The organism is Cedecea neteri NBRC 105707 = ATCC 33855 (assembly GCF_001571265.1).
In the GTDB taxonomy this organism is placed as follows: Bacteria; Pseudomonadota; Gammaproteobacteria; order Enterobacterales; family Enterobacteriaceae; genus Cedecea; species Cedecea neteri.
In genome coordinates this window covers 53,818-109,650 of the sequence record NZ_BCTL01000004.1, presented here as the reverse complement: position 1 = coordinate 109,650, position 55,833 = coordinate 53,818, and the positions used below count along the sequence as shown (strand labels likewise).

At 55.2% G+C, this 55,833-nt stretch carries 58 protein-coding genes and 1 other annotated feature (2 of these 59 cut by a window edge); of the genes, 25 read left to right on the top strand and 33 right to left on the bottom strand.

Annotated features, from left to right (window positions below; genetic code table 11):
• From btuC to CNE01S_RS02335, 12 genes are all read right to left on the bottom strand, one after another.
• A protein-coding gene (btuC, locus tag CNE01S_RS02385; RefSeq protein WP_061273021.1) for a vitamin B12 ABC transporter permease BtuC crosses the window boundary here: on the bottom strand, positions 1-319 show its start. 662 nt of this gene lie to the left of the window's left edge; the window shows 319 of its 981 coding nt (coding positions 1-319); its start codon is at positions 317-319; the stop codon falls past the left edge of the window.
• 102 nt (positions 320-421) lie between these two features.
• On the bottom strand, positions 422-1,381 hold the full coding sequence (locus CNE01S_RS02380; RefSeq protein ID WP_061273019.1) for a bifunctional helix-turn-helix transcriptional regulator/GNAT family N-acetyltransferase: 960 nt from the start codon (positions 1,379-1,381) through the stop codon (positions 422-424).
• A 132-nt stretch (positions 1,382-1,513) separates the two neighbouring features.
• Entirely contained in the window at positions 1,514-1,813 is a 300-nt protein-coding gene (ihfA, locus tag CNE01S_RS02375) for an integration host factor subunit alpha (RefSeq protein ID WP_001229265.1), read from the bottom strand.
• A 4-nt stretch (positions 1,814-1,817) separates the two neighbouring features.
• Positions 1,818-4,205 carry a phenylalanine--tRNA ligase subunit beta gene (gene pheT, locus CNE01S_RS02370; RefSeq protein WP_061273014.1) on the bottom strand — a complete coding sequence of 796 codons (2,388 nt, stop codon included), beginning with the start codon at positions 4,203-4,205 and terminating at the stop codon, positions 1,818-1,820.
• Positions 4,206-4,219: 14 nt separating this feature from the next.
• Entirely contained in the window at positions 4,220-5,203 is a 984-nt protein-coding gene (gene pheS / locus CNE01S_RS02365; protein ID WP_061273011.1) for a phenylalanine--tRNA ligase subunit alpha, read from the bottom strand.
• A gap of 60 nt (positions 5,204-5,263) precedes the next feature.
• Positions 5,264-5,387: a sequence feature (Phe leader region), on the bottom strand.
• Positions 5,338-5,382 carry a pheST operon leader peptide PheM gene (gene pheM / locus CNE01S_RS25155; protein WP_106120997.1) on the bottom strand — a complete coding sequence of 15 codons (45 nt, stop codon included), beginning with the start codon at positions 5,380-5,382 and terminating at the stop codon, positions 5,338-5,340. Its footprint overlaps the feature before it by 45 nt.
• A gap of 240 nt (positions 5,388-5,627) precedes the next feature.
• Positions 5,628-5,984 carry a 50S ribosomal protein L20 gene (gene rplT, locus CNE01S_RS02360; protein ID WP_000124850.1) on the bottom strand — a complete coding sequence of 119 codons (357 nt, stop codon included), beginning with the start codon at positions 5,982-5,984 and terminating at the stop codon, positions 5,628-5,630.
• A 44-nt stretch (positions 5,985-6,028) separates the two neighbouring features.
• A complete protein-coding gene (gene rpmI, locus CNE01S_RS02355; RefSeq protein WP_004263702.1) occupies positions 6,029-6,226 on the bottom strand; it encodes a 50S ribosomal protein L35 in 198 nt (65 codons plus the stop codon).
• Between the two features lie 91 nt (positions 6,227-6,317).
• Positions 6,318-6,860 (bottom strand): translation initiation factor IF-3, encoded by a 543-nt coding sequence (infC, locus tag CNE01S_RS02350; RefSeq protein WP_071704088.1) that lies wholly within the window; start codon positions 6,858-6,860, stop codon positions 6,318-6,320.
• Between the two features lie 3 nt (positions 6,861-6,863).
• On the bottom strand, positions 6,864-8,792 hold the full coding sequence (gene thrS, locus CNE01S_RS02345; RefSeq protein ID WP_061273008.1) for a threonine--tRNA ligase: 1,929 nt from the start codon (positions 8,790-8,792) through the stop codon (positions 6,864-6,866).
• A 258-nt stretch (positions 8,793-9,050) separates the two neighbouring features.
• Positions 9,051-9,305, bottom strand: coding sequence for a hypothetical protein (locus tag CNE01S_RS02340; RefSeq protein WP_061273005.1), 255 nt, complete (start codon positions 9,303-9,305; stop codon positions 9,051-9,053).
• 124 nt (positions 9,306-9,429) lie between these two features.
• Positions 9,430-10,188, bottom strand: coding sequence for a DUF481 domain-containing protein (locus tag CNE01S_RS02335; RefSeq protein ID WP_039302248.1), 759 nt, complete (start codon positions 10,186-10,188; stop codon positions 9,430-9,432).
• 291 nt (positions 10,189-10,479) lie between these two features.
• Here CNE01S_RS02335 and pfkB point away from each other — a divergent pair, with 291 nt between their 5' ends.
• From pfkB to CNE01S_RS02320, 3 genes are all read left to right on the top strand, one after another.
• Positions 10,480-11,409 carry a 6-phosphofructokinase II gene (gene pfkB, locus CNE01S_RS02330; protein ID WP_061273002.1) on the top strand — a complete coding sequence of 310 codons (930 nt, stop codon included), beginning with the start codon at positions 10,480-10,482 and terminating at the stop codon, positions 11,407-11,409.
• 99 nt (positions 11,410-11,508) lie between these two features.
• Positions 11,509-11,790, top strand: coding sequence for a type V toxin-antitoxin system endoribonuclease antitoxin GhoS (gene ghoS, locus CNE01S_RS02325; RefSeq protein WP_061272999.1), 282 nt, complete (start codon positions 11,509-11,511; stop codon positions 11,788-11,790).
• Between the two features lie 98 nt (positions 11,791-11,888).
• Positions 11,889-12,749 (top strand): fructosamine kinase family protein, encoded by an 861-nt coding sequence (locus tag CNE01S_RS02320; protein WP_061272996.1) that lies wholly within the window; start codon positions 11,889-11,891, stop codon positions 12,747-12,749.
• Positions 12,750-12,785: 36 nt separating this feature from the next.
• Here CNE01S_RS02320 and CNE01S_RS02315 read toward each other — a convergent pair whose 3' ends face one another.
• The gene (locus tag CNE01S_RS02315) at positions 12,786-13,322 is read right to left on the bottom strand and encodes a YniB family protein (RefSeq protein ID WP_061272993.1); all 537 of its coding nucleotides are present in this window, start codon (positions 13,320-13,322) and stop codon (positions 12,786-12,788) included.
• Positions 13,323-13,490: 168 nt separating this feature from the next.
• Between CNE01S_RS02315 and hxpB the strand changes: the two genes are divergently transcribed.
• The 3 genes from hxpB to CNE01S_RS02300 all read left to right on the top strand — a co-directional run bounded on the left by hxpB (position 13,491) and on the right by CNE01S_RS02300 (position 16,395).
• Positions 13,491-14,159: a hexitol phosphatase HxpB gene (hxpB, locus tag CNE01S_RS02310; protein WP_061272990.1), complete on the top strand. Its 669-nt coding sequence runs from the start codon at positions 13,491-13,493 to the stop codon at positions 14,157-14,159.
• A gap of 121 nt (positions 14,160-14,280) precedes the next feature.
• Positions 14,281-14,871, top strand: a complete 591-nt coding sequence (locus tag CNE01S_RS02305; protein WP_061272987.1) for a metal-dependent hydrolase — start codon at positions 14,281-14,283, stop codon at positions 14,869-14,871.
• Positions 14,872-15,003: 132 nt separating this feature from the next.
• Positions 15,004-16,395: an L-cystine transporter gene (locus tag CNE01S_RS02300; protein ID WP_061272985.1), complete on the top strand. Its 1,392-nt coding sequence runs from the start codon at positions 15,004-15,006 to the stop codon at positions 16,393-16,395.
• 44 nt (positions 16,396-16,439) lie between these two features.
• Here the strand turns inward: CNE01S_RS02300 and cedA are convergent, their stop codons facing one another.
• Both cedA and osmE read right to left on the bottom strand, forming a co-directional pair.
• Entirely contained in the window at positions 16,440-16,676 is a 237-nt protein-coding gene (gene cedA / locus CNE01S_RS02295) for a cell division activator CedA (RefSeq protein ID WP_061272982.1), read from the bottom strand.
• Between the two features lie 152 nt (positions 16,677-16,828).
• Positions 16,829-17,170: an osmotically-inducible lipoprotein OsmE gene (gene osmE, locus CNE01S_RS02290; protein WP_061272979.1), complete on the bottom strand. Its 342-nt coding sequence runs from the start codon at positions 17,168-17,170 to the stop codon at positions 16,829-16,831.
• A gap of 267 nt (positions 17,171-17,437) precedes the next feature.
• On the opposite strand from osmE, the gene nadE reads away from it, so the two are divergent.
• The 3 genes from nadE to cho all read left to right on the top strand — a co-directional run bounded on the left by nadE (position 17,438) and on the right by cho (position 20,152).
• The gene (gene nadE / locus CNE01S_RS02285) at positions 17,438-18,265 is read left to right on the top strand and encodes an NAD(+) synthase (RefSeq protein WP_061272976.1); all 828 of its coding nucleotides are present in this window, start codon (positions 17,438-17,440) and stop codon (positions 18,263-18,265) included.
• Between the two features lie 66 nt (positions 18,266-18,331).
• Positions 18,332-19,222 (top strand): aromatic amino acid DMT transporter YddG, encoded by an 891-nt coding sequence (gene yddG / locus CNE01S_RS02280; RefSeq protein WP_061272973.1) that lies wholly within the window; start codon positions 18,332-18,334, stop codon positions 19,220-19,222.
• A gap of 66 nt (positions 19,223-19,288) precedes the next feature.
• Positions 19,289-20,152 (top strand): excinuclease Cho, encoded by an 864-nt coding sequence (gene cho, locus CNE01S_RS02275; protein ID WP_061272969.1) that lies wholly within the window; start codon positions 19,289-19,291, stop codon positions 20,150-20,152.
• A gap of 30 nt (positions 20,153-20,182) precedes the next feature.
• Here the strand turns inward: cho and hutH are convergent, their stop codons facing one another.
• The 8 genes from hutH to CNE01S_RS02235 all read right to left on the bottom strand — a co-directional run bounded on the left by hutH (position 20,183) and on the right by CNE01S_RS02235 (position 29,861).
• Positions 20,183-21,727: a histidine ammonia-lyase gene (gene hutH / locus CNE01S_RS02270; protein ID WP_061272966.1), complete on the bottom strand. Its 1,545-nt coding sequence runs from the start codon at positions 21,725-21,727 to the stop codon at positions 20,183-20,185.
• A gap of 263 nt (positions 21,728-21,990) precedes the next feature.
• Positions 21,991-22,536 carry an environmental stress-induced protein Ves gene (gene ves, locus CNE01S_RS02265; protein WP_061272963.1) on the bottom strand — a complete coding sequence of 182 codons (546 nt, stop codon included), beginning with the start codon at positions 22,534-22,536 and terminating at the stop codon, positions 21,991-21,993.
• A gap of 474 nt (positions 22,537-23,010) precedes the next feature.
• Positions 23,011-23,496 (bottom strand): ATP-independent periplasmic protein-refolding chaperone Spy, encoded by a 486-nt coding sequence (gene spy / locus CNE01S_RS02260; RefSeq protein ID WP_061272960.1) that lies wholly within the window; start codon positions 23,494-23,496, stop codon positions 23,011-23,013.
• 334 nt (positions 23,497-23,830) lie between these two features.
• Positions 23,831-24,796 carry a succinylglutamate desuccinylase gene (gene astE / locus CNE01S_RS02255; RefSeq protein ID WP_061272957.1) on the bottom strand — a complete coding sequence of 322 codons (966 nt, stop codon included), beginning with the start codon at positions 24,794-24,796 and terminating at the stop codon, positions 23,831-23,833.
• 10 nt (positions 24,797-24,806) lie between these two features.
• Positions 24,807-26,138: an N-succinylarginine dihydrolase gene (astB, locus tag CNE01S_RS02250; protein WP_061272954.1), complete on the bottom strand. Its 1,332-nt coding sequence runs from the start codon at positions 26,136-26,138 to the stop codon at positions 24,807-24,809.
• Entirely contained in the window at positions 26,135-27,613 is a 1,479-nt protein-coding gene (gene astD, locus CNE01S_RS02245; protein WP_061272951.1) for a succinylglutamate-semialdehyde dehydrogenase, read from the bottom strand. Before astD ends, astB begins: the two co-directional genes overlap by 4 nt.
• Positions 27,610-28,644: an arginine N-succinyltransferase gene (gene astA, locus CNE01S_RS02240; protein WP_061272948.1), complete on the bottom strand. Its 1,035-nt coding sequence runs from the start codon at positions 28,642-28,644 to the stop codon at positions 27,610-27,612. Before astA ends, astD begins: the two co-directional genes overlap by 4 nt.
• Positions 28,641-29,861, bottom strand: coding sequence for an aspartate aminotransferase family protein (locus CNE01S_RS02235; protein WP_061272945.1), 1,221 nt, complete (start codon positions 29,859-29,861; stop codon positions 28,641-28,643). The genes astA and CNE01S_RS02235 overlap by 4 nt, the downstream gene beginning before the upstream one ends.
• A 444-nt stretch (positions 29,862-30,305) precedes the next feature.
• On the opposite strand from CNE01S_RS02235, the gene xthA reads away from it, so the two are divergent.
• Positions 30,306-31,112 carry an exodeoxyribonuclease III gene (gene xthA / locus CNE01S_RS02230; RefSeq protein WP_061272942.1) on the top strand — a complete coding sequence of 269 codons (807 nt, stop codon included), beginning with the start codon at positions 30,306-30,308 and terminating at the stop codon, positions 31,110-31,112.
• A 78-nt stretch (positions 31,113-31,190) separates the two neighbouring features.
• A complete protein-coding gene (locus tag CNE01S_RS02225; protein WP_061272939.1) occupies positions 31,191-31,859 on the top strand; it encodes a TVP38/TMEM64 family protein in 669 nt (222 codons plus the stop codon).
• A 30-nt stretch (positions 31,860-31,889) separates the two neighbouring features.
• Here CNE01S_RS02225 and CNE01S_RS02220 read toward each other — a convergent pair whose 3' ends face one another.
• Positions 31,890-32,318 carry an organic hydroperoxide resistance protein gene (locus tag CNE01S_RS02220; RefSeq protein ID WP_061272936.1) on the bottom strand — a complete coding sequence of 143 codons (429 nt, stop codon included), beginning with the start codon at positions 32,316-32,318 and terminating at the stop codon, positions 31,890-31,892.
• Between the two features lie 207 nt (positions 32,319-32,525).
• Between CNE01S_RS02220 and CNE01S_RS02215 the strand changes: the two genes are divergently transcribed.
• The 5 genes from CNE01S_RS02215 to CNE01S_RS02195 all read left to right on the top strand — a co-directional run bounded on the left by CNE01S_RS02215 (position 32,526) and on the right by CNE01S_RS02195 (position 37,965).
• Positions 32,526-33,188, top strand: a complete 663-nt coding sequence (locus CNE01S_RS02215; RefSeq protein WP_082763179.1) for a TVP38/TMEM64 family protein — start codon at positions 32,526-32,528, stop codon at positions 33,186-33,188.
• A 39-nt stretch (positions 33,189-33,227) separates the two neighbouring features.
• Positions 33,228-34,397, top strand: coding sequence for an ABC transporter substrate-binding protein (locus CNE01S_RS02210; protein WP_061273086.1), 1,170 nt, complete (start codon positions 33,228-33,230; stop codon positions 34,395-34,397).
• Positions 34,394-35,968 carry an ABC transporter permease gene (locus tag CNE01S_RS02205; protein ID WP_061272933.1) on the top strand — a complete coding sequence of 525 codons (1,575 nt, stop codon included), beginning with the start codon at positions 34,394-34,396 and terminating at the stop codon, positions 35,966-35,968. The genes CNE01S_RS02210 and CNE01S_RS02205 overlap by 4 nt, the downstream gene beginning before the upstream one ends.
• Positions 35,968-36,591, top strand: coding sequence for an ATP-binding cassette domain-containing protein (locus CNE01S_RS02200; RefSeq protein ID WP_061272930.1), 624 nt, complete (start codon positions 35,968-35,970; stop codon positions 36,589-36,591). Before CNE01S_RS02205 ends, CNE01S_RS02200 begins: the two co-directional genes overlap by 1 nt.
• An 84-nt stretch (positions 36,592-36,675) precedes the next feature.
• Positions 36,676-37,965: a rhodanese-like domain-containing protein gene (locus CNE01S_RS02195; protein ID WP_061272927.1), complete on the top strand. Its 1,290-nt coding sequence runs from the start codon at positions 36,676-36,678 to the stop codon at positions 37,963-37,965.
• 84 nt (positions 37,966-38,049) lie between these two features.
• On the opposite strand, the gene CNE01S_RS02190 is transcribed toward CNE01S_RS02195, so the two are convergent.
• Positions 38,050-38,676 (bottom strand): CDP-alcohol phosphatidyltransferase family protein, encoded by a 627-nt coding sequence (locus tag CNE01S_RS02190; protein WP_061272924.1) that lies wholly within the window; start codon positions 38,674-38,676, stop codon positions 38,050-38,052.
• Positions 38,677-39,240: a carboxymuconolactone decarboxylase family protein gene (locus CNE01S_RS02185; RefSeq protein WP_061272921.1), complete on the bottom strand. Its 564-nt coding sequence runs from the start codon at positions 39,238-39,240 to the stop codon at positions 38,677-38,679.
• Between the two features lie 73 nt (positions 39,241-39,313).
• Between CNE01S_RS02185 and CNE01S_RS02180 the strand changes: the two genes are divergently transcribed.
• Entirely contained in the window at positions 39,314-39,724 is a 411-nt protein-coding gene (locus CNE01S_RS02180) for a pyrimidine (deoxy)nucleoside triphosphate diphosphatase (protein WP_061272918.1), read from the top strand.
• Here CNE01S_RS02180 and CNE01S_RS02175 read toward each other — a convergent pair.
• From CNE01S_RS02175 to selD, 3 genes are read right to left on the bottom strand one after another with little or no spacing between them, the layout of a single operon-like run.
• Complete coding sequence (locus tag CNE01S_RS02175; protein WP_061272914.1) at positions 39,690-39,974, bottom strand: YnjH family protein; 285 nt, start codon at positions 39,972-39,974, stop codon at positions 39,690-39,692. The genes CNE01S_RS02180 and CNE01S_RS02175 overlap by 35 nt on opposite strands.
• Positions 39,892-41,886, bottom strand: a complete 1,995-nt coding sequence (locus CNE01S_RS02170) for a DNA topoisomerase III (RefSeq protein ID WP_061272911.1) — start codon at positions 41,884-41,886, stop codon at positions 39,892-39,894. Before CNE01S_RS02170 ends, CNE01S_RS02175 begins: the two co-directional genes overlap by 83 nt.
• Before the next feature lie 4 nt (positions 41,887-41,890).
• Complete coding sequence (gene selD, locus CNE01S_RS02165) at positions 41,891-42,931, bottom strand: selenide, water dikinase SelD (RefSeq protein ID WP_174522171.1); 1,041 nt, start codon at positions 42,929-42,931, stop codon at positions 41,891-41,893.
• Between the two features lie 262 nt (positions 42,932-43,193).
• Between selD and phoC the strand changes: the two genes are divergently transcribed.
• Complete coding sequence (phoC, locus tag CNE01S_RS02160) at positions 43,194-43,943, top strand: acid phosphatase PhoC (RefSeq protein WP_061272904.1); 750 nt, start codon at positions 43,194-43,196, stop codon at positions 43,941-43,943.
• A gap of 46 nt (positions 43,944-43,989) precedes the next feature.
• Here phoC and CNE01S_RS02155 read toward each other — a convergent pair whose 3' ends face one another.
• Positions 43,990-44,541 carry an NAD(P)H nitroreductase gene (locus CNE01S_RS02155; protein ID WP_061272902.1) on the bottom strand — a complete coding sequence of 184 codons (552 nt, stop codon included), beginning with the start codon at positions 44,539-44,541 and terminating at the stop codon, positions 43,990-43,992.
• Positions 44,542-44,773: 232 nt separating this feature from the next.
• Between CNE01S_RS02155 and sppA the strand changes: the two genes are divergently transcribed.
• From sppA to chiD, 4 genes are all read left to right on the top strand, one after another.
• Positions 44,774-46,624: a signal peptide peptidase SppA gene (sppA, locus tag CNE01S_RS02150; protein ID WP_061272899.1), complete on the top strand. Its 1,851-nt coding sequence runs from the start codon at positions 44,774-44,776 to the stop codon at positions 46,622-46,624.
• A gap of 241 nt (positions 46,625-46,865) precedes the next feature.
• Complete coding sequence (gene ansA / locus CNE01S_RS02140; protein ID WP_061272893.1) at positions 46,866-47,882, top strand: asparaginase; 1,017 nt, start codon at positions 46,866-46,868, stop codon at positions 47,880-47,882.
• A gap of 9 nt (positions 47,883-47,891) precedes the next feature.
• Positions 47,892-48,527, top strand: coding sequence for a bifunctional nicotinamidase/pyrazinamidase (gene pncA, locus CNE01S_RS02135; RefSeq protein WP_061272891.1), 636 nt, complete (start codon positions 47,892-47,894; stop codon positions 48,525-48,527).
• A gap of 227 nt (positions 48,528-48,754) precedes the next feature.
• Positions 48,755-50,029 carry a chitinase ChiD gene (gene chiD / locus CNE01S_RS02130; protein ID WP_061272888.1) on the top strand — a complete coding sequence of 425 codons (1,275 nt, stop codon included), beginning with the start codon at positions 48,755-48,757 and terminating at the stop codon, positions 50,027-50,029.
• Positions 50,030-50,078: 49 nt separating this feature from the next.
• Here chiD and CNE01S_RS02125 read toward each other — a convergent pair whose 3' ends face one another.
• On the bottom strand, positions 50,079-50,360 hold the full coding sequence (locus tag CNE01S_RS02125) for a YeaC family protein (RefSeq protein ID WP_039292230.1): 282 nt from the start codon (positions 50,358-50,360) through the stop codon (positions 50,079-50,081).
• Positions 50,361-50,399: 39 nt separating this feature from the next.
• Positions 50,400-50,813, bottom strand: coding sequence for a peptide-methionine (R)-S-oxide reductase MsrB (gene msrB / locus CNE01S_RS02120; RefSeq protein WP_008456665.1), 414 nt, complete (start codon positions 50,811-50,813; stop codon positions 50,400-50,402).
• 344 nt (positions 50,814-51,157) lie between these two features.
• Between msrB and gapA the strand changes: the two genes are divergently transcribed.
• Positions 51,158-52,153, top strand: coding sequence for a glyceraldehyde-3-phosphate dehydrogenase (gene gapA, locus CNE01S_RS02115; RefSeq protein ID WP_008456666.1), 996 nt, complete (start codon positions 51,158-51,160; stop codon positions 52,151-52,153).
• A gap of 83 nt (positions 52,154-52,236) precedes the next feature.
• Complete coding sequence (locus CNE01S_RS02110; RefSeq protein ID WP_061272885.1) at positions 52,237-53,127, top strand: D-hexose-6-phosphate mutarotase; 891 nt, start codon at positions 52,237-52,239, stop codon at positions 53,125-53,127.
• Between the two features lie 98 nt (positions 53,128-53,225).
• On the opposite strand, the gene CNE01S_RS02105 is transcribed toward CNE01S_RS02110, so the two are convergent.
• Positions 53,226-53,972 (bottom strand): MipA/OmpV family protein, encoded by a 747-nt coding sequence (locus CNE01S_RS02105; RefSeq protein WP_061272882.1) that lies wholly within the window; start codon positions 53,970-53,972, stop codon positions 53,226-53,228.
• Between the two features lie 424 nt (positions 53,973-54,396).
• Here CNE01S_RS02105 and yeaG point away from each other — a divergent pair, with 424 nt between their 5' ends.
• Positions 54,397-55,833, top strand: the 5' portion of a protein-coding gene (yeaG, locus tag CNE01S_RS02100) for a protein kinase YeaG (protein ID WP_045782170.1). The gene runs 498 nt beyond the window's last position; 1,437 of the gene's 1,935 nt are visible here — the first part of the coding sequence; its start codon is at positions 54,397-54,399; the stop codon falls past the right edge of the window.

Below are 55,833 nucleotides of genomic sequence, written 5' to 3'. Positions count from 1 at the left end.
GCAACAGAGCAATAACCAGCGCCACGCCGGCGCCGTTGGAGACACCCAGTAAGCCGGGTTCAGCCAGAGGATTTTCAAACAGCGACTGCATAATGGTGCCGGTCACGGCCAGAGCCGCCCCCACCAGCAGGACGGCAAGCGTTCGCGGCAAGCGAATTTGCCAGATGAAGAGCCGGGCTTCGTCATTCCACCAGGAAAGAGGTGAAAACCAGACATCCCCGGCGCACAGGCTCAGGACCAGCACCATCACCGTGGCAAAGACCAGGGCTATTAGCCAGAGGCGTTCAACCCTGCGTTGTCTGGTTACAAAATTCAGCATTCCGTAAAGGCTCCCCCTGCCCCGTTTATGCGCCTGATTTTACGGGGAGTTCGCCAAAGAGAACAAGCAAAGAAAAGGCCGTAATAGCACGGCTGTCCCGAATTACTCTTCTGCCGGTCGTTTGCGCGTGAATTGTTGTTCCAGCATTGAGCCTCCCCATTGCTCTCCCTGCCATTCCCGGATTAGCTCAAATCCCATCGATTCATAAAGATGACGAGCGGCATTCAGGCCGCTAAAGGTCCACAGCTGCACGGCGGAAAAACCATACTCATCGCAAAAGCGCATGGCCTCGCGTAATAACGCCCGGCCGATACCGCTGCCACGGCATTCATCATCGAGAATAAACCAGCGTAAATGGGCTTCGTGATTGCCCAGGTCTTCACCATCAATGGATACGGAGCCCACAATTTTGCCATTGCGGAATACCACCCAGATGCGGTTACACGGGCGATCCAGCCGCCCAGAAAATTCCGCCAGGCCGGTAGCCACTTTCCCTTCAAAAAAATGGCCGAATCCATAGTGCTTTGAGTAATAGTTCGCGTGCATTTCCGCCACGCGCCCAATCACGCCTGGCTGGTATCCCGTGGATATCTCGAAGTTTGCTCTTCCCTCTTCGCCAGTCAGCTCACCGCGACAGGCTTTTAGCGCCTGAGCATAGTTGGACAGCCCCTCCGCTACAGATTGCTGCGCCTGAGCATTCAGTTGTGCCAGCGCTTTCTCTACGCGCATTCTGCCGTACCGATGAATTTCCCTGACGGTCTGTTTGCCCTGGGGGGTCAACTGGAGCCGTCTGGCTCTGGCATCTTCGTCTGAAACGCGCTCATCGAGCTCTCCGGCTTTACGCAGTTTGCCTATCATTCTGCTGACGCTCGACTTCTCCAGGCCAAGTACCTGAACCAGATCGGCTGCAGTGACGTTTTCCCGTGTGCCAATTTCCAGCAGAGCATGAACCGCAGAAGCAGAGTAGTTGGTCGCGGCAAGCGTTGAGTTCAGAAAACCAAGCTCGCGCACAACCTGGCGCGACGAGGCGCGTATAGACTCGATAAGGGTGCTGTTAGACATGGGCGTTACCGTTAGATTATAGTTGTACTATACAACCATTTGAGCGGAATGTTTGTCAAGCGCATGTCGTTAAGCAATGGGACTAAAAAGCAAAAGAAAAAGGCCGCGAATGCGGCCTTTTGTTAACTCAGGTTACTCGTCTTTTGGCGACGCGTTTTCAACCCGACTTTTTAGCTTCTGACCAGGTCGGAAGGTCACCACACGGCGCGCCGTAATGGGAATATCTTCACCGGTCTTCGGGTTGCGCCCGGGACGTTGGTTTTTATCGCGTAAGTCAAAATTACCAAAGCCCGAGAGTTTAACCTGCTCACCGTTTTCCAGAGCGCGACGGATCTCTTCGAAAAACAGCTCTACCAGCTCTTTGGCATCTCGTTTGCTAAGCCCAAGCTTATCAAACAGATATTCTGACATTTCAGCTTTTGTAAGCGCCATACGTTCAATCCCTCAATGATGCCTGGAATCGCTCTTTTAATGCCTCTACACATTTTGCAACGGTAGCGGCCATCTCCTCTTCTTCGAGTGTACGGCCCGTATCCTGAAGGATAAGGCTTATGGCCAGGCTCTTGTAGCCATCGGCTACGCCCTTGCCACGGTACACGTCAAATAAGTTTACGCCAACTACCTGATTTGCGCCAACTTTCTTACACTCGGCCAAAACATCTGCTGCCGGGACGTTTTCAGCCACCACAACAGCGATATCGCGGCGGTTTGCCGGGAAGCGAGAAACGTCCTGCGCCTCAGGCACCACGCGGTCTGCGAGCTTGCTCCACAGCACCTCGAACACCACCGTGCGGCCGTTAAGGTCCAGTTTACGCTCCAGTTCCGGGTGAACAACACCAATGAAACCAATGCATTCACCTGCTAAATAAATGGCAGCACTTTGCCCAGGATGCAAGGCCGGATTTGCCTGCGCTCTGAATTCGATGTCTGAAAGTTTACCGGTGAGGGCCAGAACGGACTCCAGATCGCCTTTCAGATCATAGAAGTCAACGGTGTTACGCGCCAGATCCCAGTGTTCTTCATAGCGGTTGCCGCAGATGGCACCTGCCAGCATAAGATCCTGACGAATCCCAAGGTCTGCCTGAGTATCAGGCACAAAGCGTAAGCCTGACTCGAAAATTCGCACGCGGCTTTGCTGGCGGTTCTGGTTATAAACCACAGTTGTCAGCAGGCCACTCCACAGCGACAGACGCATGGCGGACATGTCGGTAGAGATCGGATTAGGAAGAATCAGATTTTCTTCGCCAGGGTGCAGAAGCTGCTGAATTTTCGGATCGACGAAGCTGTAGGTAATGACTTCCTGGTAACCTTTGTCCACCAGCATGGTTTTCACACGCTTCAGAGAGAGGTCAGCCTCGCGATGGGTGCCCATCACCAGGCCTGCCTGCACCGGGCTGTTTGGAATACTGTTGTAGCCGTAAACGCGAGCCACTTCTTCCACCAGGTCTTCTTCAATTTCCATATCGAAGCGCCAGCTTGGCGCCACCGCAGTCCATTGTTCCTGGCCTTCGGTCACTTCACAGCCCAGGCGGCGCAGAATGTCGCTGACCTGAGCATCTTCGATGTGATGACCAATCAGACGGTCCAGTTTGCTACGACGGAGCGTAATCGTGGCGCGCTTAGGCAGGTGCGTTTCGCTTGTGACATCGATAACCGGGCCAGCTTCACCGCCGCAGATATCCACCAGCAGACGAGTCGCTCGCTCCATCGCTTTGTACTGCAGCGCAGGATCGACGCCACGCTCGTAGCGGTGGGAAGCATCGGTATGCAGGCCATGACGGCGTGCACGACCAGTGATGGACAGCGGGCTGAAGAAGGCACATTCCAGCAGGACGTTCTGGGTTTCGTCGTTAACACCCGAATGCTCGCCGCCGAAGATACCGCCCATTGCCAGTGCTTTATTGTGGTCCGCAATGACCAGAGTGTCAGCATTCAGCTTCGCTTCACTGCCGTCCAGCAGCACCAGGGTTTCCCCCTCTTGCGCCATACGCACTACGATCCCGCCTTCAATGCGGTTCAGGTCGAAGGCGTGCATCGGCTGGCCAAGCTCCAGCAGCACATAGTTAGTGACGTCAACCACCGCATCGATGGAACGAATGCCGCAGCGACGCAGTTTCTCTTTCATCCACAGCGGCGTTGGCGCCTTAACGTTGATGCCTTTCACAACGCGGCCAAGATAACGTGGGCAAGCGTCTGCGGCATCTACGCGAATTGGCAACGTGTCATTGATAGATGCGGCAACGGCGGTAATTTCTGGCTCAGCCAGCGGCAGCTTGTTTACCACCGCAACGTCGCGAGCTACGCCGATAATACCCAGGCAGTCGGCACGGTTTGGCGTGACGCTGATCTCAATGGTGTTGTCATCAAGCTTCAGGTATTCACGAATGTCGGTACCGATTGGCGCGTCCACTGGCAGTTCGATGATACCGTTATGGTCATCGGAAATACCCAGCTCGGAGAAGGAGCACAGCATCCCTTCGGACGGCTCGCCGCGCAGTTTGGCCGCTTTGATTTTGAAATCACCCGGCAACACTGCGCCAACGGTCGCCACGGCGACTTTCAGACCCTGACGGCAGTTTGGTGCGCCGCACACGATGTCCAGCAGGCGATCGCCGCCAACGTTAACTTTTGTCACACGCAGCTTGTCGGCGTTCGGGTGCTGGCCGCACTCGACGACTTCACCGACCACAACGCCGTGGAAAGCCCCTGCCACGGCATCGACGCCGTCAACTTCAAGCCCGGCCATGGTTATCTGGCTGGACAGTTCGTCACTGCTGTTGGCTGGGTTTACCCATTCGCGTAACCAGAGTTCACTGAATTTCATTGGATATCCCGCCTTTATTTGAACTGTTTGAGGAAACGTAAATCATTTTCGAAGAATGCACGCAGATCGGTTACGCCATAGCGCAACATGGTCAGACGTTCCATACCCATACCGAAGGCGAAGCCGGAGTAGACTTCCGGATCGATGCCGACGTTACGCAGCACGTTCGGATGCACCATGCCGCAACCCAGTACTTCCAGCCACTTGCCATTTTTACCCATAACGTCCACTTCTGCGGACGGTTCGGTGAACGGGAAGTAGGACGGACGGAAACGAATTTGCAGGTCTTCTTCGAAGAAGTTATTCAGGAAGTCGTGCAGCGTTCCTTTCAGGTTGGTGAAGTTGATATTGGTATCAACGATCAGGCCTTCCATCTGATGGAACATCGGGGTATGGGTCTGATCGTAGTCGTTACGATAGACGCGGCCCGGGGCGATAATGCGAATTGGCGGCTGCTTGTCTTTCATGGTGCGGATCTGCACGCCAGATGTCTGGGTACGCAGCAGACGGGTCGCGTCAAACCAGAAAGTATCGTGGTCTGCGCGCGCCGGGTGGTGGCCTGGAATATTCAGCGCATCGAAGTTGTGGTAGTCATCTTCGATTTCAGGGCCGGTCGCTACGGTGAAGCCAAGCTCGCCGAAGAAGCTTTCGATGCGATCGATAGTGCGGGTTACCGGGTGCAGGCCACCGTTTTCGATACGGCGACCAGGCAGAGAAACGTCGATAGTTTCCGCCGCCAGGCGTTCGTTCAGCGCAGCGCTTTCCAGGTTGGCTTTACGGGCGTTAAGGGCTTCCTGAACCTGCTCTTTAGCTTCGTTAATTACCGCGCCCGCTGCCGGACGCTCTTCCGGTGGCAGTTCACGCAGGGTGGTCATCTGGAGGGTCAGGTGCCCTTTCTTCCCTAAATATTCGACGCGTACATTATCTAACGCGGCAACATCCTGGGCATCGTTTATGGCTGCTTTGGCACTGGCAACCAGCTCTGCGAGATGTGGCATGGTATTCCTCTTATGCCGGCAAACTGCCGGGGTAGTTGGTCTGATTCGAAAACGAAACGCAAAAAAAAAGCCTCCGTACAGGAGGCTTTCGGCGCTGTTTTTCGTTTCTTTTCTTACGCGCAAAGCCCCCTGAATCAGGCGCTAAAGTAAAAAAAGAAGCGGAAAATAGCAGCATTCATGCTTGCAGTTACCTTATTTTGACAAATTTCGCTTTGGCTATTGAACGAGCTACGGCGTTGAAAGTCAATAATTTGATTGTGTTATGCCCTAATAATTCGATTTGTAGTAAGGCGACAAGCTCGATTATCCCCGGGAGCTTACTGAAGTAAGTGATTGGGGGTAGCGAGTGCAGTTGACGCAGCTACAGATTGAAATATGACGGGGATAAATTAAAAGAGGGAGCAAGCTCCCTCTTAAAACTGGCTTATGCCAGAGCTGCTTTCGCTTTCTCAACCAGGGCAGTGAATGCCACTTTGTCGAATACGGCGATGTCAGCCAGGATCTTACGGTCGATTTCAACAGAGGCTTTTTTCAGGCCGTTGATGAATTTGCTGTAAGAGATACCGTTCTGACGAGCTGCAGCGTTGATACGTGCAATCCACAGCTGACGGAACTGACGTTTACGTTGACGACGGTCGCGGTAAGCGTACTGACCAGCTTTGATAACAGCCTGGAAGGCAACGCGGTATACGCGAGAACGCGCACCGTAGTAGCCTTTAGCTTGTTTGAGGATTTTTTTGTGACGAGCACGTGCGATTACACCACGTTTTACGCGAGCCATTTAGCTCTCCTGTTTCTATTCTGAATTAATTAAAAAAAGTTTACTTATGCGTACGGCAGACAAGCGACAACCAGGCCCAGATCCCCTTTGGAGACCATGCCTTTCGGACGCAGATGACGTTTACGTTTGGTAGACTTTTTAGTCAGAATGTGACGCAGGTTAGCGTGCTTGCGCTTAAAACCGCCACCGGCGGTCTTTTTGAAGCGCTTAGCGGCGCCGCGTACTGTTTTGATCTTTGGCATTTCAATTTCCACTTCGCATTGTTAATAAAACGAACCAGTAGGCGAACAAAATCCGCGAGGCCGAAGCCCCGCGGCATGTTACTTGATGGCCTTACTGTTTCTTCTTCGGAGCAAGCACCATGATCATCTGGCGGCCTTCGATCTTCGTTGGGAAGGATTCGACCACTGCCAGTTCACTCAGATCGTCACGGACGCGGTTAAGCACTTCCATACCAATCTGTTGGTGAGCCATCTCACGACCGCGGAAACGCAGCGTGATCTTAGCTTTATCTCCCTCTTCCAGAAAGCGAACCAGGCTGCGGAGTTTTACCTGGTAGTCGCCATCATCGGTGCCAGGTCGGAATTTAATTTCCTTAACCTGAATAACTTTTTGCTTCTTCTTCTGTTCCTTAGAAGATTTGCTTTTCTCGTAGAGGAACTTGCCGTAGTCCATGATGCGGCAAACAGGCGGTTCGGCGTTTGGACTGATTTCTACTAAATCAACCCCGGCCTCTTCGGCTTTTTCCAAAGCTTCATTCAGACTGACAATACCAATCTGCTCGCCATCAATACCGGTCAGACGAACCTCAGTGGCACGAATCTCTCTGTTAATGCGATTAGGACGCGCCGGTTGAACTCTTTTTCCGCCTTTAATACTTTATTCCTCCAGTTGATGAAGATTGCGGCTGCGAATCTCTTGCTGCAGCTTTTCAATCAATTCGTTGACGTCCATGCTTCCCAGGTCTTTGCCGCGGCGGGTACGAACGGCAACTTTGCCTGCTTCGACCTCTTTATCGCCACAAACCAGCATATAAGGGACACGACGTAACGTGTGTTCACGGATTTTAAAGCCTATCTTCTCATTTCTCAAGTCTGCTTTTACGCGAATGCCCGCATTTTGGAGTTTACGAGTCAATTCGTTAACGTATTCTGCCTGGCCGTCGGTGATATTCATCACCACCGCCTGCACCGGAGCAAGCCATGTTGGGAAGAACCCAGCAAACTCTTCGGTCAGAATACCGATAAAGCGTTCCATTGAACCTAAAATGGCGCGGTGAATCATTACCGGCACCAAACGCTCGTTATTTTCGCCAATATAAGAGGCGTTCAAGCGGGTTGGCAGGGAGAAGTCAAGCTGAACGGTACCGCACTGCCATGCACGATCCAAGCAGTCATACAGTGTGAACTCAATTTTAGGCCCGTAGAATGCACCCTCACCCGGCTGATAGTCAAACGGGATATTGTTTTCCTGCAGCGCAACGGCCAGATCCGCTTCCGCGCGATCCCACATTTCGTCGCTACCAATGCGCTTTTCCGGACGGGTAGACAGCTTCACCACGATTTTTTCAAAACCGAAGGTGCTGTACATGTCGTATACCATACGGATACAGCTGTTTACTTCATCGCGAACCTGTTCTTCAGTACAGAAGACGTGAGCATCGTCCTGAGTAAAACCACGTACGCGCATTAGGCCATGCAGCGCGCCCGACGGTTCGTTACGGTGGCAGCTACCGAATTCGGCCATGCGCAGCGGCAGGTCGCGGTAGGATTTCAGACCCTGGTTGAAGATCTGCACGTGACCTGGGCAGTTCATCGGCTTGATGCAGTATTCACGGTTCTCGGAAGAGGTGGTGAACATCGCATCTTTGTAGTTGTCCCAGTGGCCGGTTTTTTCCCACAGGACGCGGTCCATCATGAACGGACCTTTCACTTCCTGGTACTGGTACTCTTTCAGCTTGGAGCGCACGAACACTTCCAGCTCGCGGAAGATAGTCCAGCCGTCGTTGTGCCAGAACACCATACCCGGTGCTTCTTCCTGCATATGATACAGGTCAAGCTGCTTGCCGATTTTACGGTGGTCACGCTTGGAGGCTTCTTCCAGGCGCTGCAGATAAGCATTCAGCTGCTTTTTGTCCGCCCAGGCGGTGCCGTAGATACGCTGCAGCATCTTGTTGTTGCTGTCACCGCGCCAGTAAGCACCGGAGGTTTTCTGCAGCTTAAAGTGGTGGCAGAAACGCATATTCGGTACGTGTGGCCCACGGCACATATCCACGTATTCTTCATGATGATACAAACCTGGTTTGTCATCATGGCTGATGTTTTCGTCAAGAATGGCGACTTTATAGCTTTCACCGCGGTTGACGAAAGTCTCACGCGCTTCCTGCCAGCTCACCTTCTTCTTGATAACGTCGTAATCTTTCTCGGCCAGCTCGTGCATACGCTTTTCGAGTAGCTCAAGATCTTCCTGCGTCAGGGTGTGGTCCAGATCAACGTCGTAGTAGAAACCGTTGTCAATAACCGGGCCAATCGCCATTTTGGTGTGTGGCCACAGCTGCTTGATGGCATGACCCAGCAGGTGAGCACAGGAGTGGCGAAGAATTTCCAGACCCGCTTCGTCTTTGGCGGTGATTATCGCAAGCTTCGCATCGTTTTCGATAATATCGGAAGCATCAACCAGTTCACCGTCTACGCGGCCAGCGATACACGCTTTGGCAAGACCTGGACCAATATCCAGCGCAACATCCATCGGGCTAACGGGTTTGTCGTAATGGCGTTGGCTGCCATCAGGAAGAGTAATAACAGGCATGTTAAGTCCTTATCTGCAGTGGTGACCCACACGAAAGATCACATACAGTAGAGAAATTGATTTTAGAACAAGTCGTTGCGTAACCATTTGACCAACAATCGCCGAATTGGTACGCAGTCGGATACACAAATGAAAAATGGCATCACTGCCATCCCACCTGAACTGCTGATGGTAACACTAACGCAAAGGGGAATACATCCCTTGTTGCCGGTAACTGGCTTGATAAATAAGGCTGTCATCTGCCCTTTTCAAGGAGAGTTATGCCGCTTTGCTTTTCTCTTCCACCAGCACTAGCGGGCATTTTTTTACCTTACAAGCCTGGGAATATGCCAGCTCGCACACCGCGCAAAGGTCTCTTAATTCAGACTCATATTCGTATTCCATGAAATAGCGAAAGGTCCCGTCGCCGGATTCGGTACGCCAGAATCGCTGCGGCTCCAGAATTTCATCAAGCTGCCTGAAGGTCAGGGCTGAAGGGTTATGAAACCCCACTCGTACGCGATAGATAGTCATGCATGATTATTCTCAGGGCACGATGCGTTTTGCCAGGCGGTTTTGGTTCTCAAAAAGATAGGAAAAAACGAAGAGCGGGCACACGAGGAAAAAACAAAGCCGGATATTATCCGGCTTCTTAGTCTTACATCTTATACCCGAGCGTAATTTGCGTACGTCTGTCGGTATGGTTTGGTGCAGTAGACGGCGGATCGGAGTTCCAGGTCACGTTATAGCCTACTTTCAGGCCAAAATGCTCACTGATAGCCACATCCAGCGCCGTCTCTGAGTTCACCGTGGTGTCGTCACTGCCCAGCACGGACACGCCCTGAATAAACTTAGCGTTATCGGTTAGCTGCCAGTTATAAGTCGCAGACGCATAGCCCAGCGCCTGAGTCTCGTTGTTACCATCGGTAAATTCGTCGTAACGTACACCTGGACCGAATTCCACACGAAGACTGTGAACCGGGCCATTCAGCAACTGACGACCATAACCCGCGGTGAAGACATCGCGCGCATGGTAACCGTTGTAGCGGTCAGTCAACCAGCTTGCCTGACCAAAGATATAGTCATAGTCAGTCATGTTGTAACGACCACGCCCACCTGCTGAGTATTTCTCAGAAGAGCGCACATCGTTGGAAGAGGTGTTACTTGCGGTACCCCAAATTGACCAGGCGGTAGCCGTGTTGTACCAGGTCATATTGGTGTTAGCAGTCAAGTTGGAACTTTTGGTATTGCCTGCCTGCGCAAGATAGCCTGCATTTAGATTACCTTCGAAGGGTTTCTTCGCGGTAGTTGGGTCATCCATGACAGTAAATACTGAGTCATCTGCCACTGCAAAGTGGCTAAAGAACGCTCCACCGGTGAGTAAAAGTGCAACCGGCACTGTCTTTAAAAGCTTCATTTATTAATCCGTACAACACAAAAAAGAAACCATTAAGGTTCCGGAATCTTTCCTCGGGATCAAATCTAAGCCGCCCCGGAAAGGTTACAAATTATAAAAACTCCGCAATAACATAGCAATGGGTTCTTGTTTCATTTTTTGTATAAGAGAGCTCTTAAAACATCTTTATTTTCATAAGGATACGAAGATTAAGGTTTTTGGATAATCATTCGATAAATCATGATTTTAATTAACATTTCACTTCCCGCTGCGGTGCTACTCTTTAGGACAATGGCTAAAAAAGGAGGAGACATGACCGCTATTTTTACACTCACCCTCGCCCCTTCCCTCGACAGCGCCACCGTCACGGCGCAGATCTACCCTGAAGGGAAACTTCGCTGCACCTCGCCCATCTTTGAACCCGGCGGCGGTGGCATAAACGTTGCCCGTGCCATTGTCCATTTGGGGGGGCATGCCACGGCGATATTCCCGGTTGGCGGCGCTACCGGTCAGCACCTTCGTGACTTACTGCTTGAAGAGCACGTCACCGTTGACACCGTTGAAGCGAAAGACTGGACCCGCCAGAATCTGCACGTTCATACCGAATCTACCGGCGAACAATATCGATTTGTCATGCCTGGCGCCGCTCTGACGGATGATGAATTTCTGCAGCTGGAACAAAAAGCGCTGGCCCTTCATCGCGGCGATATTCTGGCGATCAGCGGTAGCCTGCCGCCGGGCGTTGATACCAAAAAGCTTTGTCAGCTAGTAAAAACGGCTCAGGAGAAAGGCATACGCTGTATCGTGGACAGCTCGGGGGAAGCACTGAAAGCCACCCTCGCACTGGGCAACATCGAACTGGTGAAGCCAAACCAGAAAGAGCTGAGTACATTAGTTCAGCGTGAACTTACCCAGCCTGACGACGTGCGTGCCGCCGCTCAGCATCTCGTCGACAGTGGCCAGGCAAAACGCGTGGTGGTTTCTCTGGGAGCACAGGGGGCGCTGGCGGTTGATGCACACGACCGCGTGCACGTTGTGCCGCCGCCGGTCAAAAGCCAAAGCACCGTCGGCGCCGGGGACAGCATGGTTGGCGCAATGACGCTCAAGCTGGCGGAAAACGCGCCGCTGCTGGATATCGTTCGCTATGGTGTGGCTGCCGGCAGTGCCGCTACGTTGAACAAAGGTACTCGCCTCTGCTCGTTGGAAAATACGCAGAAAATTTATACCTGGCTGCGAGGATAACGTTTCGTTGCAGAATAAACAGGCTGCCGCAGGGCAAGAATATCGCCATTCCGGCAGCATGAACTATGCTAAAACCTTCAAGATAACAACGGGGTGACTATGAGCGATGTTGAACGCTATGTAATAACGGTGCAATTTGAAGAACAAAGCCTGACCGACATCAACGAACTGAACAATCAGCTCACCCGGGGTGGTTTTTCTCTTACACTCACCGATGATCAGGGCAAAATTCACGAACTTGGCCCGGGCAGCTTCGGGCTAATCAGCCCCCTTGATGAACAAGAAGTTGAAGCGCTGGCCAGAGGGCTGGGAACAGTGGCGTTGGGAACGGAGCCTGCCGTCGTCGTTACCCGCTGGGAAGTCTGGCAGAAACAAAAGTAAGCAGTGGCCGGGGTTGTGCGTCAGCGCGTGTTTTTGCCCGGCAAACGGCGATAAGCTATTGATTGCAGTGTCTACCAGCAAACCTGGGGAGAAAAGTCATGTGGCAAGCCATCCGTCATTTGTTAAGCGAGCAATTGGGCGAAGCTGATATTGAACAGCGCACCGAGCTACCCGGCGGCGAAATTCACGCGGCATGGCATATTCGTTATGCGGGCCACGAGATCTTCGTCAAGTGCGACGAGCGCGAAATGCTGCCCATCTTCACGGCAGAAGCCGACCAGCTAGAACTGCTGTCGCGCAGCAAAACCGTCAGAGTGCCGAAGGTCTGGGCGCTCGGTAGCGACAGAGATTACAGTTTCTTGCTACTGGAATTTCTGCCATCTAAACCCCTCGATGCCCATAACTCGTTTCTCCTCGGTCAGCAGTTGGCCAGGCTTCATCAATGGAGCGATCAGCCGCAGTTCGGTCTCGACTTTGACAACGATCTCTCCACCACGCCGCAGCCCAACGCCTGGCAGCGGCGCTGGTCAACCTTCTTTGCTGAGCAGCGCATTGGCTGGCAGTTGGAAATGGCGGCGGAGAAAGGCATAGACTATGGCGATATTGATTTGATTGTTGATTTTGTCCAGCAGACGCTGGCCTCACATCAGCCTCAGCCTTCGCTCCTGCACGGCGATCTCTGGTCGGGTAACTGCGCTCTCGGGCCTGACGGGCCCTTTATTTACGACCCCGCCTGTTACTGGGGTGACCGGGAATGCGATCTGGCCATGCTGCCGCTGCACAATGACCAGCCGCCGCAAATTTATGACGGCTATCAGTCCGTGTCACCGTTGCCAACAGGCTTCCTCGACCGCCAGCCTATTTACCAACTTTATACTCTGCTTAATCGGGCGATTCTGTTTGGCGGGCAACACCTTGTGACGGCACAAAAGGCGCTGGAGAAAGTATTGGCGGCGTAAAAAGCTGGCCACTCCTGAACGGCGTGGCCCGTTATTTTATAAAAAGCCGAGCAGTTTGAAGAAGAAATATCCCACCACGATGACAATCACCGGCAGGACATAAAGCGGAAAAATCTGCAGTAAGATCGTGTGATGAGGAACAATCACTTTCGCATCGAGCTGCGCTTTGCTGAGTCCCTCAGGCCCTTTAGCCTGTTCAAGAATCAGCTGATCCTGCACACCCTCGCGCAGGAATTTTGCCTGGCGGCTCATGCGGGCCCCGGAGTCCTGCAGCGCCAGACCGATAAAAATCAGCGCAAATATCAGCCAGAAGAAAATATTTACCTGTCCGTTAAAATCCGGCAGCGGCGAGTTGTACCAGAAGAAATTCAGGAATGGGGTATTGAACCGCATCATCTCAATCATCACGTGGGCGAAATCCATCATCACGGCGTCAATGCCCGGCTGTTTTTCACTGTGCTGATACATAAACTTCAGGACCGAAATCACGGTCGACAGCAGTGCTGGGATAAAAATCACCCAACCCGCCACGCGCTTTAAAATCGCAATGCGTCCAGCTTGTTGATACGTCATGCACTCCCCTTTATTAGGACGTAACGTTATACGCTCAAAGTCTACCTTGTGTGGCGCTATTTCGCCTGAGCTTTGCGGGCTAAATTCGCAAAAGCGGTAGCTTCGGGCTTCGTTTCCGGCTAAAGATACACAAACATTTTATTTTGACGAACAGAAAGGAGTCACTTAATGGCTGAAACGCGCCAAATCCTCGCGGCAATTTTTGATATGGATGGGCTACTGATAGATTCCGAGCCGCTTTGGGATCGTGCGGAGCTGGACGTTCTGGCGAGCATCGGCGTCGATATTACGCGTCGTCACGAGCTGCCTGACACGCTGGGATTGCGCATCGATCTGGTGGTTGAACTTTGGTATTCACGCCAGCCGTGGACCGGGCCGTCGCGCCAGGAAGTGACCGCGCGCGTTATCGAACGTGCTATTGCGCTGGTTGAAGAACAGCGCCCGCTACTGCCTGGCGTTGTTGAAGCGGTGAAGCTTTGCAAAACGCTGGGCCTGAAGGTTGGCCTGGCCTCCGCCTCCCCGTTGCACATGCTGGAAAAAGTGCTTGAGATGTTCGACCTGCGCCAGTACTTCGACGCTATCGCCTCCGCCGAACATCTGCCTTACAGCAAACCTCACCCACAGGTGTATCTGGATGCCGCCGCGAAGCTGGGGATCGATCCGCTGTCCTGCGTCACGCTCGAAGACTCCGTCAACGGCATGATCGCCACCAAAGCGGCACGGATGCGATCCATTGTGGTACCTGCAGATGAGAACTTTGCCGACCCGCGCTGGTGCCTGGCGGACGTCAAATTGCCTTCGCTGGTTCAACTCACCGAAGCTAGCCTGAAAGGCTAAATCTCTCGGGCGGCTCAGGCCGCCCATCTCCCTGACAAAATGTTACACCGTCACTACTTCCGAATACTGTACAAAAACCCTATACTGGATGAATCGACAGTTTCTTCATTCGGGTTGTATCATGACGGCGGAAGGCCACCTGCTCTTTTCTATTGCCTGCGCAGTTTTTGCCAAAAACGCCGAGCTTACCCCCGTCCTTGCCCAGGGCGACTGGTGGCACATCGTGCCGTCTGCCATTCTGACCTGCCTGCTGCCAGACATTGACCACCCGAAATCCTTCCTGGGCCAGCGGTTAAGCTGGGTCTCAAAGCCCGTAGCACGAATGTGCGGCCACCGGGGATTCACCCACAGCCTGTTTGCGGTGTTTGCCGGGCTGGCACTGTTTTATCTCAAAGTGCCGGAAAGCTGGGTTATACCGGCCGATGCGCTGCAGGGCATGGTTCTGGGCTACCTGAGCCACATTCTCGCCGACATGCTGACGCCCGCTGGAGTTCCGCTACTGTGGCCCTGCCGCTGGCGCTTTCGTTTCCCCGTAGTCCGGCCGCAAAAAGGCAATCAGCTTGAGCGAGCCTTATGCATGGCGCTGTTCGGTCTGGCGGTCTGGATGCCACAAAGCCTGCCCGAAAACGGTGCAGTGCGCTGGTCTTCGCAGATGATAAATTCGCTGCAAACCACCTTTAATAGCTTTATAACTCACCAGTCTGAGCGTTAAACAGCCAAAATAATTCATTTGGTAATAATCAATTCCTTTTGAATATAAGCCAACGACCTGCCATCTGTTACGCTTTGCAACATAACGGTCGCCCATGCGCGGCCGCGTGACAATAAATCAGGAGATACGGGGATGAATTTTCCACTGGTAGCGAACATTGTGGTGTTCGTTGTATTGCTATTGCTGCTGGCGCAAACTCGCCATAAACAATGGAGTCTCGCCAAAAAAGTGCTGGCGGGTCTGGTTCTGGGCGTGATCTTTGGCCTGGCGCTGCACACCGTTTATGGCTCCGACAGCGCGGTACTGAAAGATTCCATTCAGTGGTTTAACGTGGTCGGCAACGGCTATGTACAGCTGCTGCAGATGATTGTTATGCCGCTGGTCTTCGCCTCAATCCTGAGCGCCGTAGCCAAACTGCACAACGCCTCTTCTCTGGGGAAAATCAGCATTCTGTCTATCGGTACGCTGCTGTTCACCACGCTGATTGCCGCGCTGGTCGGGGTACTGGTCACCAACCTGTTTGGCCTGACCGCTGAAGGTCTGGTTCAGGGCAATGCCGAAAACGCCCGTCTGGCGGCGATTCAGTCCAACTACATTGGTAAAGTTGCAGACCTGACCGTACCGCAGCTGATCCTCTCCTTCGTGCCGAAGAACCCGTTTGCCGATCTGACCGGGGCAAACCCAACGTCTATCATCAGCGTGGTTATCTTCGCCGCCTTCCTGGGCGTCGCGGCGCTGAAACTGCTGAAAGACGATGCGCCGAAAGGCGAGCGTGTTCTGGTGGCTATCGACACGCTGCAAAGCTGGGTGATGAAGCTGGTTCGTCTGGTCATGCAGCTGACGCCATACGGCGTGCTGGCGCTGATGACCAAAGTGGTCGCAGGCTCAAACCTGCAGGACATCATCAAGCTGGGCAGCTTCGTGGTAGCGTCTTACCTCGGTCTGGCAATTATGTTTGGCGTTCACGCCATTCTGCTGGCATTCAACGGCGTTAGCCCGGTGAAATACTTCCGCAAAGTGTGGCCGGTGCTGACCTTCGCCTTTACCAGCCGTTCCAGCGCAGCAAGTATTCCGCTGAACGTCGAAGCGCAAACCCGTCGCCTTGGCGTGCCTGAGTCTATCGCCAGCTTCTCTGCGTCCTTCGGCGCGACCATCGGCCAGAACGGCTGCGCGGGTCTTTACCCGGCGATGCTGGCCGTCATGGTAGCTCCAACCGTAGGGATCAACCCGCTGGATCCGGTCTGGATTGCAACGCTGGTGGGTATTGTGACCGTTAGCTCCGCAGGCGTTGCCGGCGTAGGCGGCGGTGCCACCTTCGCCGCGCTGATCGTCCTGCCAGCCATGGGGCTGCCGGTAACCCTGGTCGCACTGCTGATTTCCGTTGAGCCGCTGATTGATATGGGCCGTACCGCACTGAACGTCAGCGGGTCGATGACCGCCGGGACTATCACCAGCCAACTGATGAAGCAGACCGACAAAGAGATTCTGAACAGTGAAGAAGAAGTGGAACTAGCCCACCGTTAATCTGAACTGAAAAACAAAAAGGCCGCTATCACTAGCGGCCTTTTTTATACTTCGTTTTCCTGTCGAACCTGTTTTGCCCAGCGCTGTGCCGACTCGGGTAGAGTAAACGGCGGCGACTGGCGGAAGGCATCGCCCAGTAAGACAAACGCTACATACTGCCCGCGCAGCAGGTAGACATCTTTAAACCCATCAACACGCCATGCATGCGCAGGTGGCGCAGGCTCTACGCGGGGCTTATAGGTAATGACAGGGCGGGTGTTCGGTTGACGTAGTGGTTTCATAGGCAACGGGATTTAAACTGAATTAGTGAACAACCTCACCATGATAGCGGATCTCACCCATCTTCGTCGCCCCCCTCTTCTCAGGCTCCGCCCGTAAGGCAAAAAAAAGCCCGGCGCAGAGGCTGCAGCCGGACTCTTTACAGTTGGCTAGCTTAAGCTTTAGGAGCCTGCGGATCGGTATCATATTCAGCACAGGTTTGGTAGCCGGAGTTCATCACCCGACCGGCGTCATCCAGCGCGACAAAGTAGGTTTCAGCTTTACCGTTACGCTGGCCCAGAATATAGGTCTGGCAGGTTCCTTTGGCGTGGATCATGGTCACTTCAGAAGACGGTTTGCCCGCAATCTGCTGCACCTGGGCACGGGTCATGCCTTTCTTCACATCTTTCACCACCGGCTCGGTTACCAGATCTTTGGTACGATCGTAAGCGGTACACCCTGCCAGCATAGTCATTACCGCCGCCGCGCCTAAAAATCCTGCAAATTTATTATTCATAATTATCCTCATCAATGAATGTATTGATCCTGCGTGTTAGATAAGCCTGGAATATAAAAGAACATTTTTCAACTCGTTAGCCTTAACAAGTGAAAATTCGGACAATAAGAGTATTCATAAGAATACTGTCTGATTTGCAGGAAAACTCGCCGCCTGCAGGGCTGGCAAGTCTTTGAGCCTTGTCGTTTTCGGCGCAACAGGGTAAGTTTTAGGGCAGTTAAATTTTGCGGCCTGCACATTGCGGGTAAAGCTCACTGGAGGGGTTAAATGGCTCTGCAACAAGAGATTATTCAGGCACTGGGCGTCAAACCACAGATCGACGCCAACGAAGAGATCCGCGTTAGCGTTGATTTTCTGAAAACGTACCTTAAAACCTACCCGTTTATCAAATCTCTGGTGCTGGGGATCAGCGGCGGCCAGGACTCCACTCTCACGGGCAAACTCTGCCAGTTAGCCATTAGCGAACTGCGTGAAGAAAGCGGCGACGACAGCTATCAGTTTATCGCCGTGCGCCTGCCGTTTGGCGTGCAGGCCGACGAGCAGGACTGCCAGGATGCCATTGCATTTATCCAGCCCGATCGCGTATTAGCGGTAAACATTAAGGGCGCCGTGCTTGCCAGCGAGCAGGCGCTGCGCGAAGCGGGTATCGAACTGAGCGATTTTGTTCGCGGCAATGAAAAAGCTCGCGAGCGCATGAAAGCGCAGTACAGCATCGCCGGGATGACCAAAGGCGTCGTCGTGGGTACTGACCATGCTGCGGAAGCCGTTACCGGCTTCTTCACCAAATATGGCGACGGCGGCACCGACATTAACCCTATTTTCCGCCTCAACAAACGGCAGGGCAAACTGCTGTTGAAAACGCTCGGCTGCCCGGAACATTTGTACCTGAAAGCGCCTACAGCCGATCTCGAAGACGATCGCCCTTCTCTGCCGGATGAAGCGGCGCTGGGCGTTACCTATGTGCAAATCGACGATTATCTGGAAGCAAAAACCGTTCCGGCCGAAACCGCAAAAATTATCGAAGGCTGGTATCTGAAGACGGAACACAAGCGCCGTCCGCCGATTACCGTGTTTGATGATTTCTGGAAAAAATAGTCAGAGATCGCTTTACGTAAGCAATTCTTCAGGGCGGCATAGAGCCGCCTTTTTTACAGGATGGACATGGACACCTCTTCGCAACGCGCCACGCTTATCGGCCTTATCGCAATCCTGCTCTGGAGCACCTCCGTTGGCCTGTTGCGCAGCATCAGCGAGCACTTTGGCGCGGTCGGCGGCGCGGCCCTGCTCTACACCGTCAGCGCGCTGTGCCTTTGCATCGTCCGGGGCGTGCCCAAAATACGCGAACTGCCACCTCGTTACCTCTGGGTCGGCGGGCTGCTCTTTGTTGGCTATGAAATAAGCCTGGCGCTTTCAATCGGCTTTGCGCACACCCGCGCCCAGTCTCTGGAGCTGGGGATGATCAACTATCTCTGGCCCTGCCTGACGGTCTTTTTCGCCCTGTTTATTAACGGCCAACGCAGCAACCTGTGGCTGTGGCCGGGGCTCGCACTTTCCCTTGCAGGGATTGTGCAGGTGATGAAAGGCGACGGCGACTGGTCCCCGCTCGTGATGTGGCACAACATTCTCGATAACCCACTGGCCTACGGTCTGGCCTTTGCCGCCGCCGTTATCTGGGCGCTTTACTGCAACCTGACGCGGCGCTGGAGCGAAGGTAAAAGCGGCGTCAGCCTGTTCTTCTGCGCCACCGCGCTGGTCCTGTGGGTCAAATTCGCCTTTGTTCAGCAGCCGGAAATGCACTTCACCCTGTCCGGCACCGCGCAGCTGTTGTTTATGGGGATATCCACCGCTGTGGCCTACTCCGCGTGGAACTTTGGCATTCAGCGGGGAAACATGACGCTGCTCGCCACGGCTTCCTACTTCACGCCGGTGTTATCGGCCCTGCTCGCCACGCTGTGGCTGGGCCTGCATCCGGGCGTTGCCTTCTGGCAAGGCGTATTAATGGTGGTAGGCGGCTCCCTGCTTTGCTGGCTGGCCACGCGTCGCTACCGTTAACGGCGATTTCCTCTCCATATTATCGGCTGCTATACTGTGCAAATAAACAGTATCAAGGAGTCGAATGTGGTAAGGCGTGCAAGCCCGTCGCGGCTGGAGTTTGAAGCCGCGGCGGTCTACGAATATCCGGAACATCTCAGGCCGTGGCTTGACGATCTGCCCAAAAAACCCGGCGTCTATATTTTTCACGGTGAAAGCGACGTCATGCCGCTGTATATCGGCAAAAGCGTCAATATCCGCACGCGTGTGATGTCCCATTTTCGTACGCCTGACGAAGCCGCGCTTTTAAGACAGTCCCGCCGTATTACGTTTATCCGCACGGCCGGAGAACTCGGTGCATTGCTGCTCGAAGCGCAAATGATCAAAGAGCAGCAGCCGCTGTTCAACAAACGCCTGCGCCGTAACCGCCAGCTTTGTTCCCTGTCTTTCCAGGGGAACACACCGCAGGTTGTGTACGCAAAAGATGTCGATTTCTCCCGCCAGCCGGGCCTGTACGGGTTGTATGCTAACCGCCGGGCCGCGCTGCAAACGCTGCAGGGGCTGGCTGACGAACATCGGCTCTGCTACGGCCTGCTGGGTCTGGAATCGCTGAGCAAAGGCCGAGCCTGTTTTCGCTCAGCGCTTAAACGCTGCGCCGGAGCCTGCTGCGGTAAAGAAACTCCGGCCGAGCATCACGCCCGCCTTATCGCCGCGCTAGAACAGGTACGCCTGATTTGCTGGCCGTGGAATAATGCGGTTGCCATCGTGGAGCGCAGCCCGGAGATAACCCAGTACCATCTGATCGATCACTGGTTTTATCTTGGATCCGTGCCACGACTGGAGGACGCTCAGCAGCGCCGCCAGCCGCCGGACGGCTTTGACAACGATGGCTACAAAATTCTCTGTAAGCTAATGCTGAGCGGAGAATATGAAGTGGTTGAGCTGGAATAGACTCCCCTCGAAGAGAGGAGTCTGAAAGGTTTACCCCTCCGAAGAAGGCAGAAGCTTTGTAATAACCTCCGGCCAGCCGTCGCTGCAGCCCCAGAGGCGCATTTGCTCAATATCCGGTGCAAGAAGACGGTCTTTTTCCAGGAATGCCACCCGCTCGCGAATACCCCCGAAAACCTGCTCAAGCAGCGGTGAGCTGCACAGGGGCCGGTGAAACTCGATGCCCTGAGCGGCCGCCATAGCCTCAATCCCGACCACGGCCGCAGTGTTGAAGCACATTGCCCCCAGACGACGAGCCGCATAGGTCGCCATGGAAACATGGTCCTCCTGATTCGCAGACGTTGGCAGACTGTCGACACTGCCCGGATGGGCAAGCGATTTATTCTCGGAGGCCAGCGCGGCAGCGGTGACCTGGGCAATCATGAAACCGGAGTTAATCCCGCCCTCTTTCACGAGGAACGGCGGCAGGCCAGACAGCCCGGTATCCAGCAGCAACGCCAGGCGGCGCTCCGAAATCGCCCCAACTTCCGCCACCGCCAGCGCAATGATATCGGCGGCAAAGGCAACGGGCTCCGCGTGGAAATTACCGCCGGAAATCACTTCTCCGGTGTCGCTGAACACCAGCGGGTTATCAGAGGCGGCGTTGGCCTCAATCTGCAGCACCCGCGCGGCATGGCGAAGGTTATCCAGACACGCCCCCATAACCTGCGGCACGCAGCGAATGGAATACGGGTCCTGCACACGACCGCAATGGGCGTGAGAATCAACAATTTTACTGTCAGCAAGAAGCGCTGTCACCGCCGCTGCCACATCAATCTGTCCGGCCTGGCCACGTGCCTGGTGGATACGCGCGTCAAACGGCTTCACGGAACCTTTGATTGCCTCCAGCGACAGCGCTCCCGCCACCAGCCCGGCGGCAAATACCTTCTCGCCTTCAAACAGTCCACGCAGCGCAAGCGCCGTCGAAACCTGAGTGCCGTTCAGCAGCGCCAGGCCTTCTTTTGGCCCCAACACCAGCGGCTTAACACCGGCCAGCTTCAAGCCCTCCACGGCAGGGATCTGTTCGCCGTTAACCCTGACATTCCCTTCGCCCAGCAACATCAGCGAAAGGTGCGCCAGCGGAGCCAGATCGCCGGAAGCTCCCACCGAACCTTTCTCCGGGATCACCGGCATTACGCCCGAGTTGAACAGCGCAATCAGGCTGTCAATCACCAGCAGGCGAACGCCCGAATGCCCGCGTGACAGGCTGATAATTTTACTGGCCATCACCAGCCGGACAACATCATCTGGCAATGCTTCGCCTAGCCCCACGCTGTGGGAAAGCACCAGATTACGCTGAAGTTCGGCCAGATGATCGGTGGCAATAGTGGTTTGTGCCAGCTTGCCAAAACCGGTGTTAATGCCGTAGACCACGTCACCGTGGGCTACAATAGCCTCTACCGTGCCAAGCGCACGCTCAACGGCAGCGACCGCACCAGGATCGAGCCTGAGCAGCACGTTACCGTGATAAATTTCGCGCAGAGTGGCCAGTGAAACGGAACCTGGAGTGAGACTGCATAGCTTCTTTTGCATTGACATGTCAGCATCCTGTTTGCATCGGGTTTTTGTCTATATTTGTATATACAACTTAACTAATAAACCAAATAATCCGCCAGCGGGTCATAGGACTTTTTTATCGAACGGTGAGCCGGATCGCGCTTGTGAAATTTATTCAGCACGGGATGCTGCAGGACGTTTACATGGAGGGGAGATGGAGAGCGAAACCGCAACAAAACAGCCGTTTCTAAGGATAATTAGCAGAAAGAAAGGAGGATTGCCCGGCCGTTTTCCGGGCATTCAGTCTATAAATAAGTAATTTCGCTGAACAGCAGCTGCCCTTCGTTTTTTAGCAGCCGCAGCGTGTGGCTTCCTTCCTGCCACCAGGCCCCCTGGTCCGGTGAAAGCAGTTTGTCTTCCAACTGCCACTCCCCGCTCAGGACATACACCACGCCGCCTCGGGTATCGAAAGTGGTAAAAGTTCTGTCCGCCACCCTCACCTGTGCCCGGCAGCGATCCCGGCGCGTCATCACGTTAAAGTCCATCGACATGCCGCGGGTCAGTTCTGCTTTTACGGGCTGCTCGCCGGAAAAAGTAAAAGGCTGATAGCGCTTTAACGTATGCCGAAACGCCTTTCCCCCGTCCAGAACCACCTCGCTACCCTCCAGCAGGGTCATCACCCGGTCAACCTGCGGGAAGACGGGAAACTCGCCGTTGTGGGCCAAAGAGGCGATGCTGGCACGCCAGTTGAAATCTCGCGTCGCGGGTGGAAAACAACATATTTCGCGCGTTTCACCGGCGCCGTTACGCCAGAGGTTTACCGGCACCTTTCGTATATCAAAGAATTCCATCACCACTCCTGAGGACACGCGAGAGTCGCGCGCCCTGGCATTTGCTCTTTAAATTGAGCGGCCCCAAATGGCTTCTCCGCCCCGGCGGCCTGCTCATCAGCTCTCTGTTTTGTTCGTCAGATCTTTGCCTGACGCCAGTGTTATCGGCAGCCGTAGCCGGTTGCTGTAGCCCTGGTTCTATTTTTGTGACAATGATTTAGCGGCTTTTTGGTCGGGAAGCAAAGTAAATTTATCGCCCTCAATATCGGGCGATGAAATCTGCGGAGTCAACTGCAATTTTTAATGTAAGCTGCTGAAATTGAGTGTTTAAAATGGCTTGTCCCGCCGTCGTGATTATTGTCAGGCGGTATTATTTGAGTCGAGCAAAGGGAAAATGGCGAGGTGACAAGATTAAACGAGAAAACCGCCGGTCCTGTTCACAGCGTACCTCGCTATTGTGAACAAGACCGGCGGTCTTAATTGAGTTGCTCAGGCTTACTGAGCAGCTGGCATTTTACCTTCATGCCCAGGACGTTCTGTCAGACGCTTCTCAAAATTCGCATTAAACTGTTTTTTCTGATCCGGGGTCAGGATGTTGTAGATCTTGTTCTGGGTTTGCAGATGCGCCAGCATGCGCGTTTTGTTCTGCTCTGCCATTTTATCTACCTGAGCCTGAGCTTTAGCCTGGTCGAAGCTGTCGCTGGCAATCACATCGTGCATTGCGCGACGTTCGTCGACGGATGGGCGCTGCATCTTGCTGCGCTGTTCTTTCATGATGTCTTTAATTTGCTGTTTCTGCGCATCGGTCAGGTTCAGGTCTTTAAACATCATCTCATGCATCGGGCCGCGCATCATTTTATGGTGCATCATCGGGGCATCGGTTTGTGGTGCCACAGCCGGGGTTGCATCGGCAGCATGGGCAAGGTTAGCGGCGCCCAGAGCCAGGGTAGAAGCGACGAACAGTGCAGTTAATTTACGCATATTTTTAACCTTCTCTTTTCATTAAATTGACGACTCGCTTAAAACGACGATGTCGTGTTGACGAGAATGAGTTTACGAGTCTTATCGTCAAGGAGACGGTGGCATCCGTAAATCATTGAAAGGGTATAAAACAAGAATGCATCAATTATGAAGAAAATAAGGATTAAGGCAGGAAATAGTGCAACGAAATATAACAATGCACTGATTATAAAGACAATATGAAGAGTGTACAGCAATCAACCTGATGAATAAACCCTGTACCCAGGAATTATCCGTAAATAAAGGCACAACACGAAATGATTAAGCAGCTCAATTATTCAGAGCTGCTTAAAATTTAAATTTCTTCCAGCATTAACCCCGCTCTCAGGCCCAGCGCCACATCCGGGTTGGGGAATAAAACGTACTCTTTCTCGCCGGCAACGACATACCGCTTCTCGCCATCTTCTGCCAGCAACGTGCCCTTCGAAAACGCGGTAAAGTTCTGCGTTTGGCCGGACATGTGCAGCACAAATTTCTGCGACTGTCGGGTGATTTGCTGTGCTACGCGATAACGCAGTGGTTCCCCCTCCATGACCGGCGGCTCTCTCCCGCTTAACAACGCTGAGATTGCCTCTTTGGTTACCGCAAACTGACCAAGATCGTTCTGCCCAAACGGCCGGGCTTTTCCCAGTTCCAGCGTGCAGCTCAGCGCCCCAAAATGCTCGCTGCTGAAATGGCTAAAGGTGCCGCCGGGCTTTTGATGAAACACCAGCGCCTGCAGCCCCGCGCAGCCCAGCCAGGTTAAAAAGCTCTCGCTATAAGGCAGCGGCCTCGCCGGAAGCACGCCAAACCGGGGATGATAAGAGCCACGAATGGCGGTGTGCATATCCAGATGCCAGCGGGTTTGCTCCTCACTTCGCGACCAGAACTGATCGAGGGCATGCTCAAGCCGGGCTGCCCGCTGGGTTTCTACACTTTCAGGAAACTGCTGCCAGCGCCCGCCAAACATTCGGTTCATGTCGCTATGGGTATAACGCTTATCCACGCGCAGCGCCGCTGGGTTACCCAGGATAATCATCGTGCGCCACTTCAGCGGAAGCTGCCCCGCGATCAAGCTGTTGGTCAACTGGCTGAGGATCTCCACCGGCGCCGTTTCGTTGCCGTGGATCCCGGCGGAAATCACCAGCGCCTTCCCCGTCGTCTCATGCGGCGTCAGAGTCAGAATGCCCTCATCCCACCAGCGCCAGCTGAGGTGAGCATTTTTGCCGGAAGTTTGTTCAGGCGCCTTGCCGGCCAGCGTCTGCGCCAGAAAATCCATCATTCTTTCTCCCCTATTGCTGGAACGGGTACACCGAACCTAAATCCAGAATACGTGTCAGTTCATCCAGCGCTTCACGCCCCTCGCGCAACAGCTGCGGATCGGCTAAATCAGCCTGCGTTAAACGGTCGCGATACCAGCGATCGACCCAGCCATTGAGCGTCATAAACAGCGTGTCGTTCATCATTACCGCCGGGTTAACCGCTTTTAACTCTTCGTCCGTCAGCACCACCCGCAGGCGCAAACACGCCGGACCACCGCCGTTAGCCATGCTTTCCCGCAGATCGAACACCTGTAGCTCACGGACAGGGTTATCCGCCTCCAGCAGTTGGTTAAGGTAGCGCCAGACGCCAGGATGCTGGCGAGACTCTTCCGGCAACACGAGCGTCATGCCGCCGTCGGCGCGACTCAGCAACTGGCTGTTAAACAGGTAGGTCGAAACGGCATCAGCCACCGAAACCAAATCGTCCGGGACTTCAAGGGCCGTAAAACCCGGGACTTTTTCGCGCAGACGCTGATAAAGCCCTTGCTGATCCACAAACGCATGCTGATGGCAGAACAGCACCTCACGGTTAGACACCGCGATAACATCGTTGTGAAAAACGCCCTGATCGATCACCGCCGGGTTTTGTTGGGCGAAAATAACTTGCTGAGAACGTACCTGATTCAAACGCGCTACGGCCTGACTGGCCTCCAGCGTCTGACGAGCAGGATATCGGGCCGGTGCCTGCCCGCTTTTTGAATCTTCACGCCCGTATACAAACAGCTGCACACCGGGATCGCCGTATTCGCCGCCTAAACGGTTATGGTTGGCGGCGCCTTCGTCACCAAACAGCGCCACCTGCGGCAGCGCGCCGTGCACGGTAAAACGCCCGCTATCCCGGAACATCGCTCGCAGCACGCTTTCTGTCGTCGGTGCTTCACTTGCACGGTGGAATTTATTGTTCAGGTTGGCGACGGTGAGATGCACTTTGCCATCCAGCGTATCGGCTGACGGTGATACCGTCGCCGCATTGGCCACCCACATCGAAGACGCCGAACTGGCGGCGGACAGCAGCTGCGGTGCCTGCCGAGCCGCACGCTCAACAACCTGCTCGTCGCTGCCGCTAAAGCCTATCTGACGCAGCACGCCAATATTCGGACGCTCCTGCGGGGCAATCACGCCCTGCGGATACCCCGCGTCCGCCAGCGCTTTCATTTTCAGCAGCCCTTGTTTTGCCGCCAGCTTCGGGTTGGAAACGCGAAACTGGTGCTTCGTCGAGGCTTCATTACCAAACGACAGTCCGGCGTAATGGTGGGTCAGCCCCACCAGTCCGTCGAAATTGGCCTCACGCGTTATCTTCATGGCTGCTCCTCACGGCTAAAATCAAGCCCCGGGCTCAGCGTTGGCGGCAACGCAAAGCTCGTACTTTCCAGCGAGGCCATCGGCCAGGCGCAGTAATCCGCCGCATACCAGGCGCTGGCGCGGTGGTTGCCCGAAGCGCCCACGCCGCCAAACGGCGCGGTACTCGCGGCCCCGGTCAGCGGTTTATTCCAGTTCACGATCCCGGCCCGCGCTTCCAGCAGCAACTGGTCAAACTGTTCGCGGGACGGCGAAATCAGCCCGCTAGCCAGGCCATAGCGTGTGTCGTTCGCCATCCGAATCGCGTCGTCAAAGCTGTCATAGCGGTAAATTGCCAGCAGCGGGCCAAACACTTCTTCATCCGGCACCTCCGCCACGCCGCTAAGCTCGACGATACCCGGCGTCAGTAATGACGTCCCTGGTCGAATCATTTTTGGCTCAAGCAGCGGTTTACCGCCACGGGCGACGTGAGCCTGAAACGCGGTCAGCACACGCTCAGCCGCCTGGACCGAAATCAGCCCACCGATAAACGGCTGAGGTATAGCATCCCATTCACCCGGCCGCAGACGAGCAGAAATTTCAACCAGGCGGCGAATAAATTCATCCCCTTGCTCGCCCTGCTTCACTAACAGACGACGGGCGCAGGTGCAGCGCTGCCCGGCGGTGATAAACGCCGACTGGATCGCCACGTGAACCGCCCCGTCGATATCCTGCGGATCTTCGACGATCAGCGGGTTGTTGCCGCCCATTTCCAGAGCGAGGATCTTCTCCGGCTGCCCGGCAAACTGGCGGTGAAGGTGGTAGCCGGTGCCCGCGCTGCCGGTAAACAACAGGCCATCAAGATCCGACTGCTGCGACAGCGCCTCGCCGGTTTCGCGCCCGCCCTGCACCAGATTCAGCACGCCAGCAGGTATACCGGCCTCTTCCCATAACTTCATCACCTGCTCACCGATGCGCGGCGTTAGCTCACTCGGCTTAAACACCAGGGTGTTGCCCGCCAGCAGTCCCGGCACGATATGGCCGTTGGGCAAATGACCGGGGAAATTGTAAGGGCCAAAGACCGCCAGTACACCGTGAGGACGATGGCGTAAAGTGGCCGCCCCGTCAGCCATCGTGGTGTGTGTTTCACCCGTTCTGGTGTGGTAAGACTTGATGGAAATCGCAATCTTGTTGACCATCGCGGTCACTTCGGTGGCCGCTTCCCAGCGAGGTTTGCCGGTTTCCTGAGCAATGGTTTCAGCGAGCGTAGCTTTATTGGTCTCAAGCAGACCGGCAAAACGCTCCACAATCTCCTGACGTTCTGCAAACGGGCGTTTTGCCCAGCCAGGAAACGCCGCGCGAGCCGCCCGGCAGGCTTCCTCTACCTGCGCTTTATCGGCCACCAGCCCTTCCCACAGCAGCGACCCGCTCACCGGGTTATGTTTTAGCAGCGCTTCGCCACGTCCCGGCACCCATTGTCCGTTAATCCAGTTAGTCATACTTTTTTCTCCTCGGGGCACAGGCGCACCACGCGCACGGTGTCGCCGCTGGCGCACTTCAGCGCATCGGCGGTTGCGGCATCAATAACCAGTTTCTCGCCTTTCGGATCGGCTTTGATCAGCATCACGCGGAACTGGTGGTAATTTTCATTGGCGACCAGGCAAACGGGCAGCTCGTCGGTAGCGGGCTGGCCTACAGCGACGGTTTGCAGTCGGCTCTTGCGAATCGCCCGTACGCGGTCGATGTCACATTCAAGCGTAGGGCCGCCGTCGAAGATGTCGACATAGTTACGATAGCGGAATCCTTCGGCCTCGAGCACGGTGCGCGCGGGTGCCGTTTGCGGATGCACCTGACCGATAACGGCCTGAGCCTCTTTGGAAAGGAAGTCGGTATAAATTGGGTGTTTGGGCATCAGCTCGGCAATAAAAGCCTTCTGCCCGGTCCCGCATAAGTAATCGGCACGGGCGAACTCCATAGAGAAGAAGCGATTCCCGAGGCTTTCCCAGAACGGAGAATGCCCGTGTTCATCGATCACCCCGCGCATCTCGGCAACAACTTTGTCGTTGAACCGCTCACGGAAGGCGGCCATAAACAAGAAACGCGACTTGGATAACAGATACCCGTTGCCCTCTTTACGCCAGGCTGGATCGAGGAACAGAGTGCAAAGTTCGCTCGCCCCGGTGTGATCATGGGTGAGAAAAAGCGTAGGCAGCGCGTTGTAGATATTTAACTCTTTGGAGGCATGAACCAGCGTCCCGACCCGGTAGTTGTACCAGGGATCGTTCAGCCCTACGGCCACCTCAATGGCACAAATCCCCGCTACCTGGCCACTGCTGGTATCTTCAAGGACAAAAACATAGCCCTGGTCTCCCTTCGACAGCCCGCCCTGCCAGGTCTGCAGCGAGCGTTCGATTCGGTCGGCCAGCGTTTTTTCATCGGCGGGGAGCGAGGTCAGCCCGCCGCCGGTTTTCCCGGCAAGCTTAAGCAACCCCGACAGATCGCCTCGTTCGATCGGGCGAATAACCATCATGATGAAACTCCCGCAAGGAAGCGTTCACAGGCACGTTCAAAGCGATCCAGACCCAGTTGAACTTCCGCCTCGCTGACGATGAGCGCCGGGGCGAAACGCAGCACGTTAGCGCCGGCAATCAGCATCATCAGGCCTTCCTGCGCGGCGGCCTGCAGAATAAGTTTAGCTTTACCTGCATGCTCCGGGCGCAGCGCGCAGCCGATGAGCAGCCCTAAGCCACGAACTTCGCTGAACAGCTGATGTTTCTGGTTAATATGGTTCAGGCGCTCAACGAACCATTCATGGCGCTGCTTCACGCCGTTCAGCACTTCAGGCGTATTGATGATTTCCAGCACTCGCCCAGCCACCGCAGAGGCCAGCGGGTTACCGCCATAGGTGGTACCGTGGGTGCCGACAACCATCACTTTTGCAAAGCGGTCGGTGGTCAGCAGCGCACCAATCGGGAAGCCACCGCCCAGCGCTTTAGCCGTAGAGAGTACGTCCGGCGTCACGCCATAGTGCATATAGGCATACAGCGAGCCGGTGCGGCCCACGCCGGTTTGTACTTCGTCAAAAATCAGTACCGCGTTGTGCTTGTCGCAAAGTTCGCGCAGCCCCTGGAGGAACTCTGGCGTGGCGGGGACTACACCACCTTCACCTTGCATAGGCTCGACGATAACCGCACAGGTTTCGTCATTAATCAGGTCACGAGCAGACTGCAGATCGTTAAAGATCGCGTGGTTAATCTGCGGCGGCAGCGGCGCAAAATCCTGAGAATAAGCGGGCTGGCCACCGGCCGTGACGGTAAACAGCGTGCGGCCGTGAAACGCATTCTTGAACGCCACAATGCCGCTTTTCTGCGAGCCAAAATTATCATGGGCGTATTTACGCGCCAGCTTCAGCGCGGCTTCGTTGGCTTCTGCACCCGAGTTGCAGAAAAACACTTTCTCCGCAAAGGTGGCGTCGATCAGCTGCTTCGCCAGCTTCAGCACCGGCTCGTTGGTGTAGCCGTTGCCGGTATGCCAGAATTTTGCCGCCTGCTCTTCCAGCGCTTTACGCATTTCAGGATGAGCATGCCCCAGGGCGTTAACCGCGATGCCACCGGCAAAGTCGATGTAGTCTTTTCCCTGTTGATCCCACAGGGTGGAACCCTCGCCGCGAACAGGAATAAAAGGCGCAGGGGCATAAACCGGCATCATCCATTCGTCGAAATGTTGGCGTGTAATTGACTGCGACATAGTGACCCCTCACGGTAAACAAAAAGTTTATTAAATGTTAAATAATTGAGTGTTTGCGCTGTAAATGTAGATTGCAGGCATCGTGCCAGCCAGCGATACAAATGCATAAACCGGGGGGTGAAACGAAAAATCAATAACTTAAAAACACTCATTATTCATATAAAGTGAATGAAAAGTGCATAGTTTTAACGTACCGCCTGATTCGCGACACGAAAACAAGAAATATTATGCAGTGGTAAAATATAATGCTGGAATTGTGATCGCCTTCGGGATTTGCCTGCCGTTTTCGCCCCCTTTTTGCGCATTGAGATCAATTTTGGTGCAAATGTTGCTTTATTTATGCCCGTCAGGCGCGCCTATGGCAGCGATTAGCTTCAGCGCAGCAACCTGCGCCGTTTTCTGCTACCATCCTGCAACAATTAACCTGACAACCTGGCAGCGACTATGAAATTTGTCTCTTTTAATATCAACGGCCTGCGCGCCCGTCCTCATCAGCTTGAAGCCATCGTAGAACAGCATCAGCCGGACGTTATCGGTCTGCAGGAAACCAAAGTGCATGACGATATGTTCCCGCTGGAAGACGTGGAGAAACTCGGCTACCACGTGTTTTATCACGGCCAAAAGGGCCATTACGGCGTGGCGCTGCTGACCAAAGAGAAGCCGATTGCGGTGCGTAAAGGCTTCCCAACCGACGACGAAGATGCTCAGCGTCGCATTATCATGGCGGAAATCCCTTCGGAGTTCGGCAACCTCACGGTGATCAACGGCTACTTCCCACAGGGCGAAAGCCGCGATCATGAAACCAAGTTCCCGGCCAAAACCAAGTTTTACCAGGACCTGCAGAACTTCCTGCAGGGTGAGCTGCGCCCGGAAAACCCGGTGCTGATCATGGGTGATATGAATATCAGCCCGACGGACCTCGACATCGGTATTGGCGAAGATAGCCGCAAACGCTGGCTACGCACCGGGAAATGCTCGTTCCTGCCGGAAGAGCGTGAATGGATGGCTCGCCTGCTTGGCTGGGGTCTGGTGGATACTTATCGCCACGCTAATCCGGAATCACAGGACAAATTCTCGTGGTTTGACTACCGTTCTAAAGGCTTCGACGATAACCGCGGCCTGCGTATAGATCTGCTGCTGGCAAGCCAGGGGCTGGCGCCGCACTGCGTGGCAACCGGGATCGACTACGACATTCGCGGCATGGAAAAACCGTCCGACCACGCCCCTGTTTGGGCGCAGTTTAAGCTGTAAGGGAAATACTGAAGATCGACACATCTTCAGACAAGGACAGCGAGATGCCGTTTTCCCCCCTGACGAGGCGCGAACAGAATGCGTAAAATCCTGTTTTTGCTGCTGGCCACGCTGGTCATCTCGCTGTTAACCCTGCTGCCGCCGGGCACCCTTAGTCTGGCGACACTGCAGAAATATCACGCTCAGCTTAGTCTCTGGCATGCGGAGCGCCCGGCGCTAGTAATGGGTGCCTTCTTCCTCGGCTATTTCCTGATTTCCGCCCTTTCCATTCCCGGGACTCGCATTATGACCCTGATGGGTGGCGCGCTGTTTGGATTGATTGAGGGCACGGTGCTGGTTGCCCTTGCGGCCGCCAGTGGTGCAACGGTGGCCATGCTGCTCAGCCGCTACCTGCTGCACGACTGGGTGCAGCGGCGCTTTGCCGCGAGAATGGCGAAGATTAACGAAAGCATTAAACACAATATTACGCACTGTCTGTTTGCTTTGCGGCTGGTGCCGGTTCTCCCCTTTTCTATCATCAACCTGCTGATGGGGCTGACGCCGATTTCCGCCGTTCGTTTCGCGGTGGTTACGCTGCTGGGCCTGTTACCGTCTATCGTGCTGTACATCAGCACCGGTCGTCAGCTTAGCCAGATAGAAAGCCTGCGGGACATTATTTCCCCCACCATGCTGCTATTGTTTGCGCTGATTGGCCTCCTGCCGCTCGTGTCCCACTGGCTGATAAAAAGAACTCGCTTAAACAGTTAAACGCCTCCGACCCTCGAAGGCGTTTTGCCGCTATCCTTGCGAAATCAGGGTCACATCAACATTACCGAAAATTGCCCGCGAATAGGGGCAAGTCGCGTGGGCGGCGGCCAGCAACGTGTCCCGCTGGGCTTCGCTAAGCCCCGGCAGCTTAACGTTGAGCGTAACCTCCAGCGCAAAATGACTGTCATTATCGACTTTCCCCAGCGAGACGTTGGCATCGACAGCGGTCTCCTCCGGAATGCGGATAGCCAGTTTTTTCCCCGCAAGCCCAATCGCCCCCATAAAGCAGGCGGAGTAACCGACGGCAAAAAGCTGTTCCGGATTAGTCCCCGGTTTCCCGGACCCTGGCGTGCTGAGCTGCACGTCCAGGCTGCCGTCATCCGAGCGCCCGTGCCCGCTGCGAGCGCCAACGGTAGTGGTATGGGCGGTATAAAGCACTTTCTCGAGTTTGCTGGACATCGTGATTCCTCAATCGTGGGTAAGAAGAGTCGCCATTTAACCGCCGCTATGTATCTGCAATATGTTCTCCGGCTGGCCAAAATGTATAACTCTGTATCCGCTTCATGACCTGGCTCAAGCACGCTGTCACTGCCCCTCCGCTATACTCCACGCCTTTACGGCAGCGGCGCCGAATGAAAATGAACAAACAAAAGAGAAGAGGCACATGTGCGTAAGGGTATTTTTGCGCTGCTGATCGTCATGACAGGGCTGTTTCTGTATCAGCTTCCTCCTGGCGCAATAAATTTGTCGACGCTGCAGCACTCTCAGGCTGCATTTGCGCACTGGCATGCGCAGCACCCGGCTCTGGCGGTGGTGGCTTTTTTGGGCTGCTACTTTCTTACTGCCGCCTTTTCCATCCCCGGTGCCACCCTGCTGACGCTGCTGGGAGGCGCTATCTTTGGCCTGGTGCAGGGCACAGTGCTGGTCGCCCTCGCGGCCACCGCAGGCGCAACCGTGGCCATGCTGATCAGCCGTTACCTGCTGCGGGACTGGGTGCAGCGGCGCTTCTCACGCATGATGGAAAAAGTGAATCTGGGCATACAGCGTGACGGCGGCCATTACCTCTTTGCTCTGCGGCTCGCGCCGGTTTTCCCTTTTGTGCTGGTGAATTTATTAATGGGCCTGACGCCGATGGGCGTAGGTCGCTATGCCTCGATAAGCCTGCTCGGTATGCTGCCCGCTATCGTGGTCTACATTAACACCGGCAGGCAGCTGAGCCAGTTGCAAAGCCTGAGCGATATTCTCTCGCCCGGCATAATGCTGATGTTTGCCCTGCTGGGGCTGCTGCCGCTGGCCTCACGCTGGCTGACACGACGAATCACCCCATAACACGCTAAGGACATGCTCTTGCAACGCTTAATTCCTGGAATACGGGCGCTAACGCTTGCCCTGACGCTGGTCGGCTTCAGCGCCGCAGCGCAACCTGAAGGTTGGCAGAATCTTCGCCAGCAGGCCAAAGGCCAGACGGTTTACTTTAACGCCTGGGGCGGCGATCCTGCCGTTAACGGCTATCTGGACTGGGTCAGGCATGAGGTAAAAACGCATTACGGCGTGACGCTGAAGCTTGTAAAGCTGGCGGACGCGGCCGATGCGGTGAGACGCATTCAAAGCGAAGCCGCAGCGGGCAGAAAAACCAGCGGGTCAGTAGACCTGCTTTGGGTCAACGGTGAAAACTTTAGCGTACTCAAACAGGCAGGATTACTTAGCGAGAATTGGGCCGAAAACCTGCCAAACTGGCGCTATATTGATGTAAAAAAACCGGTACGGGAGGATTTCTCGGTGCCGGTTGACGGAGCCGAGGCGCCCTGGGGAAGCGCGCAACTGATGTTTATCGGCGATAAACAACGCACGCCCGAGTTCCCGCAGAATGCGCAGCAGCTGCTGGAACTCGCCAGGGTTAACCCCGGCAAGCTCAGCTACCCTCGGCCGCCCGATTTTACCGGCACGGCGTTCCTTGAGCAGCTTTTGATTGTATTGACCGAAAAACCGGACGCGCTGAAAACGGCCCCGGATCCCGCGACCTTTGAGCAAGTCACCGCCCCACTCTGGCGTTACCTTGACCAGCTTCATCCGTTCCTCTGGCAAAAAGGTAAAACGTTCCCGCCGACGCCGGCACGCATGGATCGCATGCTGGCCGACGGCGAGCTGCTGCTGTCTGTGACCTTCAACCCGGCACACGTAGATAATCTGATCGCTCGCCGCCAGCTCCAGCCGTCGGCAAAATCCTTTGGCCTCAGCGCAGGCATGCTGGGCAACGTGCATTTCGTCGCAATCCCGGCGAACAGCAACGCCAAAGCCGGGGCGCAGGTCGTAGCTAATTTCCTGATGTCCCCGGAAGCGCAGATCCGCAAAGCTGACCCGGCTGTTTGGGGTGACGCGAGCGTGCTGAGCAGCAATGCGCTACCGCCAGTGCAAAAAGCACAGCTTGAGGCTTTGGCCCCCAAAAGCCAGCATCCGGTTCCTTTCCTGGCGGAACCTCACGCCGCCTGGGTTAGCGCGCTGGAACACGCCTGGCTTCAACGTTACGGGTCGAGATGAGCCGCGGTTTTACACTGGCCGGGGGGCTGACGGCGGGACTGGTTTTTGTGCCGGTGCTGCCGGGACTTGCCCTGATAGTGCCGCCATTACTGCACGGTGAACCCTGGTTTGCCCTCTGGCAGGACTCGCAGCGGCCGGAAGCCATTATCGCCACTCTGGTTTCCACCATGCTCAGCGTTGGCGGAGCGTTGCTGCTGACGTTAATTATTCTCTGCGCCCTGTTTCCCGGCGAACGCTGGCAGCGCTATCTTCGGCGTTTACCGCTGCTGCTGGCCCTGCCGCATGTCGCCCTTGCCAGCGGCTTTTTCTTTCTGTTTTCAGACAGCGGCTGGCTGGTTCGCCTTTTCAACCTCTCTCTGCCATCGGATCGCTACGGCGTTGCCCTCGGCCTTATGCTGGCGCTAAAAGAAGCCTGGTTCTTGCTGTGGTTCACAGCCGCACAGCTGCAAAGTGAACAATTGCATCAGCAGCTGACGCTCGCCAGAACGCTCGGTTACGGCGAGCTGCAAGCGCGTATGTTTGTGCTGGTGCCGCAGCTTCTTCCTCGCCTTGGCTGGGTTTTAGTGGCGGTGACGGCATATAGCCTTTCAGTCGTGGACGCCGCGCTTATTCTGGGCCCCGCGAACCCTCCCACCTTTGCCGTGTTAGCCTGGCAGTGGCTAACGGACAGCGATATCTCTCGCCAAAACATGGGGCTGGCGGCATCCTGCCTGCTGCTGATGATGCTCGGCGCTTTTGTTATTGGCGGGCGTTTGGCGTGGGGAATAATACGGCTGCCAGGCGGGCGTTTTTCAGGCAAACGCTATGCACTGAATCTGACCTCCGCAGGCGTGGTGACCACCTGTTCACTTTCTCTGGTCGGCTTTACGGCTATCGCAATACTCACCCTGTGGTCCTTCGCTGAAGGCTGGTTCTTTCCGGCTCGATTTCCTGAAAACTTGACGCTTAACGGCTGGCGTCAGGCTGAACTGCCGCCTCTCTGGACAAGTCTTGTGGCCGGGCTTATCAGCGCTTTGCTCGCGCCGATCGTGACAATATTATGGCTCAAGGGCTGCCCGCGCCGGTACGATCGCTGGCTGTATCTGCCGCTACTGCTGCCTGCATTGCCGCTGGCCGCCGGACAGTATCAACTCTTGCTCAGGCTGAACATGGAAGGCACCTGGGTCGCGCTTATCTGGAGCCATATGCTGTGGGTTGTGCCTTATTCGCTGCTTATCCTGGCCCCGGCCTGGCAGCACAGCGACTCTCGCCTGCTGCTGACGGCGAGAACGTTCGGCTGGTCGTCGAGGAAAATCCTCTGCCTCGTGCAACTGCCATCGCTCATCCGACCTTTACTGGCGGCGTTGGCGGTCGGTTTTTCCGTCAGCATCGCACAATATTTACCTACGCTTTATGCCGGGGCTGGCAGGTTTGCCACCGTCACAACGGAAGCCGTGGCGCTCAGCAGCGGCGGCGATCCACAGCAGTTTGCAATACAGGCCTTGCTGCAAATGCTGCTGCCGATGGCCATATTTATCGCCACTATCTCGGTCAGCCGCCTGGTCGGCACCCACAGAAAAGGATTGCGCTAATGCTCAGCGTGCGAAATTGCTCCCTCTTCCGCAACGGCGAACCGCTGCTGATGGATATCAGTTTTGATGTTGCGCCGGGTAAAATTGCGACTTTAATGGGCCCCTCCGGCGCGGGTAAATCGACGTTCCTGAACTGGATCATCGGTGATTTAGCCCCAGAATTTAGCGCTCAGGGCACGCTGCTGCTTAACCAGCGCAGCTTAACTTCTTTGCCCGTCGAACGGCGCCGCATCGGCATTTTGTTCCAGGATGCATTGCTGTTTCCTCATCTCAACGTTGGGCAAAACCTGCGGATGGCGGTTCCCGCCTCCGTCGTTGGGCGATCGCAGCGGCAGCATGTTGTCGCGGAGGCTCTGGAAAGCGCCGGGCTGGCAAACTATGAACGCAGAGATCCTGCGACGCTTTCAGGCGGTGAGCGCGCACGAATCAGCGTGCTCCGCGCCCTGCTTGCCGAGCCTGAAGCCCTGCTGCTGGATGAGCCTTTTTCCAGGCTGGATCTGCCGCTGCGTCAGAGTTTCCGGGAATTTGTCTGGCAAAAAACCAACCAGCTCGGGCTGCCGGTGGTCATGGTAACCCACGATGAGCAAGATATTCCCCCCGGTGGACAGGTTATCCGGCTTTAGCCCACCGAACATGAGATATCGCAAAGAAGCCAGGTCCAACGGTGACTAAACTGGCGGCTCTTTTGCTATCCTTCAGGTTATTAGATGAAACGTGTTTCTCAGTTAACCACCGCCCTGCTGCTTGCCGGGCTGTCCCATGTCACTTTGGCCGCCGCGATGCCTGCTGAAATGAACCTCTCAAGCGTAAAAGCCGAAAACGGCGTGGTGATTGATACTCGCCCGAGCGCGTTTTACAACGGCTGGCCGCAGACCTTAAACGCCAGCGGCGGCCATGAACCTGCCGCGTTGAATCTCTCTGCATCGTGGCTGACGCTGATGAGCGACGAACAGCTTTTAACGTGGGCTAAACAGCATCAGTTGAACAAGTCTGGATTAATGGCGCTGTACGGTGACGACGCTCAGGCCGTTAAAGCTCGCTTAGAAAAACTGGGCTTTACCCAGATTTCAATGCTCAAAGACGGGCTGCAGGATCCTTCCCGCCTGCAAAAACTGGCACATTTTGAGCAGCTGGTTTATCCGCAGTGGATCCACGATTTGCAGAATAAAAAGCCGGTGACCGCCGCGCCTGCCGGGGAGTGGAAAGTGATTGAAGCGGGCTGGGGTTCGCCGAAAAAATACCTGCTCAGCCATATTCCCGGCGCGGGCTACATCAACACCGAAGAGGTGGAAAGCGAGCCGTTGTGGAACAAAGTGTCCGACGACAAGCTGAAAGCCATGCTGACGAAGCACGGCATCCGGCACGATACCACGGTCATTTTATATGGCCGTGACGTCTATGCCGCAGCGCGCGTAGCGGCGATTATGCTGTATGCCGGAGTGAAAGATGTACGCCTGCTGGACGGCGGCTGGACAACCTGGAGCGCGGCGGAGCTGCCTGTTGAACGAGGCCTTCCGCCCCACCCGGCTCCGGCTGACGATTTTGGTGCCCCAATTCCAGGCCAGCCGCAGCTGATGCTTGACATAGAACAGGCCCGGGCGCTGCTGCATCGCAAAGATGCTTCTCTGGTCAGCATTCGTTCCTGGCCTGAATTTATCGGCACCACCAGCGGCTACAGCTACATCAAGCCAAAAGGCGAAATTGCGGGCGCGCGCTGGGGCCACGCGGGATCTGACTCCACGCATATGGAAGATTTCCATAATCCGGACGGCACCATGCGCACCGGGGACGATATCGCCGCCATGTGGAAAACCTGGAATATCACGCCGGATCAGCACGTTGCTTTCTACTGCGGCACCGGCTGGCGCGCCTCCGAAACGCTGATGTACGCGCGGGCAATGGGCTGGAAGAACGTCGGCCTGTATGACGGCGGCTGGTACGAATGGAGCGCGGATCCTAAAAATCCTGTCGTGAGCGGCAAGCGTAAGCCGAACTGATTCTGGCTTGAGGATTACGCCCCTCTCCCCAAAGTGGAGAGGGGATGAATAGCACGCGCCTTCGCCTCTTAGGGATAAGGGGTCTTAATCTGCGGATTTACCCAGCCGTTTTAGCGTTTTATACCCGCCCCAGACGCGGTTCAGCGTCGTGAGCCAGCACAGTCCGCCAAAGATCCACGCCAGCCAGGCAAACCAACCTGGAAACAAACAGCCAAGCACAAACAGCAGGATAGTTTCGGTGCCTTCCGTCAGCCCGCCCAGATAGTAAAACGACTTATGGGCATAGCCCGGGTTGGCGATGTCGTGCTTCTGCGCCAGGGCGGCAAACGCCAGAAAACTGCTGCCGGTGCCGATAAACGAAAACAGCAGCCACGCGCCGGCAATCGCATTCTGCGACGGGTCAGCGAGGATAAAACCAAACGGCACGAGGGCGTAAAACAGAAAATCCAGCGCGATATCGAGAAAACCGCCCGCGTCGGTTAATCCTCTTCGCCTTGCCAGCGCGCCGTCCAGGCCATCAAGCAGGCGGTTAAACACAATGGCGAGCAGCGCCAGGCCATACCACTGCAGCGCCAGGAAAGGCAGCGCCAGCACGCCCAGAGCAAACCCCGCCAGCGTCAGGCGATCCGGCGTGATGGCAGGTTTGTCCAACGCAGCGGCGAGGCAGTTAAGGGCGGGTTTGATGCGCGGATGAAGATAGCTGTCGAACATTTATTTTTTCCCGTTCGTCGGGCACAACCCCTGGGAGGGGATATCCAGCGCGGCGTTAAAGCGGGCGGAAAGATTTTGAAAAGCAATCAGGGCGGTAAGCTCGGTCATTGCCTGGTCGTTAAAATGCTGCTTAAGCGTCTGTTTGAGTTCGTCAGGTACCTGCGGCGGCGTGGCGGTCATCGCTTCGGCGTAGGCCAGCGCGGCCCGCTCTTTCTCACTGAAACCCGGTTCGCTGCGCCAGTTGGCTACAGCCAACACTTTCGCCATCGACCCGCTGCGTTCAGCAAGGCGCAGGCTGTTCGCGTCGATACAAAATTCACAGCTGCACTGCTGCGACACTCTGGTCATTACCAGAGAACGAATCACCGGGTCGATTTTTGCCCGACGCCTTTCCAGAAAACCGACAAACAACGCCACCAGCCAGAACAGATACGGCAGTCGCCCCCACCAGCGGGTTGGGTTCAGCACCGAGCCAAAATGTTTTTCCTGCATAGCCACAATCGGGCGCAGGCTTTTGGGCAAAGTTTTCAGAGGCGCAATCCAGGGGGCGCGTTTCGTTTCCATTGTTCAGTCACTCTTCTGATCGGCTGTGATGGCGGGTATTATGCCACGCTTGCCCCACGGAGAATGGACACCGATGCTAAAAAACCTTGATGTTGTCGCGGCTATTATCGAGCACGAAGGCAAAATCCTGCTCGCCCGCCGCCCTGAAAATGGCGATCAGCCCGGCCTGTGGGAATTTCCGGGTGGGAAAGTAGAAGCGGGAGAAACACAGCCCGAAGCGCTTGCGAGGGAGCTGTTGGAAGAACTGGGGATTACGGCGCAAATTAGCGGCTACGTTGCCAGCCATCAGCGCGAAGTTTCCGGCAGGATGATTAATCTACACGCATGGCACGTCGAGGTATTTCAAGGCGAGTTAACCGCCCATTGCCACAGCGAGCTAGCTTGGTGTAAACCGCCGGAAGCGCTTGATTATGCCCTCGCCCCGGCGGATATCCCGCTGCTGAAAGCGTTTATGGCTTCACGCGGCGCCAGACCAGTGGATTAGTCCCTAATACTTTGTCATCACGCTGGCACTGCAGCAAAATGCCTTCCGTTTTTACCACCGCCCCTTCGGAATAGTTTTTGTTTTCATAAACGCAGCACTGATTACACGGCGGCGTCTGCGGCTGATTGCTGTTGGTAAACACTTCCGGCGGCACCATCACGTCAACGTCAGGCTGACGGTGTTGCACCGCCATCGCTGGCAGACTCATCATTAGCGCCACGACGGCGGCGAGCAGGCTTTTTACTGGCATCATCACTTCCCTCTTTTTTGGCCCAACGTTTTGCTTTTTTTCCGTCATCCTGGGCTTTGATGCCCTTAAATGCATGGCGCACCGGCGTGGTTCGCGCCTGATGAATCAGATCATAAAGCGTTTGCACCAGCGGCTGCATAAAGTCCTGATAGCGGCACTGCTTTTCGCTGATTTGCGTCAGCGTTGATTCCCAGTGCGCGGTCATATCCGGCCTGGCGGCCAGTTCCGGCAGCGAGTGGATCAGCGCCCGCCCGGCTTCCGTAGAATGAATATAGCGCCCTTTCTTGACCAGGAAGGCGCGTTTAAATAACAGTTCGATGATCCCGGCTCGCGTTGCTTCGGTGCCTAATCCGTCCGTCGCGCGCAGGATCTTTTTCAGATCTTTATCCTGCACAAAGCGCGCAATCCCGGTCATTGCCGACAGTAAAGTCGCGTCCGTAAAATGGCGCGGCGGCTGGGTTTGCCGCTCAACGACCTCGCCGTGCTCGCACAGCAGTTCGTCCCCCTTCGCGACCACCGGCAGCGGCGTGCCGTCGTTTTCTTCGTCACGCTCTTTGTTGCCCAAAAGCGCACGCCAGCCCGCTTCGGCGAGGAAACGCGCTTTGGCAATAAATTTGCCTCCGGCGATATCCAGATCGATGGTGCATTTGCGGAACACCGCATCGGCGCAGAACTGCATTAAGTATTGACGGGCGATCAGGCCATAAACTTTAGCCTCATTTTCACTTAATGAGATGGCAGAGCTGCGCGCGGTAGGAATTATGGCGTGGTGCGCGTCGACTTTTTTGTCATCCCAGCAGCGATTACGCAGGTCGGCATCTACCGCAGGCTGCGGCAGTAAATCCGGCTGATGGACGCTAATGGCGTTCAAAACCGCATGGCGCCCGGCAAAATGCTCTTCCGGCAGATAGCGGCAGTCGGAACGCGGGTAGGTAATCAGTTTGTGGGTTTCGTACAGCTTCTGGCAAATATCTAGCACGTTCTGGGCGCTCAGCCCAAAGCGTTTCGCCGCTTCAATTTGCAGGCTCGACAACGAAAACGGCAGCGGTGCGACTTCCGATTCCCGCTTATCGTTATAGGCGGTCACCAGCGCCGGATGGCCGTTGATACGCGCCACAACGTGCTCTGCCAGCTTGCGGTTCAGCAAACGGCCTTCTTCGTCCTGATGCGGTTCGCAGGATTCGCTTGGCTGCCATACGGCGACAAAACGCTCGTCGGCAGGCGTCACGATATGGGCTTTCACTTCGAAATAATCTTTGGCGACGAAGTTCTCGATCTCTTCATCGCGGCGTACCACCAGACCCAGCACCGGCGTCTGTACGCGGCCCACGGAGAGTACGCCCTGATAGCCCGCATTACGCCCGAGAATGGTATAGGCGCGAGTCATGTTAATCCCGTAAAGCCAGTCGGCACGGGCGCGAGCCAGCGCGGACACACAAAGCGGAATAAACTCGCTGTTGGCTCGCAGGCGGGAAATCGCCCGTTCCACGGCCTGCGGGTTAAGGTCGTTAATCAGGCAGCGCTGCACCTGCTGGCGCTTTTCCGGTGCCAGTTGAAGGTAGTCCAGCACTTCGTCCACCAACAGTTGCCCTTCGCGATCCGGGTCACCGGCGTGAACCACTTCGGTGGCCTGCGTCAGCAGCTTTTTAATCGCATTAAGCTGTTTTGTCACAGAGGGGCGAGGCTGTAGCTGCCATTTTTCCGGCACAATGGGCAAGTCCGCCAGGTTCCAGCGGGCGTAACGCCCGTCGTAGGCGTCCGGCTGCGCCTGCTCGAGCAGGTGGCCTATACACCAGGTCACCACCTGGCCGTTGCCGCATTCAATAAACCCATCGCCTCTGCGATGAGGTTTAGGCAGCACGTCGGCAATCGCTCGTGCAAGGCTTGGTTTTTCCGCAATAAACAGCCGCATCGAATTAACGGATCTCAATCATTGGGCGACCCGCCCGGGCATCTTTCAGTTCACCGATAGCGCTGAGCTTAATGCCGTTACGCCCGGCAGCCGCAAAGACTTCGGCTTCCGCATCAGCGCGCACCGCTAACAGCAGGCCGCCGGAAGTTTGCGGATCGCACAGCAGGTTGCGCCATGCTTCAGGCATCTCGCCAATCAGCTGGCCGTAGCTGGCGAAGTTACGGGAGGTGCCGCCCGGCACGCAGCCCTGCTCAATGTAGCTTTCAACGCCCGGCAGTTTTGGCACGCATTCGTACCAGACTTCCGCCTGAACGCCCGCGCCTTCACACATTTCGCTCAGGTGGCCCAGCAGGCCAAAACCGGTTACGTCGGTCATCGCGGTCACGCCACTAATATCGGCAAATTCTGCACCGACTTTGTTCAACTGACACATGGTTTCTGCCGCCAGGCCCTTGTGTTCTGGCAGCAGCAGGGATTTTTTCTCGGCGGTGGTCAGCACGCCAATGCCCAACGGTTTCGTCAGGAACAGCTTACAGCCTGCTTCAGCAGAGCTGTTTTTCTTCACTCGTTCGGTTGGCACGACGCCGGTTACCGCGAGGCCAAAAATCGGTTCAGGGGCGTCAATCGAGTGGCCCCCGGCCAGCGAAATCCCCGCCTGCTGGCAGACAAAACGCCCGCCTTCGATCACTTCACGGGCTATTTCTGGGGCCAGCGTATTAATCGGCCAGCCGAGAATAGCGATCGCCATGATCGGTTTACCACCCATTGCGTAGATGTCGCTGATGGCGTTGGTCGCCGCGATGCGGCCAAAGTCGAAGGGATCGTCCACGATCGGCATGAAGAAGTCGGTGGTGCTGATGATACCGGTGCCGTTGCCCAGGTCGTAAACCGCCGCATCATCGCGGGTTTCGTTCCCCACCAGCAAATTAGGATCGACAAACTTCGCCTGCTCGCTGTGCAGGATGGTTTCCAGCACCTTCGGGGAAATTTTGCAGCCGCATCCTGCGCCGTGGCTGTACTGGGTCAAACGAACGGTTTGCTTCATGGACATCTCCTGTCGTTAGGCATTTTTACGCTGAATACTTCGTGCTGCAGCCTGAAGTATGACGAGTATATGGTAGCGCTCAAACGCCTCAGTAGTAAGTCTGACAGTCCTAATTCGCGTGCCGTTGCTCACTATGCAGGCAATCCGGAAGTTTTGTGAAGCCAGACCGCATTTTGCCGATTCGCTCTTTTACTAAAATATGACGGTAATGTTACAACCATCAGGCAACTCTTTGGACAACCCACGCATGTAAGGAATAATAATGAAAAAACGCGTAATGGCTTTCTGTATTGCCGGCCTGTTCTCCTCTGCGGCCTTTGCCTTCGCCCCGCCAGGAAATGATTCCACCACCAAACCCGATCTCTATTATCTGACCAACGCTCAGGCCATCGATAGCCTGGCGCTGCTGCCCCCGCCGCCGGAAATCGGCAGTATTGCGTTCTTAAATGACCAGGCGATGTATGAGAAAGGCCGCCTGCTGCGCTCGACAGAACGCGGCAAGTTAGCCGAGGAAGATGCCAACCTGAGCGGCGGCGGCGTGGCTAACGCTTTCTCCGGCGCGTTTGGTTCGCCGATTACCGAGAAAGATTCGCCTGAACTGCACAAGCTGCTGACCAATATGATTGAGGATGCAGGTGACCTCGCCACGCGCGGTGCGAAAGAAAAGTACATGCGCATCCGCCCGTTTGCCTTCTACGGTGTGCCGACCTGTAACACCAAAGAGCAGGATAAGCTGTCGAAAAATGGCTCTTATCCGTCCGGACATACCTCAATTGGCTGGGCAACCGCGCTGGTGCTGGCGGAAATTAACCCGCAGCGCCAGAACGAGATCCTGAAACGCGGGTTTGAGCTGGGCCAAAGCCGGGTGATTTGCGGCTACCACTGGCAGAGTGATATTGACGCCGCGCGCGTCGTGGGCTCCGCCGTAGTGGCCACGCTGCATACCAACGCGGCGTTCCAGCAGCAGTTGCAGAAAGCGAAAGACGAATTTGCGAAACAGCAGAAGAAATAAGAAGTGAAGCCCCTGCCGGGTAGATGCCCGGCAGGATCTCGCTCAATCAGAAGCGAGAAACGAACGCTGACGTGTCCGGGGTGCTGATGGTCGTGGATGCTTTAAGCTGTGGGGTACCGAGATAAAGGAAGCCCACCACTTTATCCTGCTCACGACCGCCCAGCCCTTCACGGACCATGTCGTTTTCGGTCCATGCACCGCTGCGCCAGATGCCGTTAAAGCCCTGGGCAACCGCCGCCATTTGCATCGCCATCACCGCACAGCCTGCGGAAACCACCTGCTCCCACACCGGCACTTTATGATTAGCATCACAATGCGCAACCACGGCAATGATTTGCGGGGCGCGGAACGGCGATGTACGCGCCTTTTCAACGCTTTTTTCATCCATGCCGGCGGCAATAGCCGCTTTCTCTAAAAGCTGAGCAAAGCGCTCGCGCCCTTCCCCTTCAATAACAATGAAGCGCCACGGCTGGAGCGTACCGTGGTCCGGCGCGCGCATCCCGGCACGCAGAATATTCTCCAGCACTTCACCCGCCGGAGCAGGCTCGGCCAGGCGGGACGCGCTACGGCGGTTAATCAAAAGTTCAAGTGCATCCATTTAAAAGCCCCTTACTGACATGAAATGACTGGCAAAGCGCGAAGGTTGCCCCAGTCCGTTAAATGATTTTCATTCACAAAATTAACACAGCCGTAGTTTTTGTTACAGCGTCGCCCCGATTTCCTACTGACATTTCCTCGCCCTCTCTTTAGGATAGCCTTTACTTTCGCCGCTTTAGCCAGCTTCATTGCGGCGTGCGGGTAATACCCCTGTTGAAGGTTATGGAGAAAACATGCGCACCATTGGGCGATTTATTAGCGGCTTTTTTAAGTGGACCTGGCGTCTGCTTAATTTTATTCGAGAATTTATTCTCAACTTGTTCCTTATCCTGCTGATCCTGGTTGGGGTCGGCATCTGGATGCAGGTAAAAAGCACGCCAGCGGAGCCCGCACGCGGCGCGTTGCTGCTGGACATCACCGGCGTGGTGGTGGACAAACCGTCGGTCAGCAATAAGCTGGGCGTGATTGGCCGCCAGTTGGTGGGCGCCAGCTCCGATCGTCTGCAGGAAAACTCCCTGTTCGACATCGTCGACGCCATTCGTCAGGCGAAGGACGACCGCAATATCACCGGCATCGTGCTGGATCTGAAAGATTTCGCCGGGGCCGACCAGCCTTCGATGCAGTACATCGGCAAAGCGCTGCGCGAGTTCCGCGACGGCGGCAAGCTGGTTTATGCAATGGGCGACAGCTATAACCAGAGTCAGTACTACCTGGCAAGCTTTGCCAATAAAATCTGGCTCTCGCCGCAGGGCATGGTTGATCTGCACGGGTTTGCTACCAACGCGCTGTATTACAAAACCCTGTTGGATAAGCTGAAGGTCTCGACTCACGTCTTCCGCGTCGGCACCTATAAGTCTGCCGTCGAGCCATATATCCGCGACGATATGTCCCCAGCCGCGCGCGATGCGGACGGCCGCTGGATTGGCGAACTGTGGCAAAACTACCTGAACACCATCGCGGCAAACCGCCAGATCACCGCTCAGCAAGCTTTCCCTGGCGCTCAGGCGCTGCTGGATAACCTGCAAAAACTGGGTGGCGATACCGCAAAATATGCCCTGGACAACAAGTTGGTGGACGAGCTGGCAAGCAGTGCGGTGGTAGATAAAGCGCTGGTGAAACAGTTCGGCTGGAGCAAGGCGAACAAAGACTTTAGCTACACCAGCATTTACGACTACAACGTGAAAAAACCGTCTGAGCAGGGTGATGCCATTGCGGTGATCTTCGCCAACGGCGCAATCATGGACGGCGAAGAAACCCCGGGCCAGGTCGGCGGTGACACCACGGCGATGCAGATTCGTGAAGCGCGTCTGGATCCGAAGGTGAAAGCTATCGTCTTCCGCGTGAACAGCCCTGGCGGCAGCGTCACTGCGTCCGAAACCATCCGTGAAGAGCTTGTCGCTGCGCGTGAAGCCGGGAAGCCAATTGTGGTTTCAATGGGCGGCATGGCGGCATCCGGCGGCTACTGGATCTCCACCCCGGCAAATTACATCATCGCCAACCCAAGCACGCTGACCGGCTCGATTGGTATTTTCGGCGTCATTAACACCGTAGAAAACACCCTTGATGCGATTGGCGTGCATACCGACGGCGTGTCAACGTCGCCGCTGGCTGACGTGGCCGTGACCAAGAAGCTGCCGCCTGAAGTTCAGCAGATGATGCAGCTCAGCATCGACAATGGCTACAAGCGCTTCATCGGCCTGGTGGCGGCTTCCCGCAACAAAACGCCTGAGCAAATCGACCAGATTGCCCAGGGCCACGTCTGGACAGGCGAAGACGCGAAGGCTAACGGTCTGGTAGACAGCCTGGGTGACTTTGACGACGCCGTCGCCAAGGCCGCAGAGCTGGCGAAGTTGAAAAGCTGGCACCTGGCGTTCTGGCAGGATGACGCGACCTTCACCGACATGGTCTTTAACGCCATGACCGGCTCGGTTCGCGCCGCGCTGCCGCAGGCCATTCAGGCTTACCTGCCTGCACCGCTGGCAGATGCCGCGCTGGCGGTCAAAGCGCAGAATGATAAGTTCGGCACCATGAACGATCCGCAAAACCGTTACGCCTTCTGCCTAACCTGCGGCGACGTGCGCTGATTAACACAGATGAAAGACAAAGCGTGACTGCTGACAAACCTCTGGCGAGAGAAGAAATACCGGATGGTTTGTAAAAAAAACAGGAAAATCAATTCATTGATTTTCGGCTGATAACCACAAAGAGGGAAAAACCACGCTTTTTCCCTCTTTGTCAGCAACCCAGGCCCGGTTAAACCGGGCTTTTTTTTTCCGTCATCCTCTCTATACTCTGCCGCAAATATCGAAAGCATCGAGCAAACCCATGCAAAAGAAATCCATCTACGTTGCCTACACCGGCGGTACTATCGGGATGCAGCGTTCAGAACACGGCTACATTCCTGTTTCCGGCCACCTCCAGCGCCAGCTGGCGCTGATGCCCGAATTCCATCGCCCGGAAATGCCGGACTTCACGATCCACGAATACGATCCGCTGATGGACTCTTCGGACATGACGCCCGAAGACTGGCAGCACATCGCCGATGACATCAAAGCCCACTACGACGAGTACGACGGCTTCGTGATCCTGCACGGCACGGATACCATGGCGTTTACCGCCTCGGCGCTCTCCTTCATGCTGGAGAACCTCAGCAAACCGGTGATCGTCACAGGTTCGCAGATCCCGCTGGCGGAGCTGCGTTCTGACGGGCAAATCAACCTGCTCAATTCGCTGTACGTGGCGGCCAACTACCCGATCAACGAAGTGACGCTGTTCTTCAACAATCGTCTCTATCGTGGAAACCGCACCACCAAAGCCCATGCCGACGGCTTTGATGCCTTTGCCTCCCCTAATCTTGCGCCGCTGCTGGAAGCCGGGATCCACATTCGTAAACTGAACACGCCGCCTGCCCCGCACGGCGAAGGTGAGCTGATTGTCCACCCGATCACACCGCAGCCGATTGGCGTGGTCACCATCTATCCAGGAATTTCTGCCGACGTCGTGGGCAACTTCCTGCGCCAGCCGGTGAAAGCGCTGATCCTGCGTTCTTACGGTGTGGGGAATGCTCCTCAGCAGGGCGCATTCATTAAAGAGTTGCAGGAAGCCAGCGCGCGCGGCATCGTGGTGGTTAACCTCACGCAGTGTATGTCCGGCAAAGTAAACATGGGCGGCTATGCAACCGGCAACGCGCTGGCCCAGGCTGGCGTTATCAGCGGATTCGATATGACGGTCGAAGCGACGCTAACCAAGCTTCACTATCTGCTGAGCCAAGGCCTGGATGCCCAGGCAATCCGTGATGCGATGTCGCGTAACCTGCGTGGTGAACTCACTCCCGACGAATAAGGAACGCCAATGGCGCAACGTGCTTTGCTGTTGATTGATTTGCAGAACGATTTCTGTGCCGGTGGCACGCTTGCCGTCCCGGAAGGTGACAGCATCATTGAGGTCGCTAACCCGCTTATCGAGCTATTTAACGCCCGCGGTGAAAGCGTGGTAGCAAGTCAGGACTGGCACCCGGTAAAGCATGGTAGTTTCGCCAGTACACAAGAGGCTGCCCCCTTCACTGAAGGCACGCTCGATGGACTGGCACAAACCTGGTGGCCCGATCACTGCGTCCAGAACAGCGAAGGCGCAAAACTTCACCCGCTGCTGAAAGCTTCCGGCATCGATAAGATCGTCTATAAAGGCCAAAATCCGGCTATCGACAGCTACAGCGCGTTTTTCGATAACGGCCATCGACAGCAAACAGAACTGGATGCCTGGCTGCACGAGCAGGGCATCCGCAGCCTGGTGGTGTTGGGGCTGGCAACGGATTTCTGCGTTAAGTTTACCGTGCTGGACGCTCTGAAGCTGGGTTATGAGGTGACCGTCATCACCGATGGCTGCCGTGGCGTGAACCTGCGTCCCCAAAGCAGCCTGGAGGCATTTCAGGAGATGGCGGTTGAGGGCGCAACGTTAATGACCTTCGCCGATTTTACCTGCCAATAGACTTTACCTGCCAATAATTGTAGGGGCGGCTCCCCGCCCCGCCCCGCACTTTTGTATCGATTCCGCTCACAATCTACGCTTTTTTTGCTCGCCCTCGCCTGGGAGCGCTCTCATAATCATATTCAATGAATTTATTCAGCACGTTAGCTGATTTCGCTTTCCGCCGTTTTCGTCTGTTAAGCGTGGCCGGGGAGCTTTTATGTTGTGCCCGTCAAAGAGGAATCATTATGTCATTCACACGTAAAATGTTACCGCTGGTGGCCGCGGTGACGCTCGCCTGCAGCGGCGTTGCGCAGGCTGAATCTTTGCTTTCCGTGGGTTACTTCAACGGCGGCGGCGACGTTACTGCCGGCCCCGGTGGGGATATCAATAAGCTTGATGTTCGCCAGATTACCCACCTCAATTACTCCTTTGGCCTGATTTATAACGACGAGAAAGGCGAAACCAACGAAGCCCTGAAAGACTCGTCAAAGCTGCATCAAATCTATCTTTCCCCCAAAGTTATCTCTGACCTTGAAACCCTGCCGACGCTGCGGAAACAGAATCCACAGCTGAAAATATTGCTGTCCGTTGGCGGCTGGGGCGCTCGTGGTTTCTCTGCGGCGGCGGCAACGCCAGAGAACCGCGCGGTGTTTATCCGCTCCGTGCAGGAGGTGATGGATAAATATGGCCTGGACGGCATCGACCTTGACTGGGAGTTCCCGGTGAACGGGGCGTGGGGATTAGTTGATAAGCTGGACGCCGACCGGGACAACTTCACCGCCCTGCTGAAAGAGCTGCGCAAAGCCGTGGGCGATCAAAAACTGGTCACCATCGCCGTCGGGGCCAATGCCGAAAGTCCGAAAAGCTGGGTTGACGTGAAAGCCATTGCGCCGGTGCTGAACTACATCAACCTGATGACTTACGACATGGCGTACGGCACACAGTACTTCAACTCGAATCTCTATGATTCGAAAAAATGGCCGACCGTGGCGGAAGCCGACAAGTACAGTGCTGACTTCGTGGTCAATAACTACCTTGCAGCCGGGCTGAAACCGCAGCAGATGAACCTCGGCATCGGCTTCTATGGCCGCGTACCTAAGCGTGCCGTTGAGCCAGGCATCGACTGGTCAAAACCCGATGCGCAGAAAAACCCGGTCACACAGCCTTACTTCGGCGAGCGAGAGTTGGCGCTGTTTAAAACCGCGCTGGGCGTGGATCTGACGAAAGACACTTACGTCAAATACAACGACCTGGTGAAGAAAATGCTGAACGATCCGCAGAAACGCTTTACCGAAGAGTGGGATGACGACGCGAAGGTGCCATACCTGACGCTGAAGTCTTCTGAAGGTAAACCGCTGTTCGCCATTTCCTACGAGAATCCGCGTTCGGTGAAAATTAAAGCCGAGTACATCAAGGAGAAAGGCTTAGGAGGGGCGATGTTCTGGGAATATGGCGCAGATGACAACAACCAGTTGGCGAAGCAGCTCGCCGAGTCGCTGGGCATTGAACACGCTAAATAATCAGTAACACGATAAAAAATAAGGGAGACCAGCGAGTCTCCCTTTTTACTTATTGCAGCTTCATGGTCACAAACGGGGCGGGCTCAATGCCAAACTCCGCTTTCAGCTGCTGCTTGCTCTTCATCACCATCTGGCCGTTGGTGTCGATGGTCATGTGCTGCGCATCCGTGTTGTGGCGCGCCTGCCACAGCATCACCAGCTGCAGACTATTGTCTTTTTGCTCCTGAGTCAGCGCCACGCCATCAGGCCATTTCCCCAGCTCGACCGCGGTCGCCAGGCGCTGATAAATCTCAGGCGTCATCACGCTCAACATCTCATCCAGATTGCTCATCTTACGCTCCGTCGAGGAATAATTAGCTGAATCGATTCTTCAGCCCTCAACCTGCTCACCGTTTTGCCCATCGGTAAAGCTCAGGGAGGCCGAGTTAACGCAATACCGCTCTCCGGTCGGCTGTGGGCCGTCCGGGAACACATGGCCAAGGTGCGCGTCGCAGCTGCCGCAGCGGATTTCAACGCGTTCCATGCCGTGCGAGTTATCGGTCAGATAGCGAATGGCATCGGGACTGACAGGCTCGTAGAAGCTAGGCCAGCCGCAGCCTGAGTCGTATTTTGTTTCCGAAAGAAACAGCGGGGCTTCACACACCAGGCAGTGATAAATCCCGTCACGCTTGTTATGCAGTAAACGTCCGGAATACGGCGGTTCAGTGCCGTGCTTCTGAGTCACGTAGTATTGCATTTCGCTGAGGTTTTTCTTATTTGAATCAGGGGGTAATTGATTAGACATAGGCGTACATCTCGGTCAGTTCAATTGGGACAGCTCACGGCACCATTCTAACAAAAAATTAACAACGCCGTGCTGCTTTTTGTTCTAAACTTAGCCCTGAAATTCTGGCACGGCACAAAGCGTGACGTGAATCACATTATTGTTGGGACTGGCGTTTAAAATCCCCCGCATCGTCCCCATTTGGATTTAAGCCCAAAAGGAAGCGTGAGGCGTTCAGTCGTACAAACCCTGGCCACAGGATTGATTTGTCGCAATGATTGACACGATTCCGCTTGACGCTGCGTAAGGTTTTTGTAATTTTACAGCCAACCTTTTATTCACTAAAAAATAGCTGGTGGAATACTATGACTATCAAAGTAGGTATCAACGGTTTTGGTCGTATCGGCCGTATCGTTTTCCGTGCTGCTCAGGAACGTTCTGACATCGAAATCGTTGCAATCAACGACCTGTTAGACGCTGACTATATGGCTTACATGCTGAAGTACGACTCAACTCACGGTCGTTTCAACGGTACTGTTGAAGTTAAAGACGGCAACCTGGTTGTTAACGGTAAAACTATCCGTGTTACCGCAGAACGTGACCCGGCTAACCTGAAGTGGAACGAAGTGAACGTTGACGTTGTTGCTGAAGCAACTGGTCTGTTCCTGACTGACGAAACCGCTCGTAAGCACATCACTGCTGGCGCGAAAAAAGTTGTTCTGACTGGTCCTTCCAAAGACAACACCCCAATGTTCGTTCGCGGTGCTAACTTCGAAAAATACGCTGGCCAGGACATCGTTTCCAACGCATCCTGCACCACCAACTGCCTGGCACCACTGGCTAAAGTTATCAACGACAACTTCGGTATCGTTGAAGGCCTGATGACCACCGTTCACGCTACCACCGCAACTCAGAAAACCGTTGATGGCCCGTCTCACAAAGACTGGCGCGGCGGCCGCGGCGCAGCTCAGAACATCATCCCTTCTTCTACCGGTGCTGCTAAAGCGGTAGGCGTTGTACTGCCAGAGCTGAAAGGCAAACTGACCGGTATGGCGTTCCGCGTTCCTACCCCTAACGTGTCCGTTGTTGACCTGACCGTTCGTCTGGAAAAAGCTGCTTCTTACGAAGAAATTAAGAAAGCAATCAAAGCTGCTTCCGAAGGCGCAATGAAAGGCGTTCTGGGCTACACCGAAGATGACGTAGTTTCTACCGACTTCAACGGCGAAGTACTGACTTCCGTGTTCGATGCTAAAGCAGGCATCGCACTGAACGACAACTTTGTGAAACTGGTTTCCTGGTACGACAACGAAACTGGCTACTCCAACAAAGTACTGGATCTGATTGCTCACATCTCCAAATAAGTTGAGATGAGAACCTGATCCTAAAGGGCGACTTCGGTCGCTCTTTTTTTTGCCTCAAATCACCAGGACTAAGGAAAAAAGAAATGATTAATAAAATTTTTGCACTTCCGGTCGTCGAACAAATTACCCCTGCCCTTACCCGCCGCGTAAACGATGAACTGGATGTCATCGTCGTTGATCACCCACAGGTGCGGGCATCTTTCGCACTTCAGGGCGCTCACCTGCTCTCCTGGCAGCCTGCCGGTGAAGATGAGGTACTGTGGCTGAGCGACATCACCCCGTTCCATAAAGGCAAAGCGCTGCGCGGCGGCGTTCCGATTTGCTGGCCGTGGTTTGGCCCGGCGGAACAGTCAGGCTTGCCGGCGCACGGTTTTGCCCGCAACCAGCCGTGGACGCTGAGCGCGCACAATGAAGACGCCAACGGCGTAGTGCTGACTTTTGAGCTACATAACAATGAAGAGACGCTGAAGCTGTGGCCACATGAATTCACGCTGTATGCCCGCTTTAAGCTGGGCAAAACCTGTGAAATCGAGCTGGAAGCACACGGTGAGTTCGAAACCACTTCGGCCCTACACACCTACTTCAACGTCGGCGATATCGCAGATGTGAAAGTCAGCGGCCTCGGCAAGCCTTACATCGATAAGGTACTGAATGAAGCGGCTGGCCAGCTTACCGACGGCGTGCAGACCTTCCCGGACCGCACCGATCGCCTCTACCTGGAACCGGAAGAGTGCAGCGTCATTCACGACGCAAGCAGTCTGAAACGTACCCTGAACGTGGTTCATCACCATCATTACAACGTGGTGGGCTGGAACCCGGGTCCGGCGCTGTCCATTTCGATGGGTGATATGCCGGATGACGGCTACAAAACCTTCGTCTGCGTAGAGACCGCCTGCGCGTCTAAAAAGCAAAAAGCCAGCGCGGAGAAACCGACTCGCCTGAGTCAGACTATCAGCGTGGCGAAGAAAGGCTAAGCGGCTTTCACCAGCGTAGGGCAAAGGCGGCAAGCCTCTGCACCACAGAAAAGCAAACGGGGCGCAAACGCCCCGTTTTAGTGCATAAGTTGCACCAATCAGAAGCTGTAGTTCACACCCGTCAGCAGCACACCAGTCCAGTTGCTGTCGACCATTGGGCTATCGGTCACTTCTTTGGACAAACGCATATAGCGGCCCATACCGAACACGTTCCAGTCTGCATTTAGCTTGTAGTTAACGGACAGCTCAACATATGGCGACCAGCTGTTGCCTGCATCGTACTCGTTCAGGCCGCTGCGGTTCGCTTCCTTGCCGCTTACACCGTAGTAGTAATCGTTCTGTTTCTTGCTGTCCCAGACAACACCCACGCCCGGCGTCAGCGTCAGGCGATCGGCGTTGTAGCGGTACAGCCAGGCGGTATCCCAGGTGATGCCGTTGCTGTTGTCGAGGATATCCCCGGCCAGCACGGTACGCAGGAAACCATAATCCGTGTTATGCACCCAAGACAGACCCGCCATCACGGTAGAATGGCGGTAGTCCAGCGCACGCATACTGTCGTAGTTGCTGTCTTTCGGCCTGAAATGCAGCGGCGAGTAGTAGGCAGTCACGGAGAGCTTATCGGCTTCGTCATTCCACAGGTAGTAACCCGCGTTGAAGCCGCGGAAGTAGAAATTGTCACCTTCATAGCCCAGCAGAGGCGCCGGATAGAGGCGGTTCTGGTCACCTTTGTAAGGGTTTGGCGAAATCAGCGCACCCGCACCGACAGACCACGGGCCCTCTGCATGCGCAGCGGTTACGGAGGAGGCAAGCAGTACGCCTAATGCGAGAATTTTGAATTTGGTCACAATCCTTTCAGTCCTTTAATCAAATAATCAGCGCAGGAAGTGTAACCGCCCTTGGCTCCCATCCCAAATAATTTACTTAGTCACAACCTTCAACCAACTTAATAGCTTCCCGCAATCAGATGACGGCGGATTTTCAGCTTTATGTCAGCCAGATGAAAGCGAACGCTGCCGCTTATCTCAAATACGAAATTTTTAGGATGAGTTATTGATATGTCATTGAAATTGAGCGTTGGCCGTATGCAAGTTTTGCAAATGCCATCTACGCTTTATTTTAGGAAGGTGAATCGCTGAGACGGCGGCGTGAGCGCCCGGTATCAACCTGGCACAAGGGTTGCTGTTCATTTAGCAGACGTCTTCCGGGGAGCCTCTATTACACATACCAACGGCTCTTTAACCTGTGCTAAAAACGAAAGGACGGCATGCCATGAATATATTCGATCACTATCGCCAGCGTTATGAAGCTGCCAAGGACGAAGAGTTCACACTGCAGGAATTTCTTGCTATCTGTAAACAAGATCGCAGTGCCTACGCGAATGCGGCAGAACGGCTATTGACGGCCATTGGTGAACCAGTGATGGTAGACACTGCCACAGAGCCACGGCTGTCCCGTCTCTTTTCAAACCGGGTGGTTGCCCGTTACCCGGCGTTTGAAGAGTTTTATGGCATGGAAGAGGCTATCGAGCAGATCGTGGCCTACCTGAAACACGCGGCTCAGGGACTGGAAGAGAAGAAACAAATTCTCTATCTGCTGGGGCCGGTGGGGGGCGGTAAATCATCGCTGGCCGAGCGCCTGAAAGCGTTGATGCAGCGCGTCCCTATTTACGTGCTGAGCGCCAACGGCGAACGTAGCCCGGTCAACGACCATCCGCTGTGCCTGTTCAATCCGCAGGAAGACGCCTCCATTCTGGAAAAAGAATATGGCATTCCTAACCGCTACCTCGGCACCATAATGTCGCCGTGGGCAGCCAAACGCCTGAGCGAATTCGGCGGCGACATCACTAAATTCCGCGTAGTAAAAGTCTGGCCGTCCATTCTGGCCCAGATTGCTATCGCGAAAACTGAACCCGGCGATGAGAACAACCAGGATATCTCTGCGCTGGTCGGTAAAGTGGATATCCGCAAACTGGAACACCACGCGCAAAACGATCCGGATGCTTACGGTTATTCCGGTGCGCTGTGCCGGGCCAACCAGGGCATCATGGAATTTGTCGAGATGTTTAAAGCGCCAATCAAGGTGCTTCACCCGCTGCTGACCGCCACCCAGGAAGGCAACTACAACGGCACGGAAGGTATCTCCGCCCTGCCGTTTAACGGTATTATTCTTGCGCACTCGAACGAATCCGAGTGGGTCACCTTCCGCAATAACAAAAACAACGAGGCCTTCCTTGACCGCGTGTACATCGTCAAGGTGCCTTACTGCCTGCGCATTTCCGAAGAGATCAAAATCTACGAGAAACTGCTTAACCACAGCGAACTGTCCCATGCGCCGTGCGCCCCTGGCACGCTGGAAACGCTTTCTCGCTTCTCTATCCTGTCGCGCCTGAAAGAGCCGGAAAACTCCAGCATCTACTCAAAAATGCGCGTCTATGATGGCGAAAGTCTGAAAGACACCGACCCGAAAGCCAAATCCTACCAGGAGTATCGCGACTACGCCGGGGTTGATGAAGGCATGAACGGGCTCTCAACGCGCTTCGCCTTTAAAATCCTTTCTCGCGTGTTCAACTTTGACCACGTTGAAGTCGCGGCGAACCCGGTTCACCTGTTCTACGTGCTGGAACAGCAAATCGAGCGCGAGCAGTTCCCGCAGGATCAGTCGGAAAAATACCTTGAGTACCTGAAAGGCTATCTGATCCCGAAATAT

Excerpts from the sequence above, each read along its gene's own strand:
- pheT (WP_061273014.1), bottom strand. The coding sequence starts at position 4,205 with ATGAAATTCAGTGAACTCTGGTTACGCGAATGGGTAAACCCAGCCAAC.
- CNE01S_RS02185 (WP_061272921.1), bottom strand. The coding sequence starts at position 39,240 with ATGGAAACGAAACGCGCCCCCTGGATTGCGCCTCTGAAAACTTTGCCC.
- CNE01S_RS02380 (WP_061273019.1), bottom strand. The coding sequence starts at position 1,381 with ATGTCTAACAGCACCCTTATCGAGTCTATACGCGCCTCGTCGCGCCAG.
- thrS (WP_061273008.1), bottom strand. The coding sequence starts at position 8,792 with ATGCCTGTTATTACTCTTCCTGATGGCAGCCAACGCCATTACGACAAA.
- osmE (WP_061272979.1), bottom strand. The coding sequence starts at position 17,170 with ATGAATAATAAATTTGCAGGATTTTTAGGCGCGGCGGCGGTAATGACT.
- CNE01S_RS02335 (WP_039302248.1), bottom strand. The coding sequence starts at position 10,188 with ATGAAGCTTTTAAAGACAGTGCCGGTTGCACTTTTACTCACCGGTGGA.
- chiD (WP_061272888.1), top strand. The coding sequence starts at position 48,755 with ATGTCATTCACACGTAAAATGTTACCGCTGGTGGCCGCGGTGACGCTC.
- pfkB (WP_061273002.1), top strand. The coding sequence starts at position 10,480 with ATGACCGCTATTTTTACACTCACCCTCGCCCCTTCCCTCGACAGCGCC.
- hxpB (WP_061272990.1), top strand. The coding sequence starts at position 13,491 with ATGGCTGAAACGCGCCAAATCCTCGCGGCAATTTTTGATATGGATGGG.
- CNE01S_RS02195 (WP_061272927.1), top strand. The coding sequence starts at position 36,676 with ATGAAACGTGTTTCTCAGTTAACCACCGCCCTGCTGCTTGCCGGGCTG.
- astE (WP_061272957.1), bottom strand. The coding sequence starts at position 24,796 with ATGATGGATTTTCTGGCGCAGACGCTGGCCGGCAAGGCGCCTGAACAA.
- CNE01S_RS02175 (WP_061272914.1), bottom strand. The coding sequence starts at position 39,974 with ATGCCAGTAAAAAGCCTGCTCGCCGCCGTCGTGGCGCTAATGATGAGT.
- selD (WP_174522171.1), bottom strand. The coding sequence starts at position 42,931 with ATGAAGCAAACCGTTCGTTTGACCCAGTACAGCCACGGCGCAGGATGC.
- CNE01S_RS02320 (WP_061272996.1), top strand. The coding sequence starts at position 11,889 with ATGTGGCAAGCCATCCGTCATTTGTTAAGCGAGCAATTGGGCGAAGCT.
- rpmI (WP_004263702.1), bottom strand. The coding sequence starts at position 6,226 with ATGCCAAAGATCAAAACAGTACGCGGCGCCGCTAAGCGCTTCAAAAAG.
- CNE01S_RS02180 (WP_061272918.1), top strand. The coding sequence starts at position 39,314 with ATGCTAAAAAACCTTGATGTTGTCGCGGCTATTATCGAGCACGAAGGC.
- CNE01S_RS02235 (WP_061272945.1), bottom strand. The coding sequence starts at position 29,861 with ATGTCGCAGTCAATTACACGCCAACATTTCGACGAATGGATGATGCCG.
- gapA (WP_008456666.1), top strand. The coding sequence starts at position 51,158 with ATGACTATCAAAGTAGGTATCAACGGTTTTGGTCGTATCGGCCGTATC.
- hutH (WP_061272966.1), bottom strand. The coding sequence starts at position 21,727 with ATGTCAATGCAAAAGAAGCTATGCAGTCTCACTCCAGGTTCCGTTTCA.
- ihfA (WP_001229265.1), bottom strand. The coding sequence starts at position 1,813 with ATGGCGCTTACAAAAGCTGAAATGTCAGAATATCTGTTTGATAAGCTT.
- CNE01S_RS02305 (WP_061272987.1), top strand. The coding sequence starts at position 14,281 with ATGACGGCGGAAGGCCACCTGCTCTTTTCTATTGCCTGCGCAGTTTTT.
- CNE01S_RS02300 (WP_061272985.1), top strand. The coding sequence starts at position 15,004 with ATGAATTTTCCACTGGTAGCGAACATTGTGGTGTTCGTTGTATTGCTA.
- astB (WP_061272954.1), bottom strand. The coding sequence starts at position 26,138 with ATGAAGATAACGCGTGAGGCCAATTTCGACGGACTGGTGGGGCTGACC.
- msrB (WP_008456665.1), bottom strand. The coding sequence starts at position 50,813 with ATGTCTAATCAATTACCCCCTGATTCAAATAAGAAAAACCTCAGCGAA.
- CNE01S_RS02200 (WP_061272930.1), top strand. The coding sequence starts at position 35,968 with ATGCTCAGCGTGCGAAATTGCTCCCTCTTCCGCAACGGCGAACCGCTG.
- astD (WP_061272951.1), bottom strand. The coding sequence starts at position 27,613 with ATGACTAACTGGATTAACGGACAATGGGTGCCGGGACGTGGCGAAGCG.
- sppA (WP_061272899.1), top strand. The coding sequence starts at position 44,774 with ATGCGCACCATTGGGCGATTTATTAGCGGCTTTTTTAAGTGGACCTGG.
- phoC (WP_061272904.1), top strand. The coding sequence starts at position 43,194 with ATGAAAAAACGCGTAATGGCTTTCTGTATTGCCGGCCTGTTCTCCTCT.
- nadE (WP_061272976.1), top strand. The coding sequence starts at position 17,438 with ATGGCTCTGCAACAAGAGATTATTCAGGCACTGGGCGTCAAACCACAG.
- pheS (WP_061273011.1), bottom strand. The coding sequence starts at position 5,203 with ATGCCACATCTCGCAGAGCTGGTTGCCAGTGCCAAAGCAGCCATAAAC.
- CNE01S_RS02170 (WP_061272911.1), bottom strand. The coding sequence starts at position 41,886 with ATGCGGCTGTTTATTGCGGAAAAACCAAGCCTTGCACGAGCGATTGCC.
- CNE01S_RS02340 (WP_061273005.1), bottom strand. The coding sequence starts at position 9,305 with ATGACTATCTATCGCGTACGAGTGGGGTTTCATAACCCTTCAGCCCTG.
- rplT (WP_000124850.1), bottom strand. The coding sequence starts at position 5,984 with ATGGCTCGCGTAAAACGTGGTGTAATCGCACGTGCTCGTCACAAAAAA.
- ghoS (WP_061272999.1), top strand. The coding sequence starts at position 11,509 with ATGAGCGATGTTGAACGCTATGTAATAACGGTGCAATTTGAAGAACAA.
- CNE01S_RS02155 (WP_061272902.1), bottom strand. The coding sequence starts at position 44,541 with ATGGATGCACTTGAACTTTTGATTAACCGCCGTAGCGCGTCCCGCCTG.
- pncA (WP_061272891.1), top strand. The coding sequence starts at position 47,892 with ATGGCGCAACGTGCTTTGCTGTTGATTGATTTGCAGAACGATTTCTGT.
- CNE01S_RS02125 (WP_039292230.1), bottom strand. The coding sequence starts at position 50,360 with ATGAGCAATCTGGATGAGATGTTGAGCGTGATGACGCCTGAGATTTAT.
- yddG (WP_061272973.1), top strand. The coding sequence starts at position 18,332 with ATGGACACCTCTTCGCAACGCGCCACGCTTATCGGCCTTATCGCAATC.
- xthA (WP_061272942.1), top strand. The coding sequence starts at position 30,306 with ATGAAATTTGTCTCTTTTAATATCAACGGCCTGCGCGCCCGTCCTCAT.
- ves (WP_061272963.1), bottom strand. The coding sequence starts at position 22,536 with ATGGAATTCTTTGATATACGAAAGGTGCCGGTAAACCTCTGGCGTAAC.
- CNE01S_RS02190 (WP_061272924.1), bottom strand. The coding sequence starts at position 38,676 with ATGTTCGACAGCTATCTTCATCCGCGCATCAAACCCGCCCTTAACTGC.
- CNE01S_RS02110 (WP_061272885.1), top strand. The coding sequence starts at position 52,237 with ATGATTAATAAAATTTTTGCACTTCCGGTCGTCGAACAAATTACCCCT.
- astA (WP_061272948.1), bottom strand. The coding sequence starts at position 28,644 with ATGATGGTTATTCGCCCGATCGAACGAGGCGATCTGTCGGGGTTGCTT.
- CNE01S_RS02225 (WP_061272939.1), top strand. The coding sequence starts at position 31,191 with ATGCGTAAAATCCTGTTTTTGCTGCTGGCCACGCTGGTCATCTCGCTG.
- CNE01S_RS02220 (WP_061272936.1), bottom strand. The coding sequence starts at position 32,318 with ATGTCCAGCAAACTCGAGAAAGTGCTTTATACCGCCCATACCACTACC.
- CNE01S_RS02205 (WP_061272933.1), top strand. The coding sequence starts at position 34,394 with ATGAGCCGCGGTTTTACACTGGCCGGGGGGCTGACGGCGGGACTGGTT.
- cedA (WP_061272982.1), bottom strand. The coding sequence starts at position 16,676 with ATGAAACCACTACGTCAACCGAACACCCGCCCTGTCATTACCTATAAG.
- spy (WP_061272960.1), bottom strand. The coding sequence starts at position 23,496 with ATGCGTAAATTAACTGCACTGTTCGTCGCTTCTACCCTGGCTCTGGGC.
- CNE01S_RS02315 (WP_061272993.1), bottom strand. The coding sequence starts at position 13,322 with ATGACGTATCAACAAGCTGGACGCATTGCGATTTTAAAGCGCGTGGCG.
- ansA (WP_061272893.1), top strand. The coding sequence starts at position 46,866 with ATGCAAAAGAAATCCATCTACGTTGCCTACACCGGCGGTACTATCGGG.